This window comes from Flavobacterium gillisiae (assembly GCF_900107635.1).
In the GTDB taxonomy this organism is placed as follows: domain Bacteria; phylum Bacteroidota; class Bacteroidia; order Flavobacteriales; family Flavobacteriaceae; genus Flavobacterium; species Flavobacterium gillisiae.
The window spans coordinates 57672-115342 of record NZ_FNRD01000016.1; the positions used below are offsets into that span (position 1 = coordinate 57672).

At 33.7% G+C, this 57671-nt stretch carries 50 protein-coding genes, 1 tRNA gene and 6 pseudogenes (2 of these 57 cut by a window edge); 31 read left to right on the forward strand and 26 right to left on the reverse strand.

From position 1 onward, the window contains the following. On the forward strand, positions 1–656 hold the 3' portion of the coding sequence (locus tag BLV35_RS18010; protein WP_091093499.1) for a sterol desaturase family protein. 340 nt of this gene lie to the left of the window's left edge; only the last 656 of its 996 coding nucleotides appear in the window; the start codon falls outside the window, past its left edge; it ends in the stop codon at positions 654–656. A gap of 346 nt (positions 657–1002) precedes the next feature. Continuing rightward, on the forward strand, positions 1003–3258 hold the full coding sequence (locus tag BLV35_RS18015) for an FUSC family protein (RefSeq protein ID WP_091093502.1): 2256 nt from the start codon (positions 1003–1005) through the stop codon (positions 3256–3258). Positions 3259–3604: 346 nt separating this feature from the next. Here BLV35_RS18015 and trhA read toward each other — a convergent pair whose 3' ends face one another. Next, complete coding sequence (trhA, locus tag BLV35_RS18020) at positions 3605–4252, reverse strand: PAQR family membrane homeostasis protein TrhA (RefSeq protein ID WP_091093505.1); 648 nt, start codon at positions 4250–4252, stop codon at positions 3605–3607. 805 nt (positions 4253–5057) lie between these two features. Between trhA and BLV35_RS18025 the strand changes: the two genes are divergently transcribed. From BLV35_RS18025 to BLV35_RS19775, 9 genes and pseudogenes are all read left to right on the forward strand, one after another. Then, a complete protein-coding gene (locus BLV35_RS18025; RefSeq protein ID WP_091093508.1) occupies positions 5058–6440 on the forward strand; it encodes an NAD-dependent succinate-semialdehyde dehydrogenase in 1383 nt (460 codons plus the stop codon). Positions 6441–6644: 204 nt separating this feature from the next. Further along, positions 6645–7796 (forward strand): baeRF3 domain-containing protein, encoded by a 1152-nt coding sequence (locus BLV35_RS18030; protein WP_091093511.1) that lies wholly within the window; start codon positions 6645–6647, stop codon positions 7794–7796. A gap of 45 nt (positions 7797–7841) precedes the next feature. Beyond that, the gene (locus BLV35_RS18035; protein WP_091093514.1) at positions 7842–8087 is read left to right on the forward strand and encodes a hypothetical protein; all 246 of its coding nucleotides are present in this window, start codon (positions 7842–7844) and stop codon (positions 8085–8087) included. A gap of 375 nt (positions 8088–8462) precedes the next feature. Next, entirely contained in the window at positions 8463–8630 is a 168-nt protein-coding gene (locus BLV35_RS19350; RefSeq protein ID WP_176980657.1) for a hypothetical protein, read from the forward strand. A 191-nt stretch (positions 8631–8821) separates the two neighbouring features. Next, positions 8822–9373, forward strand: a complete 552-nt coding sequence (locus BLV35_RS18040) for a ferritin (protein WP_091093516.1) — start codon at positions 8822–8824, stop codon at positions 9371–9373. 100 nt (positions 9374–9473) lie between these two features. Then, a complete protein-coding gene (locus tag BLV35_RS18045) occupies positions 9474–10217 on the forward strand; it encodes a PRC-barrel domain-containing protein (RefSeq protein WP_091093519.1) in 744 nt (247 codons plus the stop codon). 19 nt (positions 10218–10236) lie between these two features. Beyond that, positions 10237–10458 carry a hypothetical protein gene (locus BLV35_RS18050; RefSeq protein WP_026977717.1) on the forward strand — a complete coding sequence of 74 codons (222 nt, stop codon included), beginning with the start codon at positions 10237–10239 and terminating at the stop codon, positions 10456–10458. A gap of 31 nt (positions 10459–10489) precedes the next feature. Then, positions 10490–11158: an FAD-binding oxidoreductase gene (locus tag BLV35_RS18055; protein ID WP_026977718.1), complete on the forward strand. Its 669-nt coding sequence runs from the start codon at positions 10490–10492 to the stop codon at positions 11156–11158. A gap of 544 nt (positions 11159–11702) precedes the next feature. Beyond that, positions 11703–12368: pseudogene (locus BLV35_RS19775) on the forward strand (NADP-dependent oxidoreductase); the annotation flags it as partial. 244 nt (positions 12369–12612) lie between these two features. On the opposite strand, the gene BLV35_RS18065 reads toward BLV35_RS19775, so the two are convergent. From BLV35_RS18065 to BLV35_RS18075, 3 genes are read right to left on the reverse strand one after another with little or no spacing between them, the layout of a single operon-like run. Beyond that, positions 12613–13251 (reverse strand): conjugal transfer protein TraD, encoded by a 639-nt coding sequence (locus BLV35_RS18065; protein WP_091093522.1) that lies wholly within the window; start codon positions 13249–13251, stop codon positions 12613–12615. A gap of 7 nt (positions 13252–13258) precedes the next feature. After that, positions 13259–13684, reverse strand: coding sequence for a DUF3408 domain-containing protein (locus BLV35_RS18070; protein WP_091093525.1), 426 nt, complete (start codon positions 13682–13684; stop codon positions 13259–13261). A 4-nt stretch (positions 13685–13688) separates the two neighbouring features. Then, a complete protein-coding gene (locus BLV35_RS18075; protein ID WP_091093527.1) occupies positions 13689–14456 on the reverse strand; it encodes a ParA family protein in 768 nt (255 codons plus the stop codon). 703 nt (positions 14457–15159) lie between these two features. Between BLV35_RS18075 and mobA the strand changes: the two genes are divergently transcribed. The 13 genes from mobA (at position 15160) to BLV35_RS18140 (ending at position 30889) form a co-directional block, all read left to right on the forward strand. Next, positions 15160–15600, forward strand: a complete 441-nt coding sequence (gene mobA / locus BLV35_RS18080; protein ID WP_091093529.1) for a conjugal transfer protein MobA — start codon at positions 15160–15162, stop codon at positions 15598–15600. After that, on the forward strand, positions 15597–16913 hold the full coding sequence (mobB, locus tag BLV35_RS18085; protein ID WP_091093532.1) for a conjugal transfer protein MobB: 1317 nt from the start codon (positions 15597–15599) through the stop codon (positions 16911–16913). Before mobA ends, mobB begins: the two co-directional genes overlap by 4 nt. Positions 16914–17018: 105 nt before the next feature. Continuing rightward, positions 17019–19019 carry a conjugal transfer protein MobC gene (mobC, locus tag BLV35_RS18090; protein WP_091093534.1) on the forward strand — a complete coding sequence of 667 codons (2001 nt, stop codon included), beginning with the start codon at positions 17019–17021 and terminating at the stop codon, positions 19017–19019. 501 nt (positions 19020–19520) lie between these two features. Further along, entirely contained in the window at positions 19521–21068 is a 1548-nt protein-coding gene (locus BLV35_RS18095) for a type I restriction-modification system subunit M (protein WP_091093538.1), read from the forward strand. A gap of 3 nt (positions 21069–21071) precedes the next feature. Next, the gene (locus tag BLV35_RS18100) at positions 21072–22115 is read left to right on the forward strand and encodes a virulence RhuM family protein (protein WP_091093540.1); all 1044 of its coding nucleotides are present in this window, start codon (positions 21072–21074) and stop codon (positions 22113–22115) included. Next, positions 22112–23287 (forward strand): restriction endonuclease subunit S, encoded by a 1176-nt coding sequence (locus tag BLV35_RS18105; protein ID WP_091093542.1) that lies wholly within the window; start codon positions 22112–22114, stop codon positions 23285–23287. The genes BLV35_RS18100 and BLV35_RS18105 overlap by 4 nt, the downstream gene beginning before the upstream one ends. Beyond that, positions 23280–24155, forward strand: coding sequence for a protein adenylyltransferase Fic (fic, locus tag BLV35_RS18110; RefSeq protein WP_091093545.1), 876 nt, complete (start codon positions 23280–23282; stop codon positions 24153–24155). The genes BLV35_RS18105 and fic overlap by 8 nt, the downstream gene beginning before the upstream one ends. 22 nt (positions 24156–24177) lie before the next feature. After that, entirely contained in the window at positions 24178–27285 is a 3108-nt protein-coding gene (locus BLV35_RS18115; RefSeq protein ID WP_091093622.1) for a type I restriction endonuclease subunit R, read from the forward strand. A 71-nt stretch (positions 27286–27356) separates the two neighbouring features. Then, positions 27357–27848, forward strand: coding sequence for a hypothetical protein (locus BLV35_RS18120; protein ID WP_091093547.1), 492 nt, complete (start codon positions 27357–27359; stop codon positions 27846–27848). 80 nt (positions 27849–27928) lie between these two features. Continuing rightward, a complete protein-coding gene (locus BLV35_RS18125; protein ID WP_091093550.1) occupies positions 27929–28687 on the forward strand; it encodes a metallophosphoesterase in 759 nt (252 codons plus the stop codon). 145 nt (positions 28688–28832) lie between these two features. Continuing rightward, entirely contained in the window at positions 28833–29822 is a 990-nt protein-coding gene (locus tag BLV35_RS18130) for a hypothetical protein (RefSeq protein WP_091093552.1), read from the forward strand. Then, complete coding sequence (locus BLV35_RS18135) at positions 29816–30580, forward strand: hypothetical protein (protein WP_091093555.1); 765 nt, start codon at positions 29816–29818, stop codon at positions 30578–30580. Before BLV35_RS18130 ends, BLV35_RS18135 begins: the two co-directional genes overlap by 7 nt. A gap of 6 nt (positions 30581–30586) precedes the next feature. Further along, on the forward strand, positions 30587–30889 hold the full coding sequence (locus BLV35_RS18140; RefSeq protein WP_091093556.1) for a hypothetical protein: 303 nt from the start codon (positions 30587–30589) through the stop codon (positions 30887–30889). A 498-nt stretch (positions 30890–31387) separates the two neighbouring features. Here BLV35_RS18140 and BLV35_RS18145 read toward each other — a convergent pair whose 3' ends face one another. The 3 genes from BLV35_RS18145 to BLV35_RS18155 all read right to left on the reverse strand — a co-directional run bounded on the left by BLV35_RS18145 (position 31388) and on the right by BLV35_RS18155 (position 35311). Beyond that, positions 31388–33469, reverse strand: coding sequence for a type IA DNA topoisomerase (locus BLV35_RS18145; protein ID WP_091093557.1), 2082 nt, complete (start codon positions 33467–33469; stop codon positions 31388–31390). Between the two features lie 21 nt (positions 33470–33490). Next, complete coding sequence (locus BLV35_RS18150) at positions 33491–34918, reverse strand: DUF3945 domain-containing protein (RefSeq protein WP_091093561.1); 1428 nt, start codon at positions 34916–34918, stop codon at positions 33491–33493. 99 nt (positions 34919–35017) lie between these two features. After that, positions 35018–35311, reverse strand: coding sequence for a helix-turn-helix domain-containing protein (locus BLV35_RS18155; RefSeq protein ID WP_091093564.1), 294 nt, complete (start codon positions 35309–35311; stop codon positions 35018–35020). A gap of 403 nt (positions 35312–35714) precedes the next feature. On the opposite strand from BLV35_RS18155, the gene BLV35_RS18160 reads away from it, so the two are divergent. Further along, entirely contained in the window at positions 35715–36707 is a 993-nt protein-coding gene (locus BLV35_RS18160) for an ISAon1 family transposase (RefSeq protein ID WP_245712104.1), read from the forward strand. A gap of 67 nt (positions 36708–36774) precedes the next feature. On the opposite strand, the gene BLV35_RS18165 is transcribed toward BLV35_RS18160, so the two are convergent. The 7 genes from BLV35_RS18165 to BLV35_RS18195 form a co-directional block, all read right to left on the reverse strand. Beyond that, a tRNA-Leu gene (locus tag BLV35_RS18165) sits at positions 36775–36860 on the reverse strand. Between the two features lie 192 nt (positions 36861–37052). After that, the gene (locus BLV35_RS18170) at positions 37053–38954 is read right to left on the reverse strand and encodes a hypothetical protein (protein WP_091093567.1); all 1902 of its coding nucleotides are present in this window, start codon (positions 38952–38954) and stop codon (positions 37053–37055) included. Between the two features lie 97 nt (positions 38955–39051). Continuing rightward, entirely contained in the window at positions 39052–40431 is a 1380-nt protein-coding gene (locus BLV35_RS18175; RefSeq protein WP_091093570.1) for an ice-binding family protein, read from the reverse strand. A gap of 48 nt (positions 40432–40479) precedes the next feature. Then, a complete protein-coding gene (locus BLV35_RS18180; RefSeq protein WP_091093573.1) occupies positions 40480–43467 on the reverse strand; it encodes a carboxypeptidase-like regulatory domain-containing protein in 2988 nt (995 codons plus the stop codon). Beyond that, on the reverse strand, positions 43468–44004 hold the full coding sequence (locus BLV35_RS18185) for a DUF4402 domain-containing protein (protein WP_091093576.1): 537 nt from the start codon (positions 44002–44004) through the stop codon (positions 43468–43470). A 44-nt stretch (positions 44005–44048) separates the two neighbouring features. Next, positions 44049–44762 (reverse strand): fimbrial biogenesis chaperone, encoded by a 714-nt coding sequence (locus tag BLV35_RS18190; RefSeq protein ID WP_245712105.1) that lies wholly within the window; start codon positions 44760–44762, stop codon positions 44049–44051. A gap of 195 nt (positions 44763–44957) precedes the next feature. Next, positions 44958–45509: a DUF4402 domain-containing protein gene (locus BLV35_RS18195; protein WP_091093580.1), complete on the reverse strand. Its 552-nt coding sequence runs from the start codon at positions 45507–45509 to the stop codon at positions 44958–44960. Between the two features lie 458 nt (positions 45510–45967). Between BLV35_RS18195 and BLV35_RS18200 the strand changes: the two are divergent. Beyond that, positions 45968–46874, forward strand: a pseudogene (locus BLV35_RS18200) (IS1595 family transposase). 116 nt (positions 46875–46990) lie between these two features. Here BLV35_RS18200 and BLV35_RS19185 read toward each other — a convergent pair. The 3 genes from BLV35_RS19185 to BLV35_RS18215 all read right to left on the reverse strand — a co-directional run bounded on the left by BLV35_RS19185 (position 46991) and on the right by BLV35_RS18215 (position 48479). Continuing rightward, positions 46991–47458 (reverse strand): IS30 family transposase, encoded by a 468-nt coding sequence (locus BLV35_RS19185; protein ID WP_143031886.1) that lies wholly within the window; start codon positions 47456–47458, stop codon positions 46991–46993. Between the two features lie 159 nt (positions 47459–47617). Then, positions 47618–47788 (reverse strand): helix-turn-helix domain-containing protein, encoded by a 171-nt coding sequence (locus BLV35_RS19780; RefSeq protein ID WP_091093584.1) that lies wholly within the window; start codon positions 47786–47788, stop codon positions 47618–47620. A 172-nt stretch (positions 47789–47960) separates the two neighbouring features. Beyond that, on the reverse strand, positions 47961–48479 hold the full coding sequence (locus BLV35_RS18215) for a DUF4402 domain-containing protein (RefSeq protein WP_176980658.1): 519 nt from the start codon (positions 48477–48479) through the stop codon (positions 47961–47963). A 502-nt stretch (positions 48480–48981) separates the two neighbouring features. Between BLV35_RS18215 and BLV35_RS19675 the strand changes: the two genes are divergently transcribed. Further along, entirely contained in the window at positions 48982–49107 is a 126-nt protein-coding gene (locus BLV35_RS19675; protein WP_262488542.1) for a hypothetical protein, read from the forward strand. Between the two features lie 290 nt (positions 49108–49397). Next, positions 49398–50078: pseudogene (locus BLV35_RS18220) on the forward strand (IS3 family transposase); the annotation flags it as partial. 175 nt (positions 50079–50253) lie between these two features. Here BLV35_RS18220 and BLV35_RS18225 read toward each other — a convergent pair. From BLV35_RS18225 to BLV35_RS19600, 4 genes and pseudogenes are all read right to left on the reverse strand, one after another. Continuing rightward, the gene (locus BLV35_RS18225; protein ID WP_245712106.1) at positions 50254–50646 is read right to left on the reverse strand and encodes a nuclear transport factor 2 family protein; all 393 of its coding nucleotides are present in this window, start codon (positions 50644–50646) and stop codon (positions 50254–50256) included. 106 nt (positions 50647–50752) lie between these two features. Next, positions 50753–51322 (reverse strand): annotated as a pseudogene (locus tag BLV35_RS18230) (helix-turn-helix domain-containing protein). Between the two features lie 236 nt (positions 51323–51558). Next, entirely contained in the window at positions 51559–51807 is a 249-nt protein-coding gene (locus tag BLV35_RS19355; protein ID WP_176980659.1) for a hypothetical protein, read from the reverse strand. Between the two features lie 30 nt (positions 51808–51837). After that, on the reverse strand, positions 51838–52050 hold the full coding sequence (locus BLV35_RS19600) for a hypothetical protein (RefSeq protein WP_245712109.1): 213 nt from the start codon (positions 52048–52050) through the stop codon (positions 51838–51840). 6 nt (positions 52051–52056) lie between these two features. Here BLV35_RS19600 and BLV35_RS19785 point away from each other — a divergent pair. Both BLV35_RS19785 and BLV35_RS18240 read left to right on the forward strand, forming a co-directional pair. Beyond that, positions 52057–52140, forward strand: a pseudogene (locus BLV35_RS19785) (hypothetical protein); the annotation flags it as partial. 15 nt (positions 52141–52155) lie between these two features. Continuing rightward, positions 52156–52809, forward strand: a complete 654-nt coding sequence (locus BLV35_RS18240) for a site-specific integrase (protein ID WP_394331051.1) — start codon at positions 52156–52158, stop codon at positions 52807–52809. 451 nt (positions 52810–53260) lie between these two features. Here BLV35_RS18240 and BLV35_RS18245 read toward each other — a convergent pair whose 3' ends face one another. The 3 genes from BLV35_RS18245 to BLV35_RS18255 all read right to left on the reverse strand — a co-directional run bounded on the left by BLV35_RS18245 (position 53261) and on the right by BLV35_RS18255 (position 55240). Further along, entirely contained in the window at positions 53261–53611 is a 351-nt protein-coding gene (locus tag BLV35_RS18245; protein ID WP_091093591.1) for a hypothetical protein, read from the reverse strand. A 66-nt stretch (positions 53612–53677) separates the two neighbouring features. After that, entirely contained in the window at positions 53678–53947 is a 270-nt protein-coding gene (locus tag BLV35_RS18250) for a hypothetical protein (protein ID WP_091093593.1), read from the reverse strand. Between the two features lie 984 nt (positions 53948–54931). Further along, the gene (locus BLV35_RS18255; protein WP_091093595.1) at positions 54932–55240 is read right to left on the reverse strand and encodes a hypothetical protein; all 309 of its coding nucleotides are present in this window, start codon (positions 55238–55240) and stop codon (positions 54932–54934) included. A 317-nt stretch (positions 55241–55557) separates the two neighbouring features. Between BLV35_RS18255 and BLV35_RS18260 the strand changes: the two are divergent. Then, positions 55558–56496 (forward strand): annotated as a pseudogene (locus BLV35_RS18260) (IS110 family transposase). Between the two features lie 588 nt (positions 56497–57084). On the opposite strand, the gene BLV35_RS18265 reads toward BLV35_RS18260, so the two are convergent. Further along, positions 57085–57309 (reverse strand): hypothetical protein, encoded by a 225-nt coding sequence (locus BLV35_RS18265; RefSeq protein WP_091093597.1) that lies wholly within the window; start codon positions 57307–57309, stop codon positions 57085–57087. 22 nt (positions 57310–57331) lie between these two features. After that, positions 57332–57671 carry the 3' portion of a hypothetical protein gene (locus BLV35_RS18270; RefSeq protein ID WP_091093598.1) on the reverse strand. 233 nt of this gene lie beyond the right edge of the window, so only the last 340 of its 573 coding nucleotides appear in the window; the start codon falls outside the window, past its right edge; it ends in the stop codon at positions 57332–57334.

Sequence of the window (57671 nt, forward strand, 5' to 3'; positions counted from 1 at the left end):
ATGTTAATCGTTTTTGGTGGGCAACTCATGTTACTCATCATAATTCAGAAAAATATAATTTGTCTGTGGCTTTTAGGTTGAGTTGGACACAACACATTAAATTTATCTTCTTTGTTCCTGTAGTTTTAATAGGATTTGATCCTGTTCTTTTTTTTATATGTCATCAAATCGAAGTACTCTATCAATTCTGGGTTCATACCGAATATATTAGAAAATTACCAGCACCAATTGAATATATTTTTGTTACACCGTCTCATCACAGAGTGCATCATTCAACAAATGATAAATACCTGGATAAGAACTTTGGGTCAACACTTATTATTTGGGACAGAATATTTGGAACTTTTCAAGCAGAGGAAGAGCAAACAGTTTATGGCATTACTACACCAATTAATTCATACAACCCCATTACTTTAAATTTTCATGAATGGAAGGACATCGTCTTAGATGTAATAAATAGTCGCTCTTTAAAAGAAGCTTATGCAATGCTATTTACAAGTCCCTCTAAATTAGAAACTGTTAAAGCTAAATTCAATTCTATTCATTTAAAGGAGTTTGAAAAAGCAAATAAGACGGATGTTAATTTTATAAAAATAAATAATATTGATAAGGAAAGAAACAGCACCATTAGTCAATCATGGAATATGAAAAACTAATGCCAACTACTTGCCAAATTCATAGTATTTATGAATTATCCCCGAAAACCTATCGAATTTCTTATACCTACATCGCTTTTTGCTGTCTATAATACAAGAATGCAAGCCATACACGAACACTTTGCGAAACATCTTTCTTCGGGAGCGAACTCCTCGGGAAACGAACACCAAGGAGAGCCGGAGCGTGGCAATAATGAGAAAAACAACAGTTATATAAATATCTTTATACTGCCATTTTACAATAATTTTTTTTTTAATTTCACCAATTAAAAACCCACTAAAATAAAGGTACAAGACAATTCGTCCGCTCAATTATCCTAATTTTAGAATCAAATTTTAAATAGGCTTGAAAGAAAAACTCAAACAACTAGAATTGTTTCTAAAAAGTACCCGTTTGGACCGAGCAATTCGGATTGGAATTGGGATTGCTGTGCCATTTGCGGTACTCTATTTTTTAGGGTATTTTAAATATGCTCCAGCTATAGTTGTGGGTGCTTTTTTAAATGCGCCAGGCGACATTCCAGGAAGCTTCAAACGTAAGGTCAATGCCATTTTAATCAGTATCGGGTTGACAATGGTTATTACAACTATAATCCTATTTTCAAAACCTTTCCTCCCCCTACTGTTGCTGGCGCTTACTGCAATTACGTTTATCGTGTCGCTAATTTCGGTTTACGGTTTTAGAGCATCTTTAGTATCCTTTTCCGGCTTGTTAGCAATGGTTATATCATTTGCCATTCAAAAAGAAACAGCACATGAAATTTTTGTTCAGGTGGCTTTAATGGGAGTTGGTGGTCTTTGGTATCTGCTCGTTTCCTTTATTTTCCAAAAACTTACCCCTGTAAAAGATCAGAATCAGTTATTGTCAGATACGCTTCTCCTTACCGGTGAGTACCTAAAATTACGAGCTAAATTATTGACAAAGAAAACCAAGCGTGACGAACACCTTAAACAAACCTGTGTCCTTCAAAATCAAATCAATGAAAAGCATGAAACACTTAGAGAATCAATGCTTACCGCACGTAAACGTTCTGGACGTTCTCATTATGAAGAAAAGCAATTATTGATTTTACTTTCCTCTATCAATATATTCGAATTGATAGAAGCGAAACATTTGGATTATAAAATGATAGATGCCATTTTTGGCAAGCGTAAAGAATTTCTAAAAGCTTCGATAACGCTGAGTAAAATAATGGGAAACCATCTCATACGTTTGTCGGAATTACTGATTCAAAATGATAACATACCAAATAAAGATAGTCTATTAGATGCCTTATCAAAAGCTAACGAATCGATTACAAATTACATTGAAACCGTTAAATTACCTGAAGCCCGAGAAGGTGCTTTGGTATTAAAAAATCTATACGATTACCAAGAACAACTACTTCAAGAAATCAGGATTATTAGACGTGTAATGGCCAATGTGAAAGAGGCTTCTAAAGTTTCCTTAAAAAGACAAGATTCGAGTCAGTTTTTAACGCTGCAGGAATACAGACTGAACGTCCTTGTTCAGAATTTCAGTTTGGATTCTACAATGTTCAGACATTCGTTGCGTCTTACTATTGCTATTGTATTTGCCTATGTGTTAGGTATTGTTTTTGAGATTCAAAATACCTACTGGATTTTGCTGACTATCCTTGTGATCATGCGCCCTAGTTATGGTTTGACTAAAGAGCGTTCTAAAGATCGTATCATTGGCACACTCATTGGGGCTGCTGTTGCCGTAGGTATTGTGCTGCTTACTCATAATCAAGTCGTCTATGCAGTACTGGCATTTGTTTCCTTTATATTGGCGTTTTCATTGATTCAGCAGAATTATAGATTTGCTGCCGCATTAGTTACCATTAGTATTATCTTTTTGTATTCATTCATAAATCCTAATGCCTTTGAAGTGATTCAATATCGTGTCATCGACACCATCATTGGAGCCATTATCGCTGTCGTAGCTAATTATTTAGTTTTACCCAGTTGGGAAGCCAATAATCTAAAACAGGTTCTTTTGAATGCTTTAAAAATGAACAAGATATATCTATTAGCAACACAAGAGTTATATCAAAATCCCTCTAAACACAAACTCTCCTATAGTGTAGCAAGGAAAGAAGCATTTCTTGCCATCAGTAATTTAAATGCTTCCTTCCAGCGATTAACCCAAGACCCAAAATCGAAACAGAAAGAATTTCAATTGATTTATGAAATTGTAACGCTGAACCAGACAATGACCTCAGCCATTGCGTCCATTGGAAATTTTATCAGCAATCATAAAACTACTCCTGCATCTATAGAATTTAATGTACTGATCAAAAAGATTTCCAATACCCTACAGATGTCTTTCGATTCTTTAGACGACATTCACATAAAGAAAAAAGTCGACAAAGAAACTGTTGAAGATGCACAAGAAAAGTTGTTGGGAAAATACCAGCAATTATCTAATATTCGAGATGAAAACATCAGACAAGGTAACACCGCATTAGATACAGATACACTTCATAGTCTACAGGAAGCCTATTTAATTACCAATCACATGAACTGGTTAATTTCCCTTTCAGAAAATCTAAAGAAAGCAACTGAACGCTACCATTCCTCGATTATAGAAGATCAGTAGTGGTTTTATTAAATTTCAGGAAATACTCCCAACGTACCTTATATTATTACTTGCAGCACTTACTCACGAACTAAATTTGGAACTTGTCAATGGCATCTATTAGGCACTATCCTTTATAATTCAGTCAGTTTCCAATTTTAAAAAATGAATTACCAAAAGATAAAAAATAATTACCTTATTAATATTTTTTAAACGCAAGCTTTCTACTAATTGGTTTGTCATATCCGGGAATTCGTACCTCCTTCTAATCAAATATCAACTCTTCATTTCTTTATAGTCAGCCTCTTTACTGCCATCCTTAAAGTTGCGCCTTTTGTTTTTTTATAAACCCTACTCATTTTTTGAATCAATTCGACTCGACTGCTAATAAAATGGCAACGTAATGACAAACCGCAGCTGCGAGCACAAAAAAATGCCAGACAGCATGGTTGTAAGTATATTTCTTCCATAAGTAAAAGACAACACCCATGACGTAAAGCGCACATCCAATTAAAATCATAGTGAGGATATTGAAGGGAATACTTTCAAAGAAAGTACGTCCGCCAACAATCATAATAAAACCCATTGCTATGTAAACTAACGTTGAAAAAACCTTCCATTTCCCTGTAAAAAAAATCTTAAAAATGATCCCCACTGTCGTAAGCCCCCACAAAACAGATAGCAAAGTAATCCCAAAAGAATTATACATATACATAAGTAAAAACGGAGTGTAAGTACCTGCTATCAAGAAAAAAATACTGATATGGTCAAGGATTTCAAGTGTGCGTTTTGCCTGAGCATGCTGGATTCCGTGGTAGAGTGTTGAAAAAGTAAAAAGTTGTAAAAAACAAAAACCATATATAGCCGCACCAATAATACCAGAAGTGTTATCACTTTTAATGGCAAATGCTATTAGGATAGGAATACTTACGATACCAAAAATAATTCCAAAACCATGTACGATACTGTTTACTAGTTCTTGCCTGATTTTTATATTTGAATTCTGAGTTCGCATAAAATTGATTTGATAAGGCTTATTGTTCTAACCCTTTTTTGTAAAATTACTCAAATCTATTCCTAACTTAGTTCTATTAGCTATATAATTTACCGTTTTATTACTATCTATTTTATTTTCAGAAGGCCTTCATCTTGTAATAGTTTCAAAGAAAATTTTGTTTTATTTCTTTTATAGGTCGGTACTTTATATAAAATAAAAATACCGTTTTACCGAAAAACTTAATATGACCAGAATCAAAGTAAAAAATAATTTAAGTACTGGATCAATATCGTTTTTTCCCTTAACACTATCGCATTGAATTAAAAAAAAAATGGTGTAATTAAAATTGATAATAATATAGGTATACACATTAGAAATTTAGTCCTAAACCTGTTTTTTTTAGACAAGGAATAGCAAGGCCTTTAACGAAATACAATTTGAATACATTTAATTCTTTTTTTTGTTGTTGAAACTGGGTTGTAAATTAAACCAGCAGATATCAAACTTTAGCAGCAAGTGCAGAGAATATCAACTCACAACAGACCGCTAGAAATGAGAAAAGCATAAACCGTTATCACAAGTAACTTTACGTCACAATAATTTTTACCAATCGAATTTGTAGATAAGATAACTATATAACTATCTGATAATTAATTAGTATCAACTGGTAATATTCACTACCTTCACTAAAATCGCATTAAAGTCCTACATGAAAATTGTAGTGTATCCATTTAGATCAATGAACTTGATGTATTCTTTTGGAAATGAGTTCAAAACGGTTGCGGAATATTTCCGCAGACTATGTAATTAAATACGAGTCAATATGTCCATACAAACAGTTAATCCAAACACAAACAAGATAGTGAAGTCATTCGAAGAAATGACAGAGAAAGCAGTTGATGCTAAAGTGGCGAAAGCCCATCTAGCTTATATAAACTGGAAAGAAACGAGCTACCAGCAACGGGCTGATTTACTACATAAAGTAGCTAAACTCATGCGAATCAAGAAATCTGAACTTGCCAAAACTATCACCTTAGAAATGGGTAAGCTCCTTTCCGAAGCAGAAGGAGAAATCGACTTGAGTGCTGATATAATAGATTACTATGCCGATAACGCAGAAGGTTTTCTTGCCGATAAAGTACTTGATCCAGAACATGGAGAAGCTATAATTCGAAATAGCCCTATCGGTGTATTGTTAGGTGTGATGCCATGGAATTTTCCTTACTATCAAGTAGCACGCTTTGCAGCTCCTAACATTATGGTGGGCAATACCATATTACTTAAGCATGCATCCATAGTACCACAATGTGCTGCTGCTATCGAAAAACTATTCGAAGAAGCAAAAGCACCTGAAGGATTATATACCAATTTATTTATTACAGGCAAACATGCATCAGCATTGGTTTCTGATAAAAGAATAAAAGGTGTTTCCTTAACAGGAAGTGAAGAAGCTGGTGCAAGTATTGCCATGGAAGCCGGAAAACATTTGAAAAAGGTTGTATTAGAGCTAGGCGGTAATGATGTGTTCATTATACTGGAAGATGCCGACATGGAAAAAACAGTTGAGTGGGCAGTTGTAGGCAGGATGAATAACAACGGTCAATGTTGTATAGCCTCCAAACGGTTCATTGCCGTGGAAGCAATAGCCGACGAATTTATTCAAAAGTTTAAGGATAAGTTATCAAAAATGAAAGTGGGTGATCCAATGGATCCCGCTACCGACTTAGGCCCTTTAAGTAGTGAAGCAGCCGCAGTTCATTTAGCCGATCAAGTAAAACGTTCTGTTGATGAAGGTGCAAAAGTCTTATTGGGCGGTAAACGTGCAGATCGTGAAGGTGCCTTTATGGAACCCACCATACTTACCGATTTGAAACCTAGCATTGCTGCTTATCATGAAGAATTATTTGGACCTGTAGCCTCATTCTATGTGGTGAAAGACGACCAAGCTGCCATTGATTTAGCCAATGATTCCAATTATGGCCTTGGAGGTTCTGTATTTACACAGGACATTCAACGAGGAAGAAGAATTGCCGATCAAATTGATACAGGAATGGTCTTCATCAATCATCCCACTTGGACACAAGCAGATCTTCCATTTGGCGGAACAAAGCATTCAGGCTTCGGTCGGGAACTATCAGAGTTAGGAATTCAAGAGTTTGTAAATAAAAAACTAATTCGTGTAAGTGGACTAAATGATCCATTTTAAAAAAAGTAATAAATTAGAAAAACCTGATATTAAATACTCAATACATGTTAAATATTTAGCAACTATAATTTAGATACTTTGTATATTTTTCTCTCTATCTTCAAAGAAATAAAATGAATTAACCTCATGAAAATAAAACAATGTATTTGACAAATCAATAAAACAATGTAAATAATTATTTAACAACTAATAAATCAAAACTATATGAATTTACTTACTAAAGACATGATGCCAGAATTATTAAGTGTGAATGAAGGAAGCTGCATATCACTATATATGCCCACGCACCGTGCCCATCCTAACAATCTCCGGGATCCGATACTATTTAAAAATCTGTTGAAAAACCTAAAAAATTCCCTACTCCAAAAACATTCAGAGTCAGAAGTTGAAATACTGCTGGAGCCATTTGTAGCGCTTGAAAGTAATAAAGAGTTTTGGAGACATACCTTAGACGGACTGGCTGTACTTGGTACAGTTGATACGTTCAGAACTATAAATTTACCCGTACCAGTAAAAGAATTAACCGTTGTGGCTAACAGCTTTCATACAAAACCACTTCGCAGATATTTGCAGTCAGTGGAGCGTTACAATGTATTAGGTTTAAGCTTACATGATTATCAAATTTATGAAGGAAATAGGCATTCACTTACAGAACTGGAGCTTCCCTCAGACACTCCAAAAAATATAAATGAAGCATTGGGTTATGATTTAACCGATAAGCATACCACTGTTGCATCTTATGGTGGTGTAGGTAACCAAACCAGCAACATGCATCACGGGCAAGGTGGGAAATCAGATCAAGCGGATATCGATACCGAAAAGTTTTTTCGCTTTGTCGCAAAAACGATTAATGATAACTATTCCGGTCCATCCGGATTGCCACTTATACTGGCTGCATTACCAGAGCACCACAATCTTTTTCATAAGGTAAGCAACAATCTTTCATTGCTTCCAAGCGGTATTGATGTGAATCCAAAGTCTGTAGAAACGGATGAGCTGGTGAAACATGCCTGGAAAGTTATGGAGCCTTACTATAATGAAAATATCGCCAAAATTTGTAATGAGTACCATCAGGCAAAATCAAAAGATACAGCAAGTGATAATATAAGTGAAGTAGCTGTGGCTGCGGCAGCCGGTAAGGTGGATACACTATTAATTGAATCAGAACTCCAAATTCCGGGCAAGATAATAAACGAGACAGGCAGCATTGAAAAAGGTGATTTGGCCAATCCAGAAGTGGATGATTTGCTGGATGACTTGGGCATACTGGTAACAAAAATGGGCGGCAAAGTAATGATTATTCCACATGAAAAAATGCCTACGAAAACAGGGGTTGCCGGTCTGTTTCGTTATTAAAATCAAGCAAATAATGCTAATTCAAACAACTAAAAAATACTAGAAATGAAAATCTTACTAGAAACAGATTTTAATATCTCACGAACTGAAGAGATCAGAGAAACTTTGAAAGCTATAATAAAAGATGCTTTCGATAGGATCAGTGAACATAGAACTAGATTAGAAGTAAAATTCAGAGACGAAAGTAGCTATCAAGATAGTAAAAATGATAGAAGAAGTTTACTAGAAGCGCGCCCAAAGAGGATGCAACCTTTAGCCGTTATGAGCCATAAAGACCCCTTTAATCGCTAAATACCATATAGACATCGCTAAAAACTCCGTGGATAAAGACATAGAAAAAATGAAGACGTGTCTTGATACAGTATTGTGTCGCTTATGAATTTGCTGCCCTTAGAATAAAATATTCTCCAGAAGTTTAAGCGAAAAAATAAATACAAAACGACAGTAAAAACTAAAAAAAGAGGTTGACCTATAAAACTCGACAATGAGAACCTCATATATCTTTGCTTATTTGTATAAAATGACAATTCAGTAAAACAGTTTTTTTTTTAGAATCAAGCGACCACTTTTTGAAAAATAAAGTGATGAATAATTAGAAGTTTAAAAAAAAACAGGCTTACAAGTTTAAACTAGAAAGCTAAATTAAAATATTAAAAACAGGAACATATGAAACAAGGAAAAGAAGAATTTAAATTTGTAAAAGAAGAAAACAATAAAACACGAAACTATATTTTTCAAAAAAATAAATTGACAAAAGTTACTGTCTATATCATTGCCGGTATAATAGCCCTTTGCTTCATAGGATTTATTATATTTACTATCGATTTATTTTGATGTAATTACACGAAAAGTCTTTTAATTGCACAAAATTACAGAATAAGATACCCTGTAAAATAACAGATATTAATTAAGGTTCAAAAAGTATGCAGAAGGAAAAGAAACTATATATCGATGAGAAAAATTGAAAAATATCACGTTTTTCCTTATTAGTACTTAGAAAAGCAAAATTATTTAAAAAAAATATTATGAAAACGAATAGACTTTCAAATAATCTCACAACCGCATTGAATGAGCAAATGACTAAAGAAGCACATGCTTCCCAAATATACTTATCATACGCTGCATGGGCTGATAACAATGGATTCAGCGGCATCGCAAATTTTCTTTTCCGTCATGCAGCAGAGGAACGAAACCATATGATGAAAATACTCGAATACATATTAAACAGAGGTGCAAAAGCCACAGTTACTGCTATTCCTGCACCTGCAACCGATCCTGTCAGTGTAAATAATTGCTTTGAAAAAGTATTTGAACATGAAGTGGATAATACAAAATCCATTTATAAAGTGGTAAAAATGGCACTCGATGAAGAAGATTGGGCTACATGGAATTTCTTACAATGGTTCGTAAAAGAACAAATTGAAGAAGAAAATCTTGCCAGCATTTTACTGGATAAAATTAAAATTGTGGGCGGTGAAAAAGCAAACGGTGATGCACTATACCTATTAGATAAAGATTTGGAAAAAAGGTCTGGTGAGGTAAGTATGGCTCAAGATGCTACCACTACTAATCCCTAATAAACAGGTTAAAGGCTTGGGTTTTTATTGATGATTTGAATTAATGTTCGGATGAAGCCTGCTTAATCCTAGTAATGAACCAAATAATTAAAGTAATAATATGAAACGAAGTATAAACAGTTTATTAGGCTACATCATTAAAGGAACTGATGGTGAAATTGGAAAAGTAGATGATTTCTATTTTGATGACCAAACCTCAACCATACGGTATATGGTGGTAAAAACGGGAGGATGGCTTTCCGAAAAAAAAGTTTTGATTTCGCCCGAAGCATTTCAAAAACTGGATAGCGAATCAAAAACATTATCTGTATATCTTACGCAGGAAAAAATAAAAAACAGTCCTGATATTGACACAGACAAACCTGTTTCAGAACAACAGGAAGAGCTGATCCGTGGATACTACGCTTGGCCCGGCTACTACGGAAACGGAATGTACGGACACATGGGGTTAGGCATGTGGGGATATCCGTTAGTTGAAGTAAGAGAGACAGAAAAGAAATTGACAAAAAGGAAAGCAGAAGAACATACTAATGACAAACCGCATCTGCGAAGTACACGTGAAGTTACAGGGTATGCTATTCATGCAACGGACGGTGACATAGGCGAAGTCGAAGATTTTATAATTGATAATGTAACCTGGAAAATCAATTTTCTTGTTGTGGAAACCGGCAACTGGTTTTCGGGAAAAAAAGTGATCATTTCTCCACATTGGATTAAAGAGGTAAAATGGCAGGAGCAAAAAGTTACCATCAATCACTCAAAGGAGCAGGTGAAAAACAGTCCCAAGTATGATTCTTCGCAACCGATTAACGATTCATATGAGCATTCACTCAATGACTATTAAGAAAAATAAAATAACAATTATGGAAATTTTACAAGAAGCAGCCGTTTTTGAAAAAGCTAAAATGAGTCATATGTCTAATAGTGATAGAGTGACAGCTTCAAGAGAAGCAAAACGGCTTGTATTAGCAATCAACAAGATCTATAAGAAGACAAAAGAAGCAACCTTAATGGATGTAATGAAGCGATTAACCGTTAAGAAAAAAAGAATTGATATTCGTTTGAAAGGACTGCCTAATTCTTGAGTATAGTTCTAATCCTTAAAAAATAAACACCATGGATAATCATATTGTAAAAATAATTTCAGTAGAGCCAGTAACGCATGATGTAAAGCGATTCACAATACAAAAGCCAGAAGGTTTCAAATTCAAACCGGGACAGGCAACCGAGGTGTCCATAAATACTCCTGCACTTAAAAATGAAAAACGACCTTTTACATTTACTAGTTTAAATGATAATAAACATCTAGAATTTACAATTAAAATTTATGATAGTCATAACGGAGTTACAAAAGAATTGGGAAAATTAAAGAACGGTGACGAACTTATCATCCGTGATGTTTGGGGCGCAATTGAATATAAAGGCGAAGGGGTATTCATTGCTGGTGGTGCAGGTGTCACACCATTCATTGCAATTTTGCGGCAGTTACAAGCGGATGAAAAAATTGCTAACAATAAACTCATTTTTACAAACAAGACCGAAAGTGATATAATTCTGAAAAAAGAATTTAATGAAATGCTCGGTAAGAATTTCATCAACACGCTCACTGATGAAAAAAAAGAGGGTTATGAAAATGGTAGGATTGACTATACTTTTCTAAAAGAAAAAATAGATAACTTTAAACAGCACTTCTATGTTTGTGGTCCACCACAATTTGTAACAGCCATCTCAGAAGCACTCGCCCAATTAGGAGCGAAAACTGATGCAGTAGTTTTTGAGAAATAATCTGTTAAAACGTCTTTAACTATTTATGTTCTTTTCTCGAATTTAGAATTATATAAAAATCTCCTTAAATTCATATTGTGTACGATACAAACGCATCCGATAGCAATAAATCATGAAAAAAAAACATAAAAACGACAATAACCCAAAACATATTTTGTCTCCTAATGGCGTTAATTTTTATTTTATTTTTTTCTGAAAATATTGGTTAATATCTTGATGAAAAAAATACTTTTGGCACTTTACATTCCGATAAGACACTATTATTCAGTCTTTTATTTCAACTAGTTCTCATAGCTTGAATCCTTTGGTCATTTGGCACCTGGCAATCATAGATGAGATTCCGCAAAATAAAAAAACATACTGTTAGATCTAATTGTAAAGATAAAGATTAGAAAATAACACGGTTGATGTTTGGGAAGAGCTTCTGAACACTTATCTAAATAAAGATGTTAAGCTAGCTAATCGATAGTTTTTTAGAAAACTAAAAGCTAGATAATAAATAATAATTTACATGAAAGCACTACAAATCGTGAAATAAAGTAAAATTAAAGACAGCTTATCCATCAATGAGATCGAAAAACCTTCTTTAAAACAAAATGATATTTTAGTTGAAGTTAAAGCAACTTCGTTAAATACTATCGATTACAAAATGGTAGAAAGTAAACTGAAAGAGATGATTTCTTTAAACTTACCAAGCGCAATAGGTTTTGACGTATGTAGTGTGGTGGTTGAGAAAGGTGCAGATGTAAACAATTTCTAAATAGGAGATGAAGCCTTTTCCAGAGTGCCACAAGAAAAAATGGGTACTATTGCAGAATTTGTAAGTGTAAATAGTGACCTAGTTACTAAAAAAACCAAAAATAGTTCTTTCGAAGAAGCAGCAGCACTTACACCAATACAAGCCTTGGAGAGCGTTGGCATTAAAGAGAATGATAGAATTCTTATTCATGCTGAGGCTGGTGGTGTAGGTAGCTTTGCAATTCAATATGCTAAAGCTAAAGGAGCTATCGTATATACGACTACCAGCAGCGAAAATGTAGACTGGGTCAAAGCTTTGGGTGCTGACCGAGTAATCGATTATAAACCTGAAGATTATAAAGAGGTTGCAAACAATTTGGATATTGTTTTTGACACTTTAAGGAATGAGTACACCTTTGATGCTTTTGAAATCATTAAAGAAGGTGGAAAAGTGACTACGATAGTAGGTCCAAAGAAGAGTTTTTAAAATTCAATCTTAATAAGTTATCGGAATTAAATAAACTTAGCATTGAGGAAAATAAAATATTGTTTTGTAGCAAAAACATAGATGAAATAATGTACTTAATAATGAAAGGGTTACGGAGATTATAAAATACTTAGAGTTGAAAACGAAGGTTGACTGAAATCTTTATGAATTACTTTGTAATTAAATATTACTAAATTACTATTTAAGATTCTGAAAAATATTGGGGAGCCTAAATAAACTCCCCAATATCAAAATCTTTCAAATCCTTTTTATGCAAAATAGAAGAACCAGAATCCGTCTCTGAAGAAAGTGTACCGTCAAGCAGCTTGGCTATTTTTTGAGAAGCATCTTCTATAGAATTTTCCAATAAGTCGAATAATTCGGTTCCTTGTATTTTCTGAAGTAGGACTGCGGCTGTTTCCTTTTGAGAGGGTCTCAGTTTCTCTTTTTTTAACAACATCCCTACAGCACTTAATTCTTCAAAGGTAACCCCTTGGGCAAAACCGTTATCACCATCAGATATTCCACAACTATTCCATTCTTCCTCCTCATCCTCATCCTCAAAATCAGGTACATTTCCAAAAACTTCATCCAATTCTTCTTGTGCTATTTGTGAATCAACTTTTTCTTCGCCGATTTCAATATCAAAATTATCCGTTTTATGTTCCTGCTCTAGCTTTTGACTTTCATTGTCGTTTTTTGGCACAGCAAGGCTTCTTTGAGGCTTGGGCAGTCCCATAATATCAGGAAGCTTTGGATTGTTTTTTTCTTGTACTGGCTTTTGTCCCTGATATTTCTTAATTACAATTTTGTCTTGTAACAGCAGTACAATAATGATCAGCAAGCAAATTACGATTACTGTTTCCATAACTTCTTTATAAAATGGGTTTGTATTTATCGTTAAAACTCTTGGTAATCTGCTCACCAAATTCCTGAAAATGGTAATCTAGCATATTATCCAAATAAGCATAAATAGTGATCTTGTCTTCGCCTATCACCTGGACAATACGGGAAAGCTTTTCGTGGAAATCAGGTCTGATATAGACCGTTTTTCCGTCACGTGCATTGGTGTCAATTCTTTTGAAAAAGATACTTTCGTAATCCCCTTCGCTTGCCCGTTTCCCCCTACTCTTTTCCTTAATCATGGTTTTCTCTTTGGGAGGTTCTTTATAATTCCCGTTTTCCCTTTCCTTTTCTATTGGAACTTGTAAACCTTCTTTTTTTATACCATCCACCATCAAGTTCATCATCAACTCTTCGTTGATTTCGGGAGTACTTTTTTTCTTGCTTTCTTTCTCCATAACTCTATAATTGAATGATTTTTAAAAATTCGTTTATAAATTGATCTAACTGACAGGCTTTCATCAAACGTTCATCAGGTGGCATTACAGTAGATCGAAATACAGTTTTGCTATGTTCTTCACTTTCTTTACGAAAGCGAGTGCTGCTCTTAATTTGGCTTTGCATTAAACTTAAACCCAATTCATCAATTAGTTGGTTGTAAACTTTGTATAAAGGCGTACTTTCTCTACCGTCTACCTGATTCCAAAACAGGTTAATCGTTTCTATAGAAGTTGCTCCTTTTTTCATAATTACATCTTGCAATAGCTGCGTAAAAATGAGTGTGCTTTCCATAACCAAACGATCAGCCGTAATTGGCGTAAAAATGTGGTGCATTCCGGCCAAGGCTTTCAGAATACCAGGAGTATTCACCGTTCCAGGGAGATCAAAAAACAGAACATCAATTGGTATATCAGAAGTATTTAAAAATTCCTGAGCAGCCTTCAATACGCTTTCCGCTTTGTGTTGTAGAATGGGATAGGCTTTTTTGTTGATGGTGGTAAATTGTTTGTAGGCTAGTTTTTTCAAATGCTCATTTTCCATAACCATAGCCAGATCACGAGATTTCATTTTAATCAAACTATGTTGCGGAAAATCGGCATCAAAGACGGCTACGTTGTAACCTAATCGATAGTGCAATGTACTTGCAACTAATGTCGTAAACGTACTTTTTCCGACACCTCCTTTTTGAGAAGAAAAAGCGATAAATTTTGTGTTTTGATTTGCATTCATAGTTCCACTGTTTTTAATTATTTATATTGGTATTTACTTGCATTTGTATTTCTTTAAATAGATACCTAGAGCAATATGTCTGTACCTCTTTATCTATGATTTTATGTAGTTAAGTAGGCCGTTAACAAAATATCTGCACATTGCGTTATGTATGTATATCTGTAGGCAATGCCATGAATATTTATCCGCAGAAGTTCTTAATCATATAACTACCTAGTTCAATCTATCTCTATTTATAACTGTATGACTGTACTTTTCTATAGTGATACTTATGTAATTATGTTGTTACGTACATAGCTAACTAGGTATACCTGTTTGTTTATAAGTACAAAGAAACAGAGCGATATAAGTGCTTTTAACATTGTGGTTGTTCTTGGCTTTTATTGACACGGTTTGGCAATTCCTTTAAGCATAACCCTAAACCAATCAATGTCTTACTTTGTAAAAAGACAAAACAGATTAAAAAATGAAGGCCATAAATCGAATTTCAAACAAGAACTGGAACGGCCTTAAGCCGTTTTTCCCTGCTCTATTAAATCTGTCCTGCCGACAGGCGGACGGATTATCTGTTCACCAGAACAGAGCAAGTTGTGTTTTGAGGCACTCGAAATGAATTCCGTGCCTCAAAACAACTTACCCGCCGCGGCGGGGCTAAAACTCCCTCCGAAGTCGGGGTTTTCTAAAAATTAAAATTGGAATGATGATGGAGAATCAAGAGAACAAAAAACAACACAAAGGTGGTAGGAATCCCAAAAAGGATCCTAGCATTCATCGTTATGTTTTTCGTTTAACGGATCAGGAAAATGCTAAATTCCTTTCGCTTTTTGAAGCTTCGGGATTAGACAATAAAGCTCGTTTTATTACTTCTGTTTTATTTGAAAAGCAAATAAAAACGGTAAAAGTAGATATGGCAGCAATGGATTATTATATGCGCTTAACCACTTTGTATGGTCAATTTCGTGCAGTTGGTGTCAATTACAATCAAATTGTGAAGATATTGTACCGCAATTTCTCCGAAAAGAAAGCAGCAGCTTACCTCTTTAAATTGGAAAAACAAACAATAGAATTAGCGCAGTTATGTCGCGATATCGCTCAATTAACAGCAGAGTTTGAACTGAAACATTTGAAACAAGAAGAAAAATGATAGCAAAAATTGGTCGTGGTGCAAATATAATTGGTGCGCTTTCGTATAACCAATTAAAAGTTGACCAAGAAAATGGAGCAATACTAGCGACCCATAGAATAAGAGAAACAGTCAATGGACAGTTTACCGTCAATCAATTATACAGGTCTTTTGAACCTTATTTAATGGCAAATAAACGAACAGAAAAACCTGTTTTGCACATCTCAATAAATCCAAATCCAAATGATAGTGTTACTGATGATGACTTCAAAAAGATTGCGAAAGATTACATGGGCCTTATGGGATATGGTGACCAGCCTTATGTAGTTTTTAAACATACTGATATTGAGCGAACGCACATTCATATCGTTTCGACCTGCGTTGATCGTTACGGTAAAAAGTTATCTGATTCCTATGAGAAATTGCGCTCTATGAATGCTTGTCGCGAACTGGAACAAAAATATCAATTACTTCCTGCTACTGAAAAGAAACACAATTCGAAAGAAGTAATTTTCAAACCTGTTGACTACAAAGAAGCTAATATAAAAAGTCAAATAGCATCGGTAATTCGGCATTTGCCAAAGTATTACCAGTATCAAAGTTTAGGAGCTTATAACGCATTACTCTCTCTATTTAATATCACTGCCGAACAAATAACAGGAGAAATTCAAGGTAAGACGAAGCAAGGACTCATCTATTTTGCATTGGATAATAAAGGAGAAAAAGCAACAAATCCGTTTAAATCCTCTCTCTTTGGAAAACAGGCTGGAATGGAAAGTTTACAAAATCATTTTGAACAATCAAAAGTTAAAATGAAAACAGAACCTTTAAAAGAGATCCTGAAAAATTCGATTGAAGTTGCCCTACACACCACAACTAGTGAAACTGACTTAAAAAAACAATTAATAGATCAGGGAGTTAATACCGTTGTTCGAAGAAATGACCAAGGGCGAATATACGGAATGACTTTTATCGACCACGAATCCCGTACTGTTTGGAATGGATCCCAATTGAGTAAAAATTTATCTGCCAACGTTTTTAATGAACTATGGAAAAAGGATGGAACTCACCAAGTTCCGAATCCTATTAAAATTGACAAAACAGTTTTACCTAAAAATAAAGAGAAAGATTCCAAACCCGAAAATGAAAAACCACACGCCCTTTTCGATTTCCTTAATGGAAATAATTCAACCCATTCTACTACTGATTTTAGTCTTGTAGAAAGCCTTGGAAGTTTGTTACCAAATGGACAAGGTGAAGATTATGAAGAGCAAGCATTTGCTAATCAAATGAAGAAAAAGACGAATCGAAACAATCATCGCGGCAAGAAATAGTTTCAGCGAGAAAACAAATGCCAATGAACGCCAATGGAGGTCAGTTACCTCAGATTCCTTTACGTTTGATCTACTTTCGCTCGTTACATTTTAAATATTTCTACTATGCAAGGAGAAGACGATTTAAGAGGACTTGCCAAAATAATGGCTTTCATGCGTGCGGTAAGCATACTATTATTATTGATGCACTTTTACTGGTTTTGCTATAGTTTTTTCTTAGAAAAAGGTTGCACGCTAGAAATCATCAATAAAATACTTGGCAATTTCCAACGAACAGCCAACCTATTTTCTCATACTTTGTATACCAAGTTATTTGCTTTGGTTTTATTGGCGTTAAGCTGTTTGGGAACAAAAGGAGTAAAAAACGAAAAAATTAGTTGGACAAAAATATACAGTGCCTTAATCATTGGATTTATACTTTTCTTTCTCAACATACCCTTATTAAAATTGTCAGCCGAGATTGCTACTTCCCTATATATTTTGACCACCTCAGCGGGTTATATTTCGTTAATGGTAGCTGGTGTATGGATTAGCCGCCTACTGCGTACCAATCTTATGGACGATGTTTTCAATAATGAGAATGAAAGCTTTATGCAAGAAACCACATTGATGCAAAATGAATATTCTGTTAACTTGCCAACCAAGTTTTATTACAAAGGAAAATGGTATGAAGGTTGGATTAATGTAGTAAATCCATTTCGAGCCTCCATTGTTTTAGGAACACCTGGATCTGGAAAAAGTTATGCTATTATAAATAACTACATCAAGCAGCACATTGAAAAAGGATTTTCGATGTACATCTACGATTTCAAATTCGATGATCTTTCCACCATTGCTTACAATCATTTATTAAAGCATAGCGATAAGTATACCGTTAAACCAAAATTCTATATTATCAACTTTGATGATCCTAGCAGAAGTCACCGATGTAATCCCATCAATCCCCATTTCATGACGGACATCTCAGATGCTTATGAGTCAGCTTATACCATTATGTTGAACCTTAACCGCAGTTGGATACAAAAGCAAGGGGATTTCTTTGTGGAATCTCCAATTATATTACTGGCCGCCATTATCTGGTATCTGAAAATTTATGATAACGGAAAGTACTGTACTTTTCCGCATGCTATTGAATTACTGAACAAAAAATATGTTGATGTATTTACCATCCTTACTTCCTACCCTGATCTCGAAAACTATTTATCTCCGTTTATGGATGCTTGGCAAGGTGGTGCTCAGGATCAGTTGCAAGGGCAAATCGCTTCCGCAAAAATTCCTTTGTCTCGAATGATTTCGCCTCAACTTTATTGGGTTATGACTGGAGATGATTTTTCGTTAGACATCAATAACCCTCAGGATCCTAAAATTCTTTGCGTTGGAAATAATCCTGACCGACAAAATATTTATTCGGCGGCACTGGGTTTGTACAATTCTAGAATCATAAAATTAATCAATAAGAAAGGAAAATTAAAAAGCTCCGTGATCATTGATGAGTTACCAACAATTTATTTCAGAGGTTTGGATAACCTGATAGCCACCGCCAGAAGTAATAAAGTAGCGGTATGTTTGGGTTTTCAAGATTATTCGCAATTGACACGAGATTATGGCGATAAAGAAAGTAAGGTAATCCAAAATACTGTGGGGAATATCTTTAGTGGTCAGGTTGTGGGAGAAACAGCCAAAAGCTTATCTGAACGCTTTGGAAAAGTATTGCAGAAGCGTCAGAGTCTAACCATTAATCGAAACGATAAATCAACTTCAATTTCCACACAATTAGACAGTCTGATTCCAGCTTCTAAAATCTCTACACTTACGCAAGGAATCTTTGTAGGAGCTGTTGCAGATAACTTTGATGAACGCATTGAACAGAAAATTTTCCATTCTGAAATTGTGGTAGACAATCAGAAAGTAGCTGCAGAAACCAAGGATTATAAAAAAATACCGGTAATCCTATCTTTCGTTGATGAAAACGGACAAGACAATATGAAGACTGAAATTGAGGCTAATTACAAACAGATAAAAAGAGATATTGTTTTAATTATCGAAAGTGAATTGGATCGTATCAAAAATGATCCTGATTTACAACATTTGGTGCAAGAGGGTTAGTTGAAAAGAATATCAACTATCAAGCAGACTTAATTACATAATGCTCCAATAGAGTTTCTAAGTATTCTATTTATATAAAACCATTCAAGAAACAAACGCAAAAATGTTTGTTATTATGTACAAATTGATTGTTTTTGTTCATAATAACGAACGTATGTAAAAATGAGCACCAAAAAATAAATCTTGTTCCATAACCACCTATGCTCCAAGAAGCGAACAAGAACTAACTAAAAAGTATTCAATATTTAGAAAAAAATAGTAAGAAGTAAAAAATAAATGATACAAATTCAAAGAATAATTATAGTTTTATCTCCTCTTTTTTGAGATATAATAGTAATTTAGATGCCTTTACTTACACAGCAATAAACTGTATCAGTAAAGACCTTAAAAGAACGGAATCAACAGTACTAGAATAATTTGAATTCCTTCATAAAGTGCAAATAGTACTTTTTTACATAAAATAATATAAGTTAACCCAAAAGATTTACAAAAAGAATAATAATGACAAGTACAGCACAAAGAGCAGAATTACAAGCGAAAATATGGAGAATAGCCAACGAAGTACGTGGCTCAGTAGATGGATGGGATTTCAAACATTTTGTTTTAGGAGCGCTTTTCTACCGATTTATAAGTGAAAATTTTACAAAATATATTGAGGGTGGTGATGAAAGTGTAGATTACGCCAATTTTGCAGATGATCAAATAGTAGCAGAAATAAAAGACGATGCGATAAAAACAAAAGGATATTTCATTTATCCTAGTCAACTTTTTGTAAATATTACTAAAACTGCGAATACCAATCCAAACCTGAATACCGATTTAAAAACAATTTTTACTGCTATTGAAAGTTCAGCGAATGGCTATCCATCAGAAGAAGATATCAAGGGATTGTTTGCCGATTTTGATACTACAAGTTCTCGATTAGGAAATACTGTTGAAAATAAAAACAGTCGTTTAGCAGCGGTGATTAAGGGCGTAGAAGAACTAAATTTCGGAAATTTTGAAGACAACGAAATTGACCTTTTTGGGGATGCCTATGAATTTTTAATCTCCAATTACGCAGCTAATGCTGGTAAATCAGGAGGTGAATTTTTTACACCACAACATGTATCGAAATTGATTGCACAGTTGGCAATGCACAAGCAAACCACTGTAAATAAAATTTATGACCCTGCAGCAGGTTCTGGTTCTTTACTCCTACAAGCCAAAAAACATTTTGATAATCACATTATCGAAGATGGTTTTTATGGCCAAGAAATAAACCACACAACATACAACTTGGCGCGTATGAACATGTTTTTACACAACATCAATTACGATAAGTTTCATATTGTATTGGGAGACACGCTAAAAGACCCACAATTAGGCGATGAAAAACCCTTTGATGCTATTGTATCTAATCCTCCCTATTCGGTAAAATGGATTGGAGATGAAGACCCAACATTAATCAACGACGACCGCTTTGCACCTGCTGGTGTATTAGCACCAAAATCAAAAGCAGATTTTGCCTTTGTGCTTCATGCATTGCATTATCTATCTCCAAAAGGAAGAGCTGCATTGGTTTGTTTCCCCGGTATTTTTTACCGTGGTGGTGCCGAACAAAAAATTAGAAAATACTTAGTGGATAATAACTTTGTAGAAACCATTATATCCGTAGCTCCCAATTTGTTTTATGGAACCTCTATAGCGGTTACGCTTTTGGTACTTTCTAAACATAAGACAGATACTACCACACAATTTATTGATGCCAGCGGCGAAGATTTCTTCAAAAAGGTAACCAATAACAATATGATGACCGATGCGCATATTGAAAAAATAATGGACTTATTTGATCGTAAAGAAGATGTGCCTCATGTTGCCATTTCTATCGACAATACTAAAATTGCAGATAACGATTACAACCTATCTGTGAGTTCTTATGTAGAAGCAAAAGACAATCGTGAAAAGATTGACATTACCGAATTGAATAAGGAAGTTGCCAAAACAGTAAAAAAAATTGATAAGCTGCGTGTGGATATTGATACCATTATAAACGAAATAGAAAGCTAAATCATGGACGAGAAGAAAACAAATAGCAAATCAATTAGTAGATCTTCTGCTGCAGAATACTTAACATTTATTGCTGCCACAGGAGATGGAGGTGTAGATGTTATTTATGCAGATGAAAACATTTGGCTGTCACAAAAAATGATGGGCATTTTGTATGATGTAAATATACGCACCGTAAATGAGCACTTAAAGCGTATTTTTGCCGATAATGAAGTAGATGAAAATTCAGTTGTCCGGAATTTCCGGATAACTGCCACCGATGGAAAAAATTACCAAACCAAACACTACAACCTCTCTGCAATTATTGCCGTAGGTTACAAGGTAAACTCTGAACGAGCCGTATTATTTAGAAAATGGGCAACGCAAATTGTAAAAGAATTTACAATTAAAGGTTTTGCTATGGATGATGAACGTTTGAAAAATGACGGCACCATTCTGGGTAAAAAATACTTTGAAGAACAGCTACAACGAATAAGAGAAATTCGAATAAGCGAACGAAAATTCTATCAAAAAATAACCGATATATACGCCACAGCAATTGACTATGACGTAACTGCCAAAGCAACCCAACGCTTTTTTGCCACCGTACAAAACAAATTACATTGGGCAATTCACGGCAATACTGCAGCAGAACTCATTGTAAACAGAGCCAACCATCAAAAAGAAAACATGGGTTTAGCTACTTGGAAAGATGCACCAAGGGGTAAAATTCAAAAATTTGATGTTGCTGTTGCTAAAAATTATCTATCCGAAATAGAGATGCAACAATTACAGCGTTTGGTTTCTGCTTATCTGGACCTTGCCGAAGATATGGCTTTGAGACAAATTCCGCTAACTATGGAAGATTGGGAAACGCGCTTGAACAGATTTATAGAAGCAACTGATAGAGAAATTCTCCAAAATGCAGGCAAAGTAACGGCAGAAATTGCCAAAGCACATGCCGAGACCGAATTTGAAAAATATAGAATCGTACAAGACAACTTGTTTGAAAGTGATTTTGACAGAATGCTTAATAAACAATTACCTAACAAAGAAGATCAAGCATGAGTTATTTAGAAAAATTATTGGATGGCGTGGAAGTGGAATGGAAACCTTTGGGTAATGTTTTTGATATATTTGCTGGTGGAGATGTTCCTAAAGAAGCATTATCTGAAATTGAAACAAAAGAGTTTAATATTCCAATTCTATCAAATGGTATTGATAAGAAGTCTCTTTATGGCTGGACAAACATACCTAAAATAAAGAAACCAAGTTTAACAATATCTGCTAGGGGTACAATCGGGTGGACTAGCTATCGAGACAAACCTTTTTTTCCAATAGTAAGGCTACTAGTATTGACACCAAAAGTAGAGTTAAATCCAAAATTTGCGTACTATTATATGAAAACTATTGAGGATAAATACAATGTACCTCAAAATGGGATTCCTCAACTTACCAAGCCAATGGTAAAAGATATTTCATTCCCAATTCCCTGCCCAGAAAATCCTAAAAAATCACTCGAAATTCAGCAAAAAATAGTTGCAATTCTTGATTCTTTTACAGAGCTTACAGCAGAGCTTACAGCAGAGCTTACAGCAGAGCTTACAGCACGAAAATTGCAGTATAGTCATTATAGAGAGAAATTACTAATCTGTGATGATAGAAAAGTGGAATGGAAGACTTTGGGAGAGGTTGCAATTTATTCAAAAGAACGCATAAGTTCCGAAAAATTAGATGAAAAAAATTACGTAGGTGTTGATAATCTATTACAAAATCGTGAAGGTAAAACAATTTCTACTCACGTTCCTCAATCTGGAAATTCAACAAAATTCAATAAGAACGACATCTTAATAGGTAATATTCGACCATATCTAAAGAAAATTTGGTTTGCAGATTGCTTTGGTGGCACAAACGGTGATGTTTTGGTTATTCATCCAACTGATAAAAATATTTCCTCAAGGTTTTTATATCAAATTTTAGCTGACGACAGTTTCTTTGAATATAATATGCAACACGCTAAGGGTGCTAAGATGCCTCGTGGTAATAAAGATAAAATTTTAGAATATCGTATTCCAATTCCACCAATGGAAGAACAAAACCGCATAGTTTCTATTCTTGATAAATTCGACACGCTTACTACTTCAATAAGCGAAGGTTTGCCAAAAGAAATTGAATTAAGAAAAAAACAGTACGAGTATTATAGAGATTTGTTATTAACGTTCAAACAGCAAAATGTCTAAAATTTCTATACGTTTTTTTGATGATCGCGAAGTGCGAGCCGTTTGGGATGATGAAAATGCCAAATGGTGGTTTAGCGTGTTAGATATGGTAGCGGTTTTAAGAAACAAAGAAGATTACACTAAAAACCGAAACTATTGGAAATACCTAAAAGCTAAACTAAAGAAAGAAAATAGTGAGTTGGTTAGTAACACTACCCAACTGAAATTAGTAGCTAACGATGGCAAGCGATATGCAACAGATATGCTCGACTATGAAGGTATAATAGCCTTGGGGAAACAATTCCCTAGCAAAACCGCCAACCGTTTTATCAATTGGTTTACTTATAGCCCAGAAAGTATAGATGGCAAGAGCAAAACCAAGGCGTATGCCTTATTTGAAACCAGTTTTGTAGAGAGTCTTGAAGTAGGAACAGCCAAAGGTTTACAACAAATACACGCTTATTTATTTGGGGGATTATATGATTTTGCTGGACAATTACGAACTAAAAATATTTCAAAAGGAGGATATAGATTTGAATATGCACACTATCTAAATAGTACTTTGCTAAAAATAGACACTATGCCCGAAACCAATTTTAATGAAATTGTAGAAAAATATGTGGCTATGAACAAAGCACACCCATTTATGGAAGGCAGCGGCAGAAGTACCCGAATTTGGCTAGACTTGATATTGAAAAAACAAGAAAAAAAATGCATCGATTGGAGCAAAATAAGCAAAACCAATTATATGAATGCAATGATTATAAGTTCGGTAGATAGCAGCGTTTTAAACGCACTACTTAAGACAGCAATTACCACTGACATTAACAGCAGAGAAATGTATATGAAAGGCATCGATTATTCATATTATTATGAAGAAAATGAATAATCAAACTAAAAAATTAATAGAAATGAAAGAATACACCACTATAGCAGAATCAAACAACTTCATTGTTTTAGATAAATTCACCAAGTATTTAGAGGTCAATGAAGCTCCTGCAAGTTATCAAACAGAAGCGGCTTTAGAACAGGAATTCATCCAAGATTTAATCAATCAAGGATATGAAAACCCTACTAACCTTACTACGCTACAAGCTATGTTAGCTAATGTGAGAGTGCAATTGCAAGCGCTTAATAATATGGAGTTTACTAACAATGAATGGACTCGTTTTGTAGAAGAGTATTTAGATCGACCAAGTGATAATACCATAGATAAAACAAGGAAGTTACATGAAAATTATATCTACGATTTTGTTTTTGACGATGGACGTATCCAAAACATTTACTTAGTAGATAAAAAGAATATTGTTCGTAACAAAGTGCAAGTAATTTCGCAATTCGAACAAAAAGGCACCCATTCTAATCGCTATGATGTAACCGTTTTAGTAAATGGTTTACCGTTGGTGCAAATAGAATTAAAAAAACGTGGAGTAGCGATCCGTGAAGCGTTCAATCAAGTACATCGCTACAGCAAAGAAAGTTTTAATAGTGAGAACTCCCTTTTTAAGTATTTGCAAGTATTTGTAATAACTAATGGAACGGACAGTCGTTATTTTGCTAACACTGTGAAACGCGATAAAAACAGTTTCGATTTTACAATGAACTGGGCTAAGTCGGATAATTCTTTGATTAAAGATTTGAAAGATTTCACAGCAACTTTTTTTCAAAAACATACGTTGTTAAATGTACTACTCACCTACTCCGTTTTTGATACAAGTGATACCTTGCTAATAATGCGACCGTATCAAATCGCTGCAACGGAGAGAATGCTGTGGAAAATAGAAAGTTCCTTTAATACTAAAAAATGGTCAGATAGAGAAAGCGGAGGCTACATTTGGCATACAACAGGTTCGGGTAAAACTCTCACTAGTTTTAAAGCAGCAAGACTAGCCACAAATCTAAATTTTATTGATAAAGTTTTCTTTGTAGTAGACCGTAAGGATTTAGATTTTCAAACTATGAAAGAGTACCAACGCTTTTCTCCTGATAGCGTCAACGGTTCTGATAGTACGGCTGGTTTAAAAAGAAATATAGAGAAAGAAGATAATAAAATTATCGTTACAACTATTCAGAAGCTAAACCACTTAATGAAAAGCGAAAGTGATTTAGCCATCTATCAAAAACAAGTGGTATTCATATTTGATGAAGCACACCGTTCTCAATTTGGTGAAGCGCAAAAGAACCTGAATAAAAAATTTAAAAAGTTTTATCAATTTGGTTTTACAGGAACGCCTATTTTTCCTGAAAATGCTTTAGGTGCAGAAACAACAGCAAGTGTATTTGGTCGCGAATTACACTCCTATGTTATTACGGATGCCATTAGAGATGAAAAAGTACTGAAATTCAAAGTAGATTACAACAATGTGCAACCTAAGTTTAAAAGCTTTGAAACAGAAGTTGATGAGAAAAAATTAACGGCTGCAGAAAACACAAAAGCATTACTTCATCCGGCTCGTATCAAAGAAGTTTCTCAATACATTCTAAAAAATTACAGAATAAAAACGCACAGAAGTCACGCAGGAAACACAGGCTTTAATGCCATGTTTGCCGTAAGTAGTGTTGTAGCGGCTAAATGTTATTATGAAGAACTAAACCGTCTTCAAAAAGATTTAGTGAAGCCTTTAAAAATTGCAACGATATTTTCTTTCGCCGCCAATGAAGAGCAGAGTGCTGCTGGTGAAATACCTGAAGAAAACTTTGAGCCATCGGCGATGGATAGTAGTGCCAAAGAATTTTTAACAGCAGCAATAAAAGACTATAACGCCATGTTTAAAACTAGTTTTGGCGTGGAAAGTAACGAATTTCAAAACTACTATCGTGATCTTGCCAAACGGGTTAAAAGTAAAGAAATCGATTTAATTATAGTAGTAGGTATGTTTCTTACTGGATTTGATGCACCAACATTGAATACCTTATTTGTAGATAAGAATTTACGTTATCATGGATTAATGCAAGCTTTTTCTCGTACCAATAGAATCAATGATGCTACAAAAACCTTTGGAAACATTATTACATTTAGAGATTTAGAAATGGCTACTGTAGATGCCATTACCTTATTTGGCGATAAAAACACTAAAAATGTAGTACTCGAAAAGAGCTACAAAGAATATTTAGAGGGCTTTACAGATATTGCTACTGGAGAAGCACGAAGAGGTTTTATGGATGTAGTTAAGGAATTAAATGAAAAGTTCCCAAAACCAGACGAAATTGAAAGAGAAAAAGACAAAAAAGAATTCTCAAAACTATTTGGAGAGTACTTGCGTGTAGAAAATATTTTGCAGAATTACGATGAATTCAATAATCTAAAAACTCTTCAAACAATAGATGTTGACGACGTTGAAGCTCTTGAAGCATTTAAAGAAACTAACTTTGTAACAGACGAAGAACTAGCTACTATGCTAGAGATAAAACTATTACCAGAACGAACAATTCAAGATTATCGCTCAACCTATAATGATATACGCGATTGGTTACGACGAGAGAAAAACGGCAAAGATGTTGAAGAGTCAACTATTGATTGGGATGATGTGGTATTTGAAATTGACTTGCTTAAATCGCAAGAAATAAACTTGGATTATATTCTTGAATTGATTTTTGAGCATAAAAAAAAGAACAAAGATAAAGCAACCTTAATTGAAGAAATCCGTAGGGTAATTAGAGCAAGCATTGGCAATAGAGCAAAAGAGAATTTAGTAGTAGATTTCATTAATGAAACAGACCTTGAAACCATTCATGATAAAGCGAATGTTATAGATTCTTTCTTCAAGTATGCACAAGAAAAACAGAAAAAAGAAGCTTCAGAATTAATAATAGATGAAAATTTAAATGAAGAGGCTACAAAGAGATACATAGCTGCGTCTTTAAAACGGGAATTTGCAAGTGAAAACGGCACCGAATTAAACGCTATTTTACCTAAAATGAGTCCCTTAAATCCTCAGTATTTAGCAAAGAAACAAAGTGTTTTTCAAAAGATCAGTGCCTTTATAGAGAAATTTAAAGGTGTTGGTGGGCAATTATAAAATTTATATCTCTATCAAAACCCGATGGAGCGGATTTATAATCCGTTCCTACAATCATACACTAAACAGCTATGTCCAACTTTGATAAAACCGAAAACCTACCTATCTACCAAAAAGCAGAACTAATTTTCCAGTTAGTAGAAAGCTTGATGGCTTCTTTACCCGAAGAGGACGAATATATTCAGCATACAAAAGAATTTATGCGAGCTGATGCAATGATCATTCCTGCTAAAATAGCTGGGGCTGAAGGTGGCGACTTATATAGTATTCGCATGCAAAACGCCGCTATTATTAGAGATCATGCCATGCAATTGTATGTACAAGTGGGTAGTTTACGTTTTTATGAAAGCTACAAAGATTTAGAATATGTAACACTCATCCGGAAAGAACTCGATGAATTCCAATTGCTATTCATCGATTGGGTAAATGGTTTTGATACTAACAACCACATATGGGATGAATGGTGTCTATTCAATCCACCTGGCGCCATCCCTCCTAACGAGATTGATCGGTTTGACGAAGATGATTTTGATATTGACGATTTTTTTGATAAGGAAGATTAAAGATTTTTGATCTACGTCAAAACTCTCTAACTTAGAAAAGGAAATTCCTTATTTTTTAAAAACTAAACAACTTCCTTCGTATGAAAATCCAATATTGTTCCGACCTACATCTAGAGTTCCCCGAAAATAAAAAGTATATACTTCAAAACCCCATTAAACCAGGAGCAGATATTCTAATTTTAGCTGGTGATATAGTGCCGTTTGCCTTAATGGATGAACATCAGGATTTCTTCGATTACATTTCAGAGCATTTTAAAATGACTTTTTGGATTCCTGGAAATCACGAATATTACTATTACAACATTACAGAAAAAAGTGGTGTTTTAGAGGAGCAAATCCGTCACAATATTTTTTTAGTAAACAATTGCGTTAAAGAAATTTCAGGTGTTAATCTGATTTTTTCAACATTATGGTCTAACATTTCGCCTTTAAGACAGTGGCTTATTAAAGAAAGTCTTTCTGACTTTAAAGTAATTAAATACAAGAATCGTTTATTCAATCCGGATGATTATAACATCCTGCATCAAGAAAGTTTGGCATTTATTAAGAAAGCAGTACAGGAAACTGCTAATGAGAAAACAATTGTAGTAACACATCATGCGCCAACATTTATCAATTATCCTGAAAAATATGCCGACAGCAAAATCAATGAAGCCTTCGCAACAAACTTAGATCTCTTTATAGAAAATAATACTATCGATTATTGGATTTATGGACATCATCATTGCAATGTTGGTGATTTTGAAATTGAAAACACAAAACTATTAACCAATCAATTGGGATACATCAAATACAATGAAAATGTTGGATTCAATGATAAAGCTATTATCTCAATTTAAATAAGTCAACAAATTGTAAAGTAATCAATTGACTTTATCTATCAATTAATTGATATTTATTCATTAATTAATGAACATTTACCTTAATAAACCTATATTTGCATAATAAACCTATCAAGTTTATTATAACTTTTATTAGTTTATTATGGAGGAATTAAAAAAATATTTTCAACAAATACTCGGCGTACAACTCGAAATAAAAGAGTTAAAAAAGGAACAATTGAATAAACTACCTTTTGTATTCAAAAGCAATTTTAAGTTCTATAGCACCACCTTTAGAACCCATCAATTAATTTTATTGGAGTTGAATAAAGAAGATACTTTCAATGCAAATCAGTTACGAAAACAAGTAGTTGAGATTCAAAAAAAATTGGAGAAAAGAATAATTATAGTAACTGACACTATAACCGCAATAAATCGCAAACGGTTAATAGAAAATAGAATAAATTTTATTATCCCTGGGAAACAAATGTTTATGTCCGAATTGTTAATAGACCTTCAAGATTTTGAGAAAGATAAAGCATTTCAAAAATCGGTCTTACTACTACCCTCAGCTCAATCAATCTTGTTATATCAAATTTTACACAAAGAGGATAATTTAAGCCAATATACATTCAAAGAACTAGCTGAGAAATTCCAATACACACAAATGGGAATTACCAAAGCAATAGAAAACTTGAAAAGATTAGCCATAGTGAAAGTAGAAGGGACAAAAGAAAAGAATATCATATTCGAAAAAGACAGTGAAAAACTGTGGAAAGACAGTGAAGGATTGTGTATTAATCCCGTAATGAAAACGGTTTATGTAGATGAAAAACTAGAAGGGTTGTTTAAGTCAAACACAACCGCACTGGAAGAATATACGGATATGAATCCAAGTTCAATAGAATACTTTGCTATTGAGAAAAAACAATTTTACGAATTGAGAAAAAACAATCTTTTAGTAAACCTAAATAGTGAAAATGGCAACTATGCATTAGAAGTTTGGAAATACAATCCGGAACTACTCACAAAAGGAATAACAAAGAAAAATAATGTAGATCCATTGTCATTATATTTAAGTTTAAAAGACGGATTTATTGATGAACGAACAGATATGGCATTAGACCAAATAATAGAAAAATACATATGGTAAGAGGTTTAGAAATTTTCAGACAGCATTTCAAAGAATTCACAGATAACTACATTATTATTGGTGGAACCGCTTGCGACATTATCATTGATAGCGTTGGACTTACACCAAGAGCAACAAAAGACATTGATATAATTTTAGTAATCGAAGCATTAAGCCCCGAATTTGTAACTCATTTTTGGGAGTTTATAAAGCAAGGAAATTATGATGTTAAGGAGAAAAGTGAAGAAGACAGAAAATATTACCGCTTCCAGAAACCACAAGTAGAAGAATTTCCATTTCAAATTGAATTATTCTCTAGAATACCTGATTTATTAGATTTAAATGAAGAAACATATTTAATACCTATTCCTGTTGACACTGAAATTTCAAGTTTATCAGCCATATTGATGGATGATGATTATTATAACTTCACCATACTACACAGCCAATTAGATAACGGAATACATCTAGCCAATACAGAGGCTTTAATAGGATTAAAAGCCAAGGCATTCCTAGACTATAAAACTAGAAAAGAAAGCGGAGAAAAAATCGATGAAAGACAACTCCGTAAACACAAAATGGATGTTTTCAGATTGTCATTACTGCTAACTCCCGAAGATAATTTTATAATTCCACAAAGTGTAAAAACCGATATAACAAATTTTGCTGAAGTTATAAAAAATGATTTACCAGACAAACAAATTTTTAAAGAAATGGGTGCAGGAAATGTGAATGTAAAGGAATTATTTGAGCAATTGATTAGGGCTTTTAATATTTAAAAATAAATGGGAAAGTATTTAGGACTTGATTTAGGAACAAATTCAATTGGTTGGGCTATAATAGACAATGATGTAAATCATGCGATTAATAGCGGAGTGAAAATTTACAAAACTGGTTTTAAAAATAAACAATTTACTCCGTTCAAAAAAACTAAAAAACGACAAAAAAGCAGCATTGCATTATGTGTTATCGCTACTATTCTACTAATTGTCAGTATCATAGATATTGTAAATTGGCGATTTTGGCTCAATATATCGTTGACAACATACATTGCAGTTCTGACACTTTATCTTCAACGCAAGAAATAATAGAATTTAGAAACTATGATAAACACGATTACCAATTTAACTCAATAGCAGAAACGTTCTAAGAGACAATCTAGGTAATCAATAAGTCTCACTCCAGTCATTCCCTTTGCGCCGTTCGGCTACTCCAGTCGGTATGCCATCAACAGTAAGCTGTAAACGAAAAATATTTTTTTCGGCATCCCTACCTTGCGAAGGCACTTCACAGCCAATAAAAAAACAGCCTCTTAAAAATAAGAAGCTGTTTTTTTACGCTGTTCCGTTCCTCAGCTTCACTCGTTCATTCCTTGCGTTCGGTCAGGCTTTAATAACCAGGATAAAGCTTCATTTCGTTATGCTCCGTTCCTACGCTCCACTGCATTCCAGCCCTATCCAGTTTATAGCCTTCCTTTTTACAATGTGAGTTGGTACTCACGTAATTTATCTCCCATTTTTTAGTGAATTATAGCATTCACTCATAGTTACATTTTGCTAAAAATAAACAGAAATTAATCAATGACTTTATCTCCTTTTTTTCTTTTGTGGAAACACAAATGACGTTTCTCCATTTTCATTCATAACGATAAAGGCGTCAAATTTCTTTCCAGATTTACTAATCATCCCTTTTAAGAGGCTTGTTTTGCCTTTAGTAATTAATGCTTCCAGATCCACAAGGCTTAGCTGTACGCCACATATATTTCGAAATTGAACCCAATTGCAATTTTCATCCTTACATTTAACCAACTTATCCCGAATCGCTATTTTCTGAACTTTACACCTTGGACAAATAAATTCAGGTTGATTTTCGACGGCAATAGATAAAGCAAGTATCTCGTGTGTTATAGTTGTTGTATAAACTTCTATTTCTCTTTGAAAATTTGCTATATTCTCTTCGTTGTTTTCTATTTTTTGCAAGGCTAGTTCCCACTCGGAGGTCATAGCAGCATTAGCGATCTTCATTTCTTTTACCATTTCGTAAACTTTTAATCCTTTTTCTGAAGGTACTAATAATTTCTTATCACGTTTTATATAATCTCTTTTAAAAAGTGTTTCAATTATGGCTGCTCTAGTGGCAGGCGTACCAATCCCTATACCTTGCAATACTTTACGTTCTTGTTCATTTACTATTTGATTTCCTGCATTTTCCATTGCGGAAAGTAAACTTGCTTCCGTATAAAGAGCAGGTGGTTTAGTTTTCTTTTCCAATACTCTTGATGCCTTAATCTTGACTTCATCATCGATTTTTAGTTCTGGTAAGTCTTGAATAGGATCTTTTTCTTCATCTGAAAAACTTCCTTTAATAGCTCTCCAACCTGCATCAATAATTTTAATCCCTTTTAGTTCAAAATCATAGTGTATAACTTGGAAGACAACATCAGTTATCTCTTTAATACAAATAGGAGAAACGGCTTCAAGTAAACGGTATGCGATCATTTCATAAATAGCTTTTTCCTTTGCAGACAAAGCTGATGGAACCTTACCTGTAATCAATAAACCATGGTGATCAGTTACTTTTAAATCGTTAACAATTCGTTTATTTAAACGTCCTATTTTCATTTTAGCAACTACTCCTTTAAATTTCTCCATCTCTTCTAATATCCATATAAGCTTAGATACTTCTACCCACATATCTTCTGGAATATACTTACTCCCGGTACGAGGGTAACTAATGAATTTATTCTCGTATAGGCTTTGAGCGATATTGAGAGTTTCCTCAGCGGATAGATTTAGATTTATGTTAGCCTCTTTCTGTAATGCTGTAAGATCGAATAGTAATGGTGGCTGTTCATTGACTGTTTTTATTTCTATGCCAATTACCGTGGCTATCCCGCGTCTCTGTAACGATTTCAATGCCTCTTCAGCTTGTTTACTACCTTCCCATTTTATTGTGGAAAGACTTTTGAAATCAATAAACTCTTTGCGATGTTCTAATTCAATTTGCCAATATTGCTTACTAACAAATGACTTGTTTTCTAAAAATCGTTTGCAAATGATTGCTAGTGTTGGTGTCTGAACCCTTCCCAGAGAATAAATACAGCTTCCGTTTGCAATAGTTAATGCTTGTGAGGCATTAATTCCTACTAACCAATCTGCACGGCTTCTACCTAGTGCTGCTTGATGCAGACCATCGAAATCCTTTCCTGGTTTCAAGTTATTAAACCCATTTAGAATGGCTTTTTCAGTTAGTGAACTAATCCATAAACGTTCAAAAGGCTTACTGCAATTGAGATATTCATAAATATAACGAAATATAAGTTCACCCTCTCGTCCTGCATCTGTAGCCACGATGATACTTTCGCAGTTTTTAAATAGTTGATCAATAACATTCAGTTGTTTTAATGCCCCTAGATCACGAACATAACTTTTATCTTTCTTGATCTTGCGCACTGTTAGCAAGAATGGATTAGGTAATACAGGTAAAGCCTCTCTTTGAAATCCAGTAACACCATAATCTTCTGGCATTGCCAAAGTCACTAAATGTCCAAACGCCCAGGTTACCTGATATCCATTTCCCATCAAGTAACCTTCCTTCTTCTCTTTAGCTCCTAACAAGATAGCGATCTCTCGAGCAACACTTGGTTTTTCTGCAATTACTACTTTCATTCGATTAAGTCTTTAGAATAGTTACATTTTTCGACCTTTCGATTTAGCTGCTGCTTTTGACTTATCCTGTTGTTCTTGCTGTTTGGCACTTTCAGGATTATTCTGTTCGCTTTTTAAAGGCTCTTTAATTTTCTTAGTAGCCTCGTTGGTTTTACCTTCTGAGTTAACCGCAACCTGTGTTTTACTTTGCTCTTTAGGTTGTGCTTTCTCTTGTAATTTATTAGGATTATCAAAAGAAAAACCAGTTTTGGCTGTTTCTTTATCGAATGTAATATACCCTTGGTACTCTTTACCCTTCTTATCAACCAAACCACTTACATAAATTGTTTGTCCGTCTTTAAGTTTTTGGTGTTGCAGTTCGTCAAGTTCTTTTCCTCGGAATACCTGTGGAGCTTCCTTTTGTTGACTTTGTGACTGTTTATTAGTATCTAGTCTATCAAAAAGGAATTCAACGTAACGTTTATCCGCATTGAATTGAACAGATGCATTAAACAGCTCTCCTTTTTTTGAGATCATACCTTCTATGTGCAAGGATTTACCATCTGCCAAAGTCTGTTTTTGTTGCTCATTTAGTTTTATCCCTTTAATCTCTTCTGGAATTTTAATCTGTTCCGTGCGTAGTGCAATAACTTCTTTGGTTAAACGGTCAATGCTAATAATCGAAGGTATTGTTTCACCCGATTTGGGATTAATCAAATCAACCACCCTACCCATGTTACCACTTTTGAGCAAGTTTTCTTTATCTTCTTTTGAAAATTCATGTCCGAAGAATTTGTAGTTTAGCTGAGGTTCTTTTCGGATACCATGAATAGCAAGAACTACTTGTCCGTCCTCTTTAGCTTGCAAAGAAAGCCTAGCGTCCATGCGTGTTATAGAGGTTCCTAAATCAAGACTTATAGGAACTAGTTCATTTGTTTTGTAGCCTTTTAGCAAAGGCTCAAGGACATTCATTTTTTCAAGTCTTTCTTTAGATAATCCCAAATTAGACATTGCTTTCCAATCGATTTGTTCTAATTTGTAGCGATACTCGCCAACTACGGGCATTGATTGTGTGTTTTCCATCTTGTTTTTATTTTCAGGTTTATAATCTACTTTTATCTGGTGATATTCAAATTGCTTCCCTCCCATTTTGGTCGGTTTGTCAACTTCTTTCTGCATTCTTTTCACTATTTGTATTGCTTGGTTTTCTGGAACTCTAAAAAAGATAAAATGTGTTGGATCTTTTAATTGCCGGTAAAAGTTGGAGAAAAAATTAGAAAACAAATCACCTTGTTTGTCTACACGCAGGAACTGACTTTCATTTTTTTTATCCGGGACTACTGTTTGTAATTCTTTATCTTTTCCAATTCCATTAACTTCCCTTATTTCCTTTTTATTGGTATCAGATACCAACAAAACATCCGAAAATTGCTCCTTTAATTTTGGATTACTTATAGTTTCTTCTCTCATGTCGATGCGGTTTAAAATTTACTTAATCGAAAATAAATAGTTAAACCCGCATTATTTACAGACTGTCTTTGGTTGGTCTATGTTGTCGTTCGTTGGCTTTTAATTTTGTCTCGGCGCATTAAAACTGTCTCGAATAAATTGATGAACATCGGATAGTTTATAATAAATTTTTCCACTAATCGTATAATACGGTAGTTTACCAGTTGAACGATAACGCTGAAGTGAGCGGTTACTAATTTTCAACATTTGAAGGAGGTCCTGATTGTCCAGTAATTCTTCTCCGTCAATGTTATTTCGCTTTTTTTGGATATCAGTAATATGTTCGCTTAAAATATCAAAACGATCCATGATCCGTTCCATCCATGCTATAAATTCCATTCTATCTATATTCATAAGGGTATGTTTTAATAGGTTAAAACTTTTAAATTTCAATATCTTTTTGAAGAATCTATATATGAAATATACTTCTTCACAACAGGATTATTGTTAGTTTACGCACATTTAAATTTGGATTCTAATTGGCTAATAAAATTTTAAATTTATATCGATAAATATTAATTATTTATTAAATTCTAAATTAGAAAAAGAATTATTTTTTTGATGGAGTAAATTTTATATAAAAAAAATGGATGAACTTCACAAGTACTTCACAAGTTGTGAAAGGTTTATTTTAAGACTAAAAAAAAATATTGAAAACAGTAGTGCACATGATTGCTAAAAAAAAATAAAACCTAAAGTAATTAATAATCAACTCTTTAAAAGGTTTAAAACAATGATTGAAATTTAAGGAATATTATTGTTTTATAGGGTTAGAACAAATCAATACAAAGATTTCTTAAGCGGTTTTAAAACTTGGGACCAGAAATCTCATGCTAAACAATGGCTTCTATTTCCTGAAAATATAGGTAACCTTTTATCAATAGACGAAACTTCGCTCTCAAATGGAGAACTTTACACCATTTTAACTAATAAAGCTTGTAAAGGGAAGAAAGGCAGCATATTAGCTATAATTGCTGGAACTAAAACAAGTGATGTCATTGTTGTTCTTAAAAAAACAGCTCTTAAGCGACGTAATTTAGTTACAGAAATAACTTTAGATATGGCCGCAAATATGGGACTCATTGCTAAGAATTGTTTTCCCAACGCTATTCAAGTGACAGATCGCTTCCATGTACAAAAACTCGCTTTAGAAGCTTTACAAGAAATTAGGATTAAACATCGATGGCAAGCTATTGATTCAGAAAACAATTCCATTGAACAAGCTAAGGAAACAAAAATAAAATACACACCTACAACATTACATAACGGTGACACAATTAAGCAATTACTAGCCAGAAGTCGCCATATTTTGTATAAAAACAAATCTAAATGGACTGAAAACCAAAACGAAAGAGCTAAATTTCTGTTTGAATTATATCCTGATATTGAAAAAGCATATGGGCTTGCTCAAGAATTAAGAAATGTATTTGAAAAGACTACTGATAAAATCTACGGCATAAGCAGATTAGCAAAATGGCATGAAAAAGTAAATCAATCTGGCTTTAAATCATTCAATACAATATCTCGAACGATACAAAATCCTTATCAAACAATATTAAACTACTTTGACAACAGAAGTACTAACATGTCCGCGGAATCTTTCAATGCAAAAATTAAAGCGTTTAGATCCCAATTTAGAGGCGTAAGAAATATCGAGTTTTTCCTTTTTAGACTTACTAATATATGTTTAAATTTTGCTACTCCACAAGTTTTAGACTTGATCCCTAAAAAGCCCTATTCAACTACATGAATAGGGCTTTAACAAATCTATTTTATAAAAAAACTCCATTAAGCATACACCTAATGAAGTTATTTTGTACTCAGAGCGGGACTTGAACCCGCACGAACATTGCTGTTCACTGGATTTTAAGTCCAGCGTGTCTACCAATTTCACCATCCGAGCATGATGCGGTTCCTTCCCATCCCGATTCTTCTTAAAAGCATCATAGATAAATGGACTTTCGATCCATTGGGCTACCACCTCGATGATGGTACTACAATAATTCACTTTCGCAAAGCACTATTTAAAAAAATCAAATAATATAATAAGCTTAGTACTCTTTACTCCTACCGCTTCGGTTTCTTATTACTATTTTCAATACACTAAAACTTTACGACTAATCGATTTCCCTTTGCTGTTAGCTACTACAATATAAAACTCGTTTTTTGGATTTATATCGAAACGATGAATCATTTTACCTTCTACTTCTTTATCCAGAAGTAACTTCCCTAGCATATCATATATTTTAATGTCTGTTAGTTCTTCCACCAAAGTTAAATCAACATTAATTTCATTCCCATCATAGTAAATAGCCGCTGGCAAGGATGTAACCTCCTTTTTTATGGGCGTAAAGTGAAGTACAAATCTATCTTTAGTATCAGTAGTTGATCCCTTGAACTGGTATTTTGGAGTCACTTTTAAATCTGATATTGTATTTGTTTTTTTATCTTCTAATAGTACGACATCCGCATTTTTACTTTCCAAATCAATACTAATCGTATAGTTTCCATTAGCTCCCGCTTTAAATAGAAGAGGTACTGACTCATTTTCAACTCTATTAGTCAAATTTAACATTGTCAATTCCTTTTTTTCATGAGTTAAATAAAGCGATGGTGCCGTATTCATTCTACTAAAAAGTTTTGCGGACCCAGCCTCATTTGCAGTAGCGCCAAATTGAAGTAAGACTTCATCATATCCCAAACTTGAATCAGATTCCACTCGAACTTTAATAATATCTGTCTTATTGTTTGTTGTTTTAAACCAATTACTTGCAGCCGTATTTACGCGGATATTATTTGTCATACCCACACTACCATTGGCAGCCGCCCTTACATAAAAACCTTGCATTGGTGCGATATTTTCAGTAATTCCGTTTGTCCCTACCGCTACTGCAGTATTGTAGACTCCGTAATTATTTGCTGCAGGATTCCATATCCACATGTCGTAACCACCGCTTGTCAAAAGCAAGTTTGCACGTATCCACCCTGTAGCTTTCCAATCAATAGCTGATGGATAAGGATTCCCTATTAAGTTAAATCCTCTCACATCTTCCTCTATAGTACCTCTATCAGGACCTACATTGGTCACTGGATAATTAACAGCCCCGTTGTTTAATAGTCCAATAAATTCCTTTGTTGGATTAGCTGCTTGGGTTGAATACAAATAACCGCGCCCTTTTACAAAATTTGCAGAAGGATGGATTGAAGGCCAGGTTGGCGCTACTGTTGCGTTTAATTGATAAGTCCAACAAGGCGTTGGTTCATTCCAGATATACAAATCATATCCTGTACCATTACCATAAGTACCCGATGGAACCCATGAACTACCGGCGATAGCTTGATTTGAAACCGGAGCGGAAAGAAAGTGCCAATCTTCGGCACCACCACTAATGTAGCGTTGCACTGTTGCGGACACATTATCTGTATTGTGAATTAACGAGGCAGTACCAGCAACGGTTGATTTTAAAACTAAACCTGCATTTCCTCCAGAATTTGCGATTAGTCCATTAACCGTTAGGATTTTATCTGCTTCAATTTTAAATATTTTACCTGAATTAATAGTAAGATTCTTTGTAATTGTTTGAGTAGAATATAGACTAACCCCTACTGGATTGTCGATTATTAGATTGTTAAAAGTAGAAACTGCTAGCGTCATGTTCTGTGCCAATGTACCATTCATATTTACAGTACCTCCACTGCTAAAAAACGTCCCTGTATTTGTAAAATCACCTGCGATATTGTAGGTGCCATCTCCTTGGGTAGTTCCTGCATTATTAAAGGTATTCATAGTAACAATTCCTTCATTAGCCAAAGTTGTGGCATTATCATTATTGATAGTGTCTATGCTGACTACGGTACCACTTGAAATAGAAACAGAAGCGCCGTTATTAGAAATATATTGTGCCTGTATTTCCTGTTTCAGTAATAAAAATACAATACCCAGTACAATGGCCTGCCATTGTATCCCAAAGATTCTATGTTGAGTGAAATTTTTCATGCTGGGTTTATAAATTCGTATTTAAATCGCTGTACAATTAAAAGTACCGTTCGTGCGAGCTGCTTTTCCTGTTGCATGCGCAACTAGTATTGTTTTGTTAGTTTCCCACCTTAACTAAAGTTAAGATTCGATTGTTAACACTTATGTCCTTCAAATCAGAAGGCTGTTCGTCAATTTTCCATCTCACATCAATAGTATCTCCTGCTGCCGCTGCGGCGAAGCCCTGCAAAGAAACATCTGATGGATTTTTTAAGTGGGTTCTTGTTCTACTGGAATTTAGAATTAAAACGCCATTTTTATAAAGACTAAAAGTTGCCATATGATTAACCGCTGTAACGGTAGTAGTTGACCCTGCTTGATATATTGTCCCATCAACAGTGGCTGATTCAAATCCTGTGATAGCTCCTAAATTAGTCCCTATATCGCTCGTATAAGTGGAAGCGCCAGTATTAGCAACTCCACCACCACCCGTAAACATAATAAAGGTATCTACTGTTCTAAAATCGATGGAGGAATCATTTAGAGGCAGTGAAAGTTCGCCAGGTCCAAAAGCGAGAGCACCGCCCTTAGTTAGTAACCTTCCAGTTACTTTACAACCAGCACCTACTGCAATGGCAGCACTATTAGAAAATAAAGTTCCCTGAATAATAGTATTAGCTCCTAAGCCTATTGCATCATTAGCTACCCAATAAATATTTTCAGCCGATGCGCCGTTTATCAATTTAACAGTGACATCAGCCCCCGTATTAAATGCTGCACTTCCTCTAATAATAAATAAGGCATTGGCGTCGCCTTGTCCATCTAAAGTAAGCGTACCTGCTATGGACATTGCGCCCGTTATAGTGTAAACTCCGGGAAAAAGAATTTCTCCACTGCCAAAAGTAAGAGCATGTGCGGTGTTGGTTACTGGTATATTTGTTATGTCAGTATAAATAAAGTTCAAATCTGATTTTGCGGTTGCAGTACTAAAACCAACTGAATTAGAAGCTGCGGGTATAATAACCTGACCATTAAAAAGGGCTAAATAGGTACCAGCTTCTTGTACTGTTTTGCTCATACCTTCAAGTACAACATCGGTAGTAGAAGAGGTGGACAGAGTTGAACCAGAGTCTACAGAAAGGGAGCTTGCACTACCAGATAGCAAAGCAACCCAGAAACTTCCGTTATAGAAATTGAACTGCTTGCTTACTGTGTTGTAAATCATCAGCCCATTAGCGGGTGTACTGATGGCATCTCTATCAGTTGTTGTCATCCGTGGGATGAGCATTCCTTTGCTTGTTGTTCTTAATTCAAGAATGGATGAGGGATCAGGGGTGATCAAAGTGTTACTAATACCCATTGATTGAGCATAAAGTGAAGTGCCGCTGAAGCTCAAGGTTAGCATTACAAGCAATGATGCTAATCCTTTTTTATAATTCATTTTTAATACAGCATTTCCGTTACCGTAGTGATTGATGAGGGATATTTTATTTTTCATATGGTTTTATTTAAGGCGGGTTCAAAAATCCTTTTAGTTCGTTTTTGACTAATTCCTAATTGTAGCGGTATCAATCTTTTTACTACTCTTATATTTAACGATATAAGCGTCTTTTACTCCTTTAACGATAATTTTATTTTTCGCAGCCTTAGCTTCATTTTTTAAATCAAATTTACCTGAAATATATCTGATCATTCCATCTGCTAAAAACTCATAAAACACTGGCGCAAACTTTAAAAGATGTTCCGAATCTACATAATTTTTAAAGACCCCTATCTGAACGCTATAAAAAAGTCCTTCCTGATCCAATATTTTACCAAAAGAAGTATTGAAATGACTTTCCGACTGCTTGTGCATTATAGAAGCTTTCTTAGAGGTATCAGTCAAAATAATTTCAGCTTTTTCTAGAGGGACTGCCGGTTCAACTGCTTTTATATTAAAATCTAGTCCGTCCACTATAGTTCCATCCTCTGAAATTTTAATAAAAGCATCGTACTCTTCTGGTGAAGATTGATAATCTAGTTTATCCAACTGATCGTCATCAACGCGTATCGTGTAATTCCCTGGCTTTAACCCTAAATAATTATAATAACCATCTGATTCACTCAATGTTTCAGCTACTTTTTGGTTGTGATCATTGTATATCTGTATAGTAATACGACCTTGACCTTTTAAATCATCCGCTGTATGCAGATAAATCATTCCGCTTACTTCACCTACTACCAAAATAGGCACTTCCACTTTTTTATACTGGTTTGGATCTACTAAGACTTGGTAGGAATGGTGTTTAAACCTCCAAGATAAACTCTCCAACTCCGCATCCGCAAACTGTATATTATAATTCACAAAAGAATTTAAATCAGAGATCCTTACTATGGAATCTCTTTCACTGGTAATTGCCTTGCCATTTGTCATTTTCACATCTTTTACAAAAACTGTTGGTTCACCTACATCTTTTTTGCCATTGTTATTCAAATCAAGAAACGGATATAATAAAATACCGCCTTTTCCCAATGCAGAGTTGTTCCCCGTTTTCACATAGCCATTATCCCCACCAAAAGCCAAACTTCCTTGTGCACTTTGAGATGAATTAAAACCATTATTATTATGTGATACTGAAAAATACGTTCGTGCAAAATTAAAATCGTATTTAAAATTCAATAAAAAATTGTTCGTTTCTATTTGTTCGTTTCTCTCGATAGTCGCAGAAAAAGACATTTTAGAAACCCTCTTTTCTAAAACTGTACCATAACGCATTAATTGATTAGAAGAAAAATTATAATCAATTGACGGGCGAATGACCAAGCCATTTGTCATTTTAAAGGACATTGCTAAATTGGAAGTTAAAAAAACATCACTATTACTAATCCAGTTTGAAGTTAATGAAAAATTAGCAGAATAATTTTTATAGTTACCCGAAAACACGGTATTAACCTGATTATAATTAAAAGTATTATATATAAATTGATTATAACTCAACTTTGTATTAGTTGAAATAGCATATAGTTTACTTGGAAATGAAAATTTCACTCTTCGCTCTTCATTTGCAGTATTAAAAGTCGCCTGCTGTCCTTCAACATATTTGCGATAATCTAATTCTAAAAAAGAACTACTACCTAGGTAATAGTTTACCAATCCTTTAATACTTACATTATGCGCATATTCCATATTAATCACCATTTTAGAAAACGGCTGTATGGCGGCATGTGCAAATGGAATTGCAGTATGTTCCGGAATATTTGATAAGTATTCTAAACCACCACCAATTGTTAAAAATCTAGTAAGTCCATAATTAACTTCACCGCGGCCAAACTGGCTTGAATTTTCATCTTCCAAAACTCCTCCTACAAGATTATATTCCAATACATTTACAGGCATAAAAGTATAAGGTGTATTCATAACTCGTTCTTCTATGCGCTCTTCTCCCAAAAGCCCATAAAATTTTAATTTCAAGGTGGTATAACCATATACGATAGGCACTTTAAACAGATACAAACCCGAAGCATCCGCAGAAGTGTAATCCACTAAGGCATCGTTTATATACAATTCAACAGTCCAGTTTGGTTCGGTATATTCGCTTATTGTAAATGTTCCTTTTGCTTTCCTTACCGCATTAGAAGAGTTCGTTATACTAGCTCCTAAAAGTGGTGCTTTTAAAAAGGAAATACTTTGACTATTTACTTTACCTACTTGGGCCTGCTTTATATTTTTTTTTTCATTATCTATCCATCGCCAATTATATAATAGTTGTCGACTATCAAATTCACTTTGTGAGTTTAGAAATATAGAGACATTTGCTTCACCATACAATAATTCACTTCCTAAACTCAATCCAAAATTATTAGCTCCTCCTGATTGAGATGTTTGAAAAGTACTTGCAGACCAATTTAATGTACCAGCTTTAAATAAATGATAATTTCTAACTACAATTGTATCTTTGAAATTTTCAGTATTAGTTTGAAGTTTACTTATATTATTACGCATCTTCTCTAATCTTGCCTGTTTAATTTTTGGAAGTTCAAAAGTAGCATCCAATTTTACAGATAACGAACGAAAATTGAATATTATATTTAAACCAAATGCTTCCGTTAACAAATTTGATTCTACATAAATAGAATTCATTTTCTGTACAATACCATTTATAGATTTTATATTTTTAGCACCTACAATAATCTGACTGTTCCCTATATCAATTCTATAGGTTTTATTTTCATTCTCAACAAACCCACTTAATATATTCCCATTATTTTCAATCTTTACGTTAATACCTAATTTATTAAATAAATCTTCAACATTAAAGTACAAAATTTTGGAGTCCGTTATAATAACTTCTGTTTCAAAATGGAGAATTCCTTTGACATTTACCTCTACAGGTATAATATCAAAATTGTTTACTGGATCCAAATTATTCTCCTTCTTAATACCGTTGTTTCCAAACATTGTAAAAGAGCTAAAAATTGTAAAATACAATAGATAAGAATTCAAATATCGAAATTCATCAAGAAAATCATATAGCACTTTAAAAAAAAGTATCATTTATTCTTGATTAAAAGTAATTTCAAAACTGCCAGTATAAATACCTGGTAAGGAATTTGAAGGTATATGCAAAGTTCCACCAACCCGCAAAATTGTAATAAAGTTACAATTGCCTTGTAATGAAAAAGTATCCCCATTTTGCAAAGTAGTATTTATTCCCTCTCTTTTTGCTGGCCCAACATTAAGTGTCATTGTACCGCCTCCAATACGTATTAATGGTGTTGTAGAATCATAATTAATAGTTACATTTCTACCTTGACATAATTTAATTTCAAAAATGGCAGGTTGGGCTGTAGGTGTCAATTCCGACAGAAATACATTTTGAATTGCATTTCTATATCCGTCTGTCACAACGGAAAGAATACCATCCCCTCCACCAGTGAGAGCAAATGTACCAAAATGCAATGCTTGTGTTGATTGTACAGAGACACCTCTTGGCGGCAAAGCAGGCTGAGCATAAATAGATGTTATAAAGAAGTAAATTGCCCCAAGAAATGGCAATTTAAAACTTGTTTTATATAAATGTCCTCTTTGCATTTAATAGTATTGTAAGCGTACAAAGCTTGTAAAAAATCTAATAATCATAAATTGATTTCGGCCTCAGCAATAACTTCCTTATCACCTCTACCAATGTAACTTATCTTTAGCTTGCCTTTACTTAAGTTAACATCCTGAGCATTGAGCTGAATAGCCATTTTTCTTTTCTTGATATTAGTATAAACTGCTACGCCACTAATTTCACCTATCTCAATAGGCTTTTTGTTTTGCTGAATATATTCCACTTTTAAATCTCCATATACGGAAGCATTACCTTCTCGGTTTATAGTAAAAGTTAATTCATTCTTTTTATTCTTCAAATCAAGAGACAAATCATTCAAGGTAGTTGTTGCACTAGTATTTCCCACTCGAATAATAATCGGAATACTGATACCAAAAACAGGAATTAATTTTACACTAACCGTTTTCAAAGTATCTTTAGCTTCTTTACCAAGTGGAACATAGTCATTTTCCGAACGAAAATAAATATGAGAACGGTATTCACCTTCTGGCATAGTACCAGTACGTTTCACTTGAAGCACTATTGACTGACCTTCTTTCGGCTCTAAAGTTACTTGACGAGGATAAATTCTCAAATAGGGATCTGCAAATGGAGCATCTTCGTCTGCAGTCTCAATAACTGTAAAACTACCATCTTCATTCATACGCCTTTGCACAAATGAAATAGAATACGTTGCCGTTTCATTACCAGTATTGGCTAAGCTCAAAACTTCTTTGAGATTTGTACCTTCGAACACAACCCTATTAGGTGTTACATATAAATTACCTTGGGCAAATACACTTAAACAAAAAAGGGATACAAATAGATTGACGAATACAATTAACTTTTTTTGCATTAATAGGGGTAGTATTTATAATAAGCTACAAAAATACAAAAAAACAAGGGGAATATACCCAAATAGCACATTCCTCTTATTTATGATATATTTTTTCTAGTTATAATCTACAGTAACATTAAATATACCTGTATAGTCTCCAGGTTTTTGAGTAGCATCAATATTTAGAGTCCCTCCTACTGCAAATGAATCAGTACCTGTTGTAGATAGTTTACTAACAACTGCATCAGCACTACCCCCACTAAAACGAGCTTTCAAATTATCAATAGTCATTGTAGCAAGGCCTGATCCTAAAGTTGCAGTCGTCAAACTTACTGTAGTAGGCAAAGTTAAAGCATAAGTCTCATTTGGCGTACCTGTTACATTATATTTTGCAGTGTTTGCAGATTGATTTGCATTTACAGCTGCCGCACTATTTGCTCCATAAACCCTAGTTGCATCTACAGCCGCCATAGAAACTGTACTTGCCCCAGCTGCAGTAAGAACAATAGTTCCAAAATCCAAGCCGTCTGTATCAGCATTTGCCAGACTCATTACTTTAATAAGTTTAGCATGTGCATTTGTCGTTTCAGTTGCTTCCGTCTGAGCGTTTACATTGTTTGAGAATAAAGCAATAGCTATTATAGCTAATAATGATAATTTTTTCATAATAATTGTAAGCTTAATGGTTAGGCGATAGAATTGGGCAATTTTATCTTTTTATTAATTTGTTTTTCTCGTAAAAACCAGAATAAAATGATTTGGTTTTTATTTCGAGCGCAAATAAAAATCAAAAAAAAAGAATCTGCAACTATTATCGTTAACTAACCATTAAACTCGTTGAAATACAAGGTTCTGTAGCTTTAGGGGTATAATTTAATGATCATCTAACAAAACCAGTAAACACCTAAGTAAAAAAAATCAGTTTTTTCATGGCACTATTTACGCAAGGCTCTAATATCAGCTTTATAGCACTACTAAAAATATATGATTTATTTTTTGAAACACTAACACTGGATTCAAGTTACAAATGCGGCTTTTTGGTTAAACATATAGTTTGGTGTTTCAAAATTAAATCTTTTCAGTTAGTCATTTGATTTCTCTACATTTAATCCTTTAAAATCAGTATTACGGAAGTATTTGAAGGAAAAAGTATACTAAACTTTATAAGAGAATTGCCAAATAATGAAGCTTGTAAAGCTTATTTGGCAAAAATTAAATGGAAAGACGGCTTTACTTGTATGAAATGTGGTCATACCAAAGGCTGTAAAAAATCTGGTTATAATTATCAATGTTATGGCTGTCAACACGCAGAAAGCTCTACAGCCAATACACTTTTCCATAAAGTGAAGTTTGGTTTGCACAAAGCGGTCTCTCTTATATTTGAAATGACTACCAGCAGCAAAACTGTTTCAAGTATTCAAATGGGAAAACGTTTTGATATTCGCCAAGGTACAGCTTGGTAGTTTATGCATAAAGTTAGAAAAGCAATGGAAAGTAGCCAGAAATATCCTTTATCAGAATTGGTTCATGTAGATGAGTTTACTGTGGGAGGAAAAGAGGAAGGAAAACAGGGAAGAAGTTATGATTCTAAAAAGAAAAAGGCAGTAATAGCAGTAGAATTAAACCATAAGCACCAAATAAAAAGGGTTTATTTGAAATCAAATTGATGACTATTCTTCCAAATCATTAACTCCAATTTTTGAAGAGCACATAAGTAATAATGCGCAAATAGTTACCGATAAATCGAGAGGATATGAACCTCTAAAAAAGCATTACAATATTGAGAAAAAATTAAGTGCTCAGGGGAAAAACTTCAAGGAATTACATATTGTGATTATGCAATTGAAATCTTGGATTAGAACTATACCAATACATGTTAGTAAATGGCACATTTAATCTTATTTTAATGAGTTTTGCTTTAGGATAAATCGTTCTCAATTTAAAACAAGTATTTTTCATAAAGCCATTGAAAGAATGGTAATTGCAAAACCAATTTTCCAGAGAGATATAAAACATACACTAAGCGTATAACTCAATAAATCTTTCTCTTGGACGGTTATTTAGTTTCTCTTGTATTTCTAAAATTCTTTCGATGGTTATTTCTTCTAATAATGTCGATTTAGGTATATATTGTCTTAAAAGTCCATTTAGATTTTCATATGCCCCACGCTCCATGGGCTGTAAGGATTTGCAAAATAAAAATCCATTTCTAGCGCTTTTGCGATTTCTTGATGCATTGCAAATTCTTTTCCATTATCAGATGTTATTGTAAACAAATAGGACTTCCAGTTCTGTAATAATTCAATGGTCATTTGTTTAACCAATTCACTTTCTTTAGACTTTATCTTTTTCATCCTTACCATTCCGGTGGCTCTATCATTTATAGTTACAATGGCTCCTTTGTGATTTTTACCGATTATAGTATCTATTTCTAGATCTCCAAAACGTTGCTTTAAATCAACAATTTTAGGGCGATCTTCAATGAGTCGCCTGTTACTTAAGACACCTCTGGAATCTTTAGCACTTCCTCTTTTTCTATACCTTTTCCCGGTTGTTCGTAGACTTAGATATAGATCCCCCTTTTCTTTTTTGTCTTTCCAAATATGTTGATAAATAGACTATGTTGAAAAACAAGATAATCCGTTTTTTGAGCAAACCCCAACTATTTGTTCCGGACTTAACTCCTGATGTAGGTATTCTTTAATCCTCTCTTTAATTTCTACTGTTAAATCATTTCTTTTGGGTTTTCCTTTTTGTCGCTTTTCATATTTTTGCTATGCTAAATCAGAATCATATTTGCCACTGCGTAAATCACAATTACGTTTTAGCTCTCGAGTCAATACCGACTTATCCTTTTTAATGAATAATGCTATTTCGCTCTTGCTAAAATTCCGCTCTAATAATACACTAATAGTATATCTTTGGTCACTGGTTAAATGGCTCATTATTTACAACTTTGGTCAGGAGTAAATAAAGACAATTTATTCCATTGGAAGGAGAAGACTTTAATGTCCTTTCTTTTGAAAAAATTATCTTATCTCTTTTCCTGAAAGTTGCATTAATTAATTGAATCTAGTAATACAAATTTAGATAGGTAGAAAAAAAAGGAGTCCGCGATTAATTATAATTAACAACAACCTCAATTCCGGAACCCAAATTAGTATATGCACCAACAGCTTGAACAGCACTCACATGTACGGTTGCCCCAAGGTATACTATTTCCATTCCGTCTGAAAGCACCTTTGATGCCGAAGTAGTAAACTCATCGACAACCATACTTTCTGACCCATTGTAAACTAAAATGTCGTTGGTAAGAAACGTAATACTATAAGCAGCATCCCCTTGACCTGTAACAGTAAAAACAGCTGCTGCAACCTTTTCAGACTCGCTCGCCATGGTAATATTGGAAGAACCTTTTCTCGAACCTGTATTTCCTGCACCTAACACAACATTACCTACCCCGCCTTTAGCAACAAATGTACCAAAATTTAAATCTGAGTTTTTAGCGATTTTAATAGGAGTTACTATCGTCGCTGAAGCAGTAGACCTAGCAGTCGCTTTAACAATACCTTGCGCACCCAAAATATTTGAAAAAACCGCTAGAAAAAGTATTTTTAATAAAGTAGTTTTTTTCATAATGCATTTTTTTAGCATATTCACCGTTTCTGTTTCAATTCGCTCCCCATTAAAACAACCTTACTAAAATTGCTGATTTTCAACAATTTAAACAGGATTTATTTCCAAAAAAAAAAACATTTCAAACTATAAATTCGCTATGCATTTTAATCTCTCTTAAAAATACGTATTAATTCGTTAAAACGTTTAATATAATCGACTAACTACATCATTTTGTAATAAAAGTACAACTTAACTTACTTTTAGCTTTATCTGCCTTAATCTAAGAGAACGAATTGATTTTCTCTTGACAAAAAAGCCGTGTATAGGGGCTATATTAAGGCTCTGCTTTTTCTTGCGTAAATCACAAAACTGAAAAAAAAACTAAAAATGTATATCGTGTGTACTTGTTAGCAAATGAAGGTATGAATGGATCAAGAACAAAACTATGCTGCTCCCCAAAAACCGTACAACTTTTTGTTGAAATTTAAGATAGAATTAAAAACCCTAAATTAGCAGAATTATGTCAAGAACAAGAAGAGTATATGGAAAAGAATTTAAAGCAAAAGTTGTTTTAGAGGCATTAAAGGAAACAGAAACCCTTGAGGTTTTAGCAAAGAAATACGAGTTATTATCGACTCGAATTTAGTCATGGAAAGCAGAAGCCATAAAGAATATTTCAGCTTTTTTTTCTCAAGAAAAAACGGTTGTTGTTAAAGATGAAATTCCAACTGAAAAACTCTTTGCAAGTATAGGTCAAATTACATTGGAGAATGATTTTCTAAAAAAAAAGTTACGCTAGTTTCATTGGAAGACAGAAAAAAAATGATTTATTCAAAGATGAAATTAAGTATTTCTAAACAATGTAAGTTGCTGTTTGTTAGTAGGAATTATTTCTATTATTCTCCTAAAGGCGAATTGGGAGAAAACTAAATAATAATGGATTTATTAAAAACTCAATATTTGGCAACTCCGTTTTATGGCTATCGAAAGATGTCGGTATGGCTTGAAGCAAAAGGTTTTAAAGTAAATGAAAAACGCGCACGAAGACTGATGCGCTTAGCCAATTGGCAAACCATTTACAGAGCACCACGCACCACAATTGCTATTAAAGCACACAAAAAATATCCATATTTATTGAAAGGATTGGAAATTACACATAAAAATCAGGTATGGGCTACCGATATTACTTATATCCCCATGAATAAAGGCTTTATGTGTCTTTGTGCCATCATAGATTTACATACCCGATATGTCTTGAGTTGGAGTACAAGCAACACAATGAGTGCTCAATGGTGTGCAGAAACATTGCAAGAAACAATAGATAAACATGGCGTACCAGAGATATTCAATACCGACCAAGGTAGTCAGTATACTAGTGAAATACACACCAGCATACTGATAATTAACAATATAAAGATTTCCATGGATGGCAAAGGAAGAGCAATAGATAATATATTTGTGGAGAGATTATGGCGAACCGTAAAATATGAAAATGTATATTTGCAGGCCTACACTAGTACAATTAGCCTGTACAACGGCCTTAAAAAGTATTTTGAATTATATAACGAAGAACGTTTTCATCAATCCTTAGATTATAGCACACCGAGTAAAATGTATTAAAAAAAACAAGTGGCATAAAATCAGAATAACTTTTTTGGCTTTTAAGGAGCCAAAAGTTATCTCCAATTATAGCCAGAAAACTGGAAAATAAAACTAAAAAACTATCTTAAGATTTTGAAAAAGTTGTCTTAGCAAAGCGTCGCATCATATTAGTAAACTTAGCTGAACCGGGTTAGCTTTCCTTACTTTCGTAAAATAAATATTCTCCGTTTTGAATAGCCCCATACAAAATTTCATTCCGGTAAAGCGGAAAAATTTCAGTACTTTCTTTTACTAAAATCCTCTTTACTTGACGAGTTCCGGGATTTTTGCAAAGTCCATTTTTTAAGTCGTAAAGGAATTTTGTTTTATCAGAAACTCCGTCTTTGACGTGATAAAATTTTAAGTTTTCGCTTAATAAATCTTCGTACTGTTTGATGTCACAAGTGTTAAACCCAGCATCAAACAGTATGCTGTCCTTAGATAAAATAGTTTTGTAAAGTTCTGAATTTTTGTTAATCTGGGCTTTGCTGATTGTACTAAAAATGATGGTAATAATGAAGCTTAAGATAATTTTTTTTGTCATAACCAATTTTATTTTGCTATAATTATATTTTCACCAAAGGTCAAAAAAGTACTTTTTTTACCCTAAAAAATTCCACGACAATAACCTGACAAATTCCCGACAAATTTCATATCAAATTGAAATCCAGTTTATAATAAAGAGTTTTATTTCTGTCTATTTCTATTGCATTACGAAGGGTAATGAATACATTGGACAAAACTATTAGTACTATAAGTAGTAGAGTAAACTTGTTTCCAAGTTTAAAAAAAATGCCCAACATAAATACAATAGGCGCAACAATTGTCCAAAGTATTTGAACAGAAATGAGTTGTTTTGTTAAGGCATTTTTTTGTTTCAGTACCAGCATAAGTATTAAAGGCACGAGAATGTTTAATAGCGGAATTACTGTAAATGGAATTGTTGAAAGATTGATTAATTTCAGATATGAATAGTTAATAGAAATACCTTCTTTCAGTGGTTCGTTTTCTTCAACAATGATGTTTTCTGCTTTCGTTTGTTGGGTGACTAATTCGCTTTCTTGTACTTCTAACACTTTAGCCAAAACCCGTAGAGTGTATCCTTTAGGATTTCTTCATGACTCAATCCGCTGAATCGTTCGTGCCGAAATACCTGATTTATCTGATAATTCTTCTTGAGTCAGATTTTTTAATTCTCTAATACTTTTTAGTTTTGACATGCTGTATTTTTAAAAACACCATTATTATCAGCTAGCTTAAAAAACTTCAAAGTTTCTCAAACTGCATTGCGAGTTGGTAAATATACTTGATTTGTAATACAAAAAACCGATTCATAAAACACTTCTCACTCTACCATTCAAACAATACAATCCATTAAGTAAACTACTACCGGCTCCGTTCAAAATAGGCTTCATTACTGGCTTTGAAAGTCCAACGAAGTCTAGACGTTCATTTGCTATTTTTCTTGTCCTTGCGATACTGCTGGTATTAAATAACCTTGCATAATCTTGTCAACTTGTTTGTGAGCTTGAGGTGTATTATATGCTGTCGAAGTAATTACAATTACAATAGGCTGGTCTTTGAAAATAAAAATTCGATTACCACCATTACCACTCGAATAGTAAACTTCATAGTCAACATCATTTATTTTGTATGTTTTATTCCAAAATAGATAACCATAATACTCGTCTTTTGATATTGTCATCTGGTGTGATAAACTTTTTTCTATCCAGTTTTAGGATAGAATTTGTTTTCCATTCCAAGCACCTTGATTTTTGTATAACTGTCCAAACTTCGCATAATCCAACGAACGCAATTGTAAACTACCTGCCGTATTAGCTACTTTTTGAGGTGTGAACTGCCATTTATAATTTGTAATGCCGAGAGGCTGAAACAGGTTTTTATCAGCATATTTCTGCAAACCATCGAGATCGACAAAATAAATCATGCCTTTATTACCGACTATGAATTCTACTTGCGCAGCGTTCGGAGTTGCGCCAACAACACCGCTGTCAAATACATCAAGAACTTCAGTAAAATCATCAAAATATGTTTGGCCAATAATTGGATTGACAGAAACCCTTTCAGTAACTACAAAGCCAAAGTCAGAGAAGTGGAACGCGTGTATTTATCAGAGGAAGAGATTCAAAATATCATCAACAAAGATTTCAAAACCGATAGATTATCACTAGTACGCGATATCTTCCTTTTTAGCTGCTTTACCAGCCTGGCTTACATTGATGTCAAAAATTTAACAAAGTCCCACATAAGCCTCGGTATTGATGGAGAAAAATGGATATTTACCCACCGTCAGAAAACAGAAACGGCTTCGAAGATTCCAATTCTTCCAATTACCCAAATGATTATTGATAAATACGAGAACCACCCGGAATGCTGCAATCAAAATAAATTATTACCCATCTTGAGCAACCAGAAAATGAATGCCTATTTAAAAGAGATTGCCGGCGTTTGTGAAATAGAAAAAGAACTCACCTTCCACATTGCCCGACATACTTTTGCTACGACGGTAACACTAACCAATGGAGTTCCTATTGAAAGCGTAAGCAAAATGCTTGGACATAAAAACTTGCGTACTACACAACATTACGCAAAGGTGTTGGATAAAAAAGTAAGTGAGGACATGATGATTTCGAGAAACAAAATGTTAAACAGCAACAATGATAAAATTATCAAAAAGGCCAATTAGAATTTTCACGAGTCGAATTTAGCACTTAGTGAGTTTAGAATAGTGTCTAGTCCTAAAAAAACGACACTGGATTTAAATTATCAAAAGCAAATAATACAGTGTGTAATTCTGCAATTGAAAACATTAAATTCTAGAATTAAACACTCTACATTCAACCTTAAATTAGCTAGAATTAAAAGCCCCTTACGTATTTATTTTTTTTTCTTAATACGTAAATAAAATAGTGTGTAATTCGCGAATCCAACACTATAACTTTGCTTAAACCACTAAAAAAAGAGGCAATAAAGACTATTATATCTTCTAAAATCGAATCACGACAACATCAAAGGAAAGTAATTTTATACTTGAAAAACACCTTGTATATAAACCTCTCAAAAGTTTTTAATAACTTTAATTGCTTTCCATAGGAACCCTTAACTGTTGTAAGCAAGTTTTATTATCTTCAAATTTATTAATTTCTACAATCAATCATAATTGTTCCAGCTTGGCAGATATACACCTCATTAACTTTTGAATTACCTTCATAATGGTCTTTCAAATTTTGTTTTAATTCTTCATATTCTCCATTTTCTACAACTTTTTGAATTTTAATGTTTATTAATCTTCCAATTGGTGTAATTGTGTACAACCCGTCACTTGTCGTTTTTATATGCTCTGTACCTCCAAGCATTCCATAACTTTCGTAAGTTGTTTGTAAAGATTCAACAAAAGAATCAGTTTCTTTAAACAATTCACTTTTACTTGGAGAACAACCAATTATTAAAAATAAATAAACGGTTAGAATTAGTATTTTACTTTTCATATTTTAATTTTAGATTTTACTGCTCATTAAAGACTTCAAAAAAACCACTACGAAAGGTGGTTAAAATTATAAACCTACGAATTCATCTGCTTTAACTGCTAAAGCTTTTTCAAGAGTAACTTTTAAATCACTACAAACTTTTTTCATGTCGGACATTGCTTGACCAGAAGATTTTGTGTTATGCCATAAAGTTGTATCGGGTAAATGATGAATTTTTGCATGGGCTCCTAATTTAAAATTATCATAATAATTTAAACCTAGTAGTGCAGCTTTTACTTCTGGATTTTTTGCGCTAACATCATAAGATATTAATACTTTTGAAACTGTTGTTTCCATATTTTTAAAATTTAAATTTTCGAAATTTACAATAACTAAATTCTAAATCAATACGGTTTTCCGTAACTGTTTCATTTTTTTAGATTGTATAAGTTTTCCAAAAGATCTCATTTTGCAGATTCGTTTTTTGGAACTTGCTAACAACAGCTAAGGGTTCGTTGGGCCTACAAAGCCAATAATAACCCTTAGTTGTTGTATGTCGTAAATAAAAGCTTTTCAAATCATTGTTACAATACCCATTTTTAGTGATATATTGAGAAATTTAATTTGAAGCGAAGCGGTAATTCCACTAAATAACACACTATATCAAAACGGTTGGACACAGTACTTATTTTTTCGGAGCAATTTCATAAATAATACTCACACAATCATCAACGTCTCCACAACGGTGCCAGTCTTCTTTTGAAGTAACGGAACAATATATTGCGTACTCGGTTCTTACATGTTGATTTTCTATATTAATGGTTAATTTATTAAAGTTCTATTGAAATCCTCCTGACTCTTTTACAATAACCCCATAGTTACTTAATCTCTGCGGTTCCGTTCAACCGCGGTTCCTTGTTGGCTTTCCAATTCCAACGACCTTAGCTGTTAACTGTAGTGCTTCGTTCTTTTGTAAATAGTAGAGATTTGTTTTATAAAATAATATTAGTTTGATTTTTCGGTTTCTAAATCGTTAGAATTTAAGCTTTTACAAGAACTATTTTAATTGTATGATGTTATAATTTGATCTTCTTCACTGTAAAAACAAGACGGCGTATAATCATCCCAACAAAACTGATAATGAATACCGTTTCCATAATTAGATGGATTTATAGTATTTGGTTTTCCCCTTTGATAAACAAGCATTTCATACGTCATTCCAATCCATATTTCTCTATCTGCTAAGCTTTTACAATCTTTTCTTGACCATCCTGGGTGCCTTTTTTGAATTTTACCTGCTTTACTACTATACCATTCTTTATCAGCTTCTTTTTCTTTTACTTATATTTTTTTAAGATTAACCTTGTCAATAGCTTCAATATTTCTTGAAAGCTCTTCACTTTTTGATTTTAGTTTAATAGAATAATCATTCAGCTGCTTAGCAAATTTTAATTTCAATTCAGGGTCTTTAATCTCCTTGAAAATAGAATTAATTGAATCAATATTCGTGTAAAATAATGATGTTTTAATACTTGCTAACGAAGTATCAAAAAGAAAATTAGATTTGATTTCGTCTTGTTTTTCCTTGTCAGATTTACACGATACAAATCCTAAGATAAATACCATTAATACAATTATAAATTTCTTCATTTATTCGATTATTTAAGTTTATTCAATATTTTAATCGCTTCATATTTTTGAGAAAAACTGTCTTTTGCAATACTTTGTCCAAATTTATTTATTAAAGAGTAAATAAACATACTTTAATATTTTTTAATTGTAGATTCAAATTTTATCGCGCAGGCATTATAGTTAACGTTTTGCCACTTGGAGATGGCTGGAAATCCGTAACCGTTCAATTTTCGGCTTAACGAAAACTTCATGCGAAACGGTAATTCCACTAAATGGCAGCTAGCTCAAAGCATCAATGTAAAAGCATAACTTTGAGAGTACTAAAAACGAAGATTATGCAATTACAAGACGCCTTTTCTATTCCAAAGATATTCATTGGTTTAGATATTCACAAAAAAAGCTGGACAGTTTCTATCCAAACAGATTTATTTTTTCACAAGACCTATTCGATGCCTTCTAATGCTGAGGATTTGTATTTATATGTGGAGCGAACATTTCCAGATCACGCCGTTGATTTAGTTTATGAAGCGGGTTGTTGCGGATTCAGCGTGGCTCGATATTTTTTAAACTTGGGATGGAACGTTCTAGTTGTTAATCCCTCAGATGTAAAGAGAGGAGATAAAGAGCGCTATCAAAAAACTGACGCCTTAGATTCTAAAAACTTGTCCAATCAATTAAAATCAGGTGTTCTAAGAGGTGTTTTTATTCCCACCGAAGAGTACGAACAATTTACGACCTTGGCTCGCCATAGAACGCAAGTGACCAAGAAACTGCGACAAACCAAATCACATATCAAAAGTATGTTGCTGTTTCATGGAATTAAAGTTCCTGAAGAGTTTGATAATTCTAATTGGAGTAAAGCTTTTATTGCGTGGTTAGAGGATATTAAATTCAGTAGCTCTTGTGGAGATTTAGCCTTGCAAGGAAAAATACGAATGTTCAAGTTTATCAAATCAGAATATTTAGAAATTGCCAATCAAATGCGTGCTTATTGCAGAAAAAATAATAAGAAAGATTACAATCTTTTGAAAAGTATTCCAGGAATAGGAGGCTATCTAGCAAGTGTAATCTTGGCAGAATGTGGAGATTTACGTCGATTCAATAACGAAGGGTAGTTTAGTTCCTACATCGGATTAGTTCCTGGAATGTATAACAGTGGAGAGTCAGAAAAGTGTTTAGGAATTACGCCAAGGAGTCGCTCACAATTACGCAGTTATTTAGTCGAAGCGGCTTGGATAGCCATTAGAAAAGATACCGAAATGCAGAATTATTAACGAAAACATCAAGGTAAAAACGTAAAGAGTGTCATTATAAATTAGCCCATAAAATGGCAAGAAGAATTTTATCAGTTATTAAAACCGAAACCGCATATCAAATTAATAGAAATATAGTCCCGATAGCTATCGGGGTAGAATAGTAAAAATAACCTTCTTAACAAGCTCAACCATACAAGAAAAATAGACTACAAAACCGCCATGGTGGTTCCGTTAAATGAATCCACATCTCAAAGTAGGTAGCTATTTTATTTATTGCTTCGCCAGTTCGAGCGGAGCTCTTGGATCTTACAATCATACCGATGCTGGTGGCTGCCATAAGCAGACCACATATAGGAGTGTGAGCTTTAAGATTATTAAAAGATATATTATGAAGTAAAAGAGAAAATAATTCTGGGCATCATTGAAAAAGTTAGAATAACTTTTTCAGTCCTAAGCCTTCGGCGGACAAAAAGTTGGTTTCCAACTTTTCCAACAAGCCGCTGGAGCGGAATTTTATACTCGAAAAATAACCGACATATAACCCTCTTAAAAGTTGTTGAAAACTTAATGATGCTTTACATAGGAATGGCGGTTATGCAACGTTTTTTATTTCATTATCAATGTATAATTGCTTGGATTTAAGTCTTGTTTCAGCATTGCTTTTTCATAAAGGTCAAAATGATATTTATTATAGTCAACCATTTCTAAATCTATTTTACTACCTGTGTGAACAGATGCTACATCTCCCATTTTTGTTTCTCTTTTTAGATTATCCCAACGACCCTTAGCTATTAGCGGATGGTTATTTTCTACATTCCGCTTAAACCGCAAATATTTTACATTTTGTTACCTTCTATTTTATAAATTTAACTAATTCTGATTTTCTTGAATTATACTCTTCTGCTGTAATAAGACCTAATTCCATTTTATCTTTTTCAGATTTCAATTGCACCATAGCTTCTTCCGAAGTCATTTTATGTTCTCCAATTTCTCCAATTTCAACTCCATATTCTAATCTTACTTGAATATTATGACCAACACCATCTAAATTTGCAGATATAGAAAAGCCTTTCTTTTTATCTCCTTCAATAACAAAATATTTAATTTTTAAAGCAGTTTTTGCAATAGTTCTTGAATAAACATTGTAGTCGAAGTTTTTTTGTTCTTGTTGACTAAGTGCAAGCATTTCAAAT

Coding starts and splice junctions, on each gene's coding strand:
- trhA (WP_091093505.1), bottom strand. CDS start 4,252: ATGCGAACTCAGAATTCAAATATAAAAATCAGGCAAGAACTAGTAAAC.
- BLV35_RS18025 (WP_091093508.1), top strand. CDS start 5,058: ATGTCCATACAAACAGTTAATCCAAACACAAACAAGATAGTGAAGTCA.
- BLV35_RS18030 (WP_091093511.1), top strand. CDS start 6,645: ATGAATTTACTTACTAAAGACATGATGCCAGAATTATTAAGTGTGAAT.
- BLV35_RS18035 (WP_091093514.1), top strand. CDS start 7,842: ATGAAAATCTTACTAGAAACAGATTTTAATATCTCACGAACTGAAGAG.
- BLV35_RS19350 (WP_176980657.1), top strand. CDS start 8,463: ATGAAACAAGGAAAAGAAGAATTTAAATTTGTAAAAGAAGAAAACAAT.
- BLV35_RS18040 (WP_091093516.1), top strand. CDS start 8,822: ATGAAAACGAATAGACTTTCAAATAATCTCACAACCGCATTGAATGAG.
- BLV35_RS18045 (WP_091093519.1), top strand. CDS start 9,474: ATGAAACGAAGTATAAACAGTTTATTAGGCTACATCATTAAAGGAACT.
- BLV35_RS18050 (WP_026977717.1), top strand. CDS start 10,237: ATGGAAATTTTACAAGAAGCAGCCGTTTTTGAAAAAGCTAAAATGAGT.
- BLV35_RS18055 (WP_026977718.1), top strand. CDS start 10,490: ATGGATAATCATATTGTAAAAATAATTTCAGTAGAGCCAGTAACGCAT.
- BLV35_RS18065 (WP_091093522.1), bottom strand. CDS start 13,251: ATGGAAACAGTAATCGTAATTTGCTTGCTGATCATTATTGTACTGCTG.
- BLV35_RS18070 (WP_091093525.1), bottom strand. CDS start 13,684: ATGGAGAAAGAAAGCAAGAAAAAAAGTACTCCCGAAATCAACGAAGAG.
- BLV35_RS18075 (WP_091093527.1), bottom strand. CDS start 14,456: ATGAATGCAAATCAAAACACAAAATTTATCGCTTTTTCTTCTCAAAAA.
- mobA (WP_091093529.1), top strand. CDS start 15,160: ATGGAGAATCAAGAGAACAAAAAACAACACAAAGGTGGTAGGAATCCC.
- mobB (WP_091093532.1), top strand. CDS start 15,597: ATGATAGCAAAAATTGGTCGTGGTGCAAATATAATTGGTGCGCTTTCG.
- mobC (WP_091093534.1), top strand. CDS start 17,019: ATGCAAGGAGAAGACGATTTAAGAGGACTTGCCAAAATAATGGCTTTC.
- BLV35_RS18095 (WP_091093538.1), top strand. CDS start 19,521: ATGACAAGTACAGCACAAAGAGCAGAATTACAAGCGAAAATATGGAGA.
- BLV35_RS18100 (WP_091093540.1), top strand. CDS start 21,072: ATGGACGAGAAGAAAACAAATAGCAAATCAATTAGTAGATCTTCTGCT.
- BLV35_RS18105 (WP_091093542.1), top strand. CDS start 22,112: ATGAGTTATTTAGAAAAATTATTGGATGGCGTGGAAGTGGAATGGAAA.
- fic (WP_091093545.1), top strand. CDS start 23,280: ATGTCTAAAATTTCTATACGTTTTTTTGATGATCGCGAAGTGCGAGCC.
- BLV35_RS18115 (WP_091093622.1), top strand. CDS start 24,178: ATGAAAGAATACACCACTATAGCAGAATCAAACAACTTCATTGTTTTA.
- BLV35_RS18120 (WP_091093547.1), top strand. CDS start 27,357: ATGTCCAACTTTGATAAAACCGAAAACCTACCTATCTACCAAAAAGCA.
- BLV35_RS18125 (WP_091093550.1), top strand. CDS start 27,929: ATGAAAATCCAATATTGTTCCGACCTACATCTAGAGTTCCCCGAAAAT.
- BLV35_RS18130 (WP_091093552.1), top strand. CDS start 28,833: ATGGAGGAATTAAAAAAATATTTTCAACAAATACTCGGCGTACAACTC.
- BLV35_RS18135 (WP_091093555.1), top strand. CDS start 29,816: ATGGTAAGAGGTTTAGAAATTTTCAGACAGCATTTCAAAGAATTCACA.
- BLV35_RS18140 (WP_091093556.1), top strand. CDS start 30,587: ATGGGAAAGTATTTAGGACTTGATTTAGGAACAAATTCAATTGGTTGG.
- BLV35_RS18145 (WP_091093557.1), bottom strand. CDS start 33,469: ATGAAAGTAGTAATTGCAGAAAAACCAAGTGTTGCTCGAGAGATCGCT.
- BLV35_RS18150 (WP_091093561.1), bottom strand. CDS start 34,918: ATGAGAGAAGAAACTATAAGTAATCCAAAATTAAAGGAGCAATTTTCG.
- BLV35_RS18155 (WP_091093564.1), bottom strand. CDS start 35,311: ATGAATATAGATAGAATGGAATTTATAGCATGGATGGAACGGATCATG.
- BLV35_RS18170 (WP_091093567.1), bottom strand. CDS start 38,954: ATGAAAAATTTCACTCAACATAGAATCTTTGGGATACAATGGCAGGCC.
- BLV35_RS18175 (WP_091093570.1), bottom strand. CDS start 40,431: ATGAAAAATAAAATATCCCTCATCAATCACTACGGTAACGGAAATGCT.
- BLV35_RS18180 (WP_091093573.1), bottom strand. CDS start 43,467: ATGATACTTTTTTTTAAAGTGCTATATGATTTTCTTGATGAATTTCGA.
- BLV35_RS18185 (WP_091093576.1), bottom strand. CDS start 44,004: ATGCAAAGAGGACATTTATATAAAACAAGTTTTAAATTGCCATTTCTT.
- BLV35_RS18195 (WP_091093580.1), bottom strand. CDS start 45,509: ATGAAAAAATTATCATTATTAGCTATAATAGCTATTGCTTTATTCTCA.
- BLV35_RS19780 (WP_091093584.1), bottom strand. CDS start 47,788: ATGAGCCATTTAACCAGTGACCAAAGATATACTATTAGTGTATTATTA.
- BLV35_RS18215 (WP_176980658.1), bottom strand. CDS start 48,479: ATGAAAAAAACTACTTTATTAAAAATACTTTTTCTAGCGGTTTTTTCA.
- BLV35_RS19675 (WP_262488542.1), top strand. CDS start 48,982: ATGTCAAGAACAAGAAGAGTATATGGAAAAGAATTTAAAGCAAAAGTT.
- BLV35_RS18225 (WP_245712106.1), bottom strand. CDS start 50,646: ATGACAAAAAAAATTATCTTAAGCTTCATTATTACCATCATTTTTAGT.
- BLV35_RS19355 (WP_176980659.1), bottom strand. CDS start 51,807: ATGACAATATCAAAAGACGAGTATTATGGTTATCTATTTTGGAATAAA.
- BLV35_RS19600 (WP_245712109.1), bottom strand. CDS start 52,050: ATGATTTATTTTGTCGATCTCGATGGTTTGCAGAAATATGCTGATAAA.
- BLV35_RS18245 (WP_091093591.1), bottom strand. CDS start 53,611: ATGAAAAGTAAAATACTAATTCTAACCGTTTATTTATTTTTAATAATT.
- BLV35_RS18250 (WP_091093593.1), bottom strand. CDS start 53,947: ATGGAAACAACAGTTTCAAAAGTATTAATATCTTATGATGTTAGCGCA.
- BLV35_RS18255 (WP_091093595.1), bottom strand. CDS start 55,240: ATGAAGAAATTTATAATTGTATTAATGGTATTTATCTTAGGATTTGTA.